This window comes from Vibrio sp. Vb339, from assembly GCF_902751245.1.
In the GTDB taxonomy this organism is placed as follows: domain Bacteria; phylum Pseudomonadota; class Gammaproteobacteria; order Enterobacterales; family Vibrionaceae; genus Vibrio; species Vibrio coralliirubri.
The window spans coordinates 1-57,671 of the sequence record NZ_CADDIS010000007.1 but is presented as its reverse complement, the minus strand read 5'-3'; the positions used below and the strand labels follow the sequence as shown (position 1 = coordinate 57,671).

49 protein-coding genes, 3 tRNA genes and 4 rRNA genes (1 of these 56 running past the window's edge) are annotated in these 57,671 nt (G+C 44.9%); 12 read left to right on the top strand and 44 right to left on the bottom strand.

Going from position 1 to position 57,671, the window contains the following annotated elements; translation table 11 throughout:
* From urtA to trmJ, 22 genes are all read right to left on the bottom strand, one after another.
* Positions 1–587 carry the start of an urea ABC transporter substrate-binding protein gene (urtA, locus tag HRQ85_RS22125; protein ID WP_004735113.1) on the bottom strand. The gene continues 700 nt to the left of window position 1, outside the view, so 587 of the gene's 1,287 nt are visible here — the first part of the coding sequence; the start codon lies at positions 585–587; its stop codon lies off the left edge, out of view.
* A gap of 294 nt (positions 588–881) precedes the next feature.
* A complete protein-coding gene (locus HRQ85_RS22120; protein WP_172380612.1) occupies positions 882–1,109 on the bottom strand; it encodes a zinc ribbon domain-containing protein in 228 nt (75 codons plus the stop codon).
* Positions 1,110–1,145: 36 nt separating this feature from the next.
* Positions 1,146–2,147 carry a sensor domain-containing diguanylate cyclase gene (locus HRQ85_RS22115; protein WP_048613475.1) on the bottom strand — a complete coding sequence of 334 codons (1,002 nt, stop codon included), beginning with the start codon at positions 2,145–2,147 and terminating at the stop codon, positions 1,146–1,148.
* A gap of 289 nt (positions 2,148–2,436) precedes the next feature.
* Positions 2,437–3,339: an alanyl-tRNA editing protein gene (locus tag HRQ85_RS22110; protein WP_172380611.1), complete on the bottom strand. Its 903-nt coding sequence runs from the start codon at positions 3,337–3,339 to the stop codon at positions 2,437–2,439.
* A gap of 131 nt (positions 3,340–3,470) precedes the next feature.
* Positions 3,471–4,952, bottom strand: a complete 1,482-nt coding sequence (gene der, locus HRQ85_RS22105; protein WP_017062511.1) for a ribosome biogenesis GTPase Der — start codon at positions 4,950–4,952, stop codon at positions 3,471–3,473.
* 158 nt (positions 4,953–5,110) lie between these two features.
* Positions 5,111–6,271, bottom strand: a complete 1,161-nt coding sequence (bamB, locus tag HRQ85_RS22100) for an outer membrane protein assembly factor BamB (RefSeq protein ID WP_172380610.1) — start codon at positions 6,269–6,271, stop codon at positions 5,111–5,113.
* A gap of 10 nt (positions 6,272–6,281) precedes the next feature.
* Positions 6,282–6,896, bottom strand: a complete 615-nt coding sequence (locus HRQ85_RS22095; RefSeq protein WP_172380609.1) for a YfgM family protein — start codon at positions 6,894–6,896, stop codon at positions 6,282–6,284.
* 79 nt (positions 6,897–6,975) lie between these two features.
* Positions 6,976–8,244, bottom strand: a complete 1,269-nt coding sequence (gene hisS / locus HRQ85_RS22090) for a histidine--tRNA ligase (RefSeq protein ID WP_017062514.1) — start codon at positions 8,242–8,244, stop codon at positions 6,976–6,978.
* A 70-nt stretch (positions 8,245–8,314) separates the two neighbouring features.
* Complete coding sequence (gene ispG / locus HRQ85_RS22085; RefSeq protein ID WP_009848294.1) at positions 8,315–9,436, bottom strand: flavodoxin-dependent (E)-4-hydroxy-3-methylbut-2-enyl-diphosphate synthase; 1,122 nt, start codon at positions 9,434–9,436, stop codon at positions 8,315–8,317.
* A gap of 7 nt (positions 9,437–9,443) precedes the next feature.
* Positions 9,444–10,400, bottom strand: coding sequence for a cytoskeleton protein RodZ (rodZ, locus tag HRQ85_RS22080; RefSeq protein ID WP_172380608.1), 957 nt, complete (start codon positions 10,398–10,400; stop codon positions 9,444–9,446).
* 440 nt (positions 10,401–10,840) lie between these two features.
* Positions 10,841–11,983, bottom strand: coding sequence for a bifunctional tRNA (adenosine(37)-C2)-methyltransferase TrmG/ribosomal RNA large subunit methyltransferase RlmN (locus tag HRQ85_RS22075; RefSeq protein WP_019822113.1), 1,143 nt, complete (start codon positions 11,981–11,983; stop codon positions 10,841–10,843).
* Between the two features lie 771 nt (positions 11,984–12,754).
* Positions 12,755–13,189: a nucleoside-diphosphate kinase gene (ndk, locus tag HRQ85_RS22070; protein ID WP_016797173.1), complete on the bottom strand. Its 435-nt coding sequence runs from the start codon at positions 13,187–13,189 to the stop codon at positions 12,755–12,757.
* 106 nt (positions 13,190–13,295) lie between these two features.
* A complete protein-coding gene (gene pepB / locus HRQ85_RS22065; RefSeq protein ID WP_017062517.1) occupies positions 13,296–14,591 on the bottom strand; it encodes an aminopeptidase PepB in 1,296 nt (431 codons plus the stop codon).
* A 206-nt stretch (positions 14,592–14,797) separates the two neighbouring features.
* Positions 14,798–14,998 (bottom strand): Fe-S cluster assembly protein IscX, encoded by a 201-nt coding sequence (iscX, locus tag HRQ85_RS22060; RefSeq protein WP_004740335.1) that lies wholly within the window; start codon positions 14,996–14,998, stop codon positions 14,798–14,800.
* A gap of 134 nt (positions 14,999–15,132) precedes the next feature.
* Entirely contained in the window at positions 15,133–15,471 is a 339-nt protein-coding gene (gene fdx, locus HRQ85_RS22055) for an ISC system 2Fe-2S type ferredoxin (RefSeq protein WP_010440525.1), read from the bottom strand.
* Between the two features lie 20 nt (positions 15,472–15,491).
* A complete protein-coding gene (gene hscA / locus HRQ85_RS22050) occupies positions 15,492–17,342 on the bottom strand; it encodes a Fe-S protein assembly chaperone HscA (protein ID WP_172380607.1) in 1,851 nt (616 codons plus the stop codon).
* Positions 17,343–17,364: 22 nt separating this feature from the next.
* A complete protein-coding gene (gene hscB, locus HRQ85_RS22045; RefSeq protein ID WP_009848288.1) occupies positions 17,365–17,880 on the bottom strand; it encodes a co-chaperone HscB in 516 nt (171 codons plus the stop codon).
* A gap of 80 nt (positions 17,881–17,960) precedes the next feature.
* A complete protein-coding gene (iscA, locus tag HRQ85_RS22040; protein WP_004735095.1) occupies positions 17,961–18,284 on the bottom strand; it encodes an iron-sulfur cluster assembly protein IscA in 324 nt (107 codons plus the stop codon).
* A 103-nt stretch (positions 18,285–18,387) separates the two neighbouring features.
* Complete coding sequence (gene iscU / locus HRQ85_RS22035; RefSeq protein WP_004735094.1) at positions 18,388–18,765, bottom strand: Fe-S cluster assembly scaffold IscU; 378 nt, start codon at positions 18,763–18,765, stop codon at positions 18,388–18,390.
* A gap of 33 nt (positions 18,766–18,798) precedes the next feature.
* Positions 18,799–20,013 carry an IscS subfamily cysteine desulfurase gene (locus HRQ85_RS22030; protein WP_009848287.1) on the bottom strand — a complete coding sequence of 405 codons (1,215 nt, stop codon included), beginning with the start codon at positions 20,011–20,013 and terminating at the stop codon, positions 18,799–18,801.
* A gap of 27 nt (positions 20,014–20,040) precedes the next feature.
* Positions 20,041–20,562, bottom strand: a complete 522-nt coding sequence (gene iscR / locus HRQ85_RS22025; protein ID WP_012603310.1) for a Fe-S cluster assembly transcriptional regulator IscR — start codon at positions 20,560–20,562, stop codon at positions 20,041–20,043.
* A 116-nt stretch (positions 20,563–20,678) separates the two neighbouring features.
* Complete coding sequence (gene trmJ / locus HRQ85_RS22020) at positions 20,679–21,407, bottom strand: tRNA (cytosine(32)/uridine(32)-2'-O)-methyltransferase TrmJ (protein WP_004735091.1); 729 nt, start codon at positions 21,405–21,407, stop codon at positions 20,679–20,681.
* Positions 21,408–21,588: 181 nt separating this feature from the next.
* Here trmJ and suhB point away from each other — a divergent pair, with 181 nt between their 5' ends.
* Entirely contained in the window at positions 21,589–22,392 is an 804-nt protein-coding gene (gene suhB, locus HRQ85_RS22015; RefSeq protein WP_009848284.1) for an inositol-1-monophosphatase, read from the top strand.
* Positions 22,393–22,739: 347 nt separating this feature from the next.
* On the opposite strand, the gene secF is transcribed toward suhB, so the two are convergent.
* The 5 genes from secF to queA form a co-directional block, all read right to left on the bottom strand.
* Positions 22,740–23,687, bottom strand: a complete 948-nt coding sequence (secF, locus tag HRQ85_RS22010; RefSeq protein ID WP_017062837.1) for a protein translocase subunit SecF — start codon at positions 23,685–23,687, stop codon at positions 22,740–22,742.
* 14 nt (positions 23,688–23,701) lie between these two features.
* Entirely contained in the window at positions 23,702–25,558 is a 1,857-nt protein-coding gene (gene secD, locus HRQ85_RS22005) for a protein translocase subunit SecD (protein WP_081322238.1), read from the bottom strand.
* Between the two features lie 20 nt (positions 25,559–25,578).
* Positions 25,579–25,908, bottom strand: a complete 330-nt coding sequence (yajC, locus tag HRQ85_RS22000; protein ID WP_010440492.1) for a preprotein translocase subunit YajC — start codon at positions 25,906–25,908, stop codon at positions 25,579–25,581.
* Between the two features lie 110 nt (positions 25,909–26,018).
* The gene (gene tgt, locus HRQ85_RS21995) at positions 26,019–27,155 is read right to left on the bottom strand and encodes a tRNA guanosine(34) transglycosylase Tgt (protein WP_017056177.1); all 1,137 of its coding nucleotides are present in this window, start codon (positions 27,153–27,155) and stop codon (positions 26,019–26,021) included.
* A 190-nt stretch (positions 27,156–27,345) separates the two neighbouring features.
* Complete coding sequence (gene queA / locus HRQ85_RS21990) at positions 27,346–28,398, bottom strand: tRNA preQ1(34) S-adenosylmethionine ribosyltransferase-isomerase QueA (protein ID WP_048613454.1); 1,053 nt, start codon at positions 28,396–28,398, stop codon at positions 27,346–27,348.
* Positions 28,399–28,732: 334 nt separating this feature from the next.
* Here queA and HRQ85_RS21985 point away from each other — a divergent pair, with 334 nt between their 5' ends.
* Entirely contained in the window at positions 28,733–29,179 is a 447-nt protein-coding gene (locus HRQ85_RS21985; RefSeq protein ID WP_048615199.1) for a CBS domain-containing protein, read from the top strand.
* A 69-nt stretch (positions 29,180–29,248) separates the two neighbouring features.
* On the opposite strand, the gene HRQ85_RS21980 is transcribed toward HRQ85_RS21985, so the two are convergent.
* A complete protein-coding gene (locus HRQ85_RS21980; RefSeq protein WP_017062525.1) occupies positions 29,249–30,154 on the bottom strand; it encodes a hydrogen peroxide-inducible genes activator in 906 nt (301 codons plus the stop codon).
* 210 nt (positions 30,155–30,364) lie between these two features.
* Here HRQ85_RS21980 and HRQ85_RS21975 point away from each other — a divergent pair, with 210 nt between their 5' ends.
* The 5 genes from HRQ85_RS21975 to HRQ85_RS21955 all read left to right on the top strand — a co-directional run bounded on the left by HRQ85_RS21975 (position 30,365) and on the right by HRQ85_RS21955 (position 34,375).
* Entirely contained in the window at positions 30,365–30,973 is a 609-nt protein-coding gene (locus HRQ85_RS21975) for a peroxiredoxin C (RefSeq protein ID WP_004740353.1), read from the top strand.
* A 311-nt stretch (positions 30,974–31,284) separates the two neighbouring features.
* Positions 31,285–32,028 (top strand): copper homeostasis protein CutC, encoded by a 744-nt coding sequence (locus HRQ85_RS21970; protein WP_172380606.1) that lies wholly within the window; start codon positions 31,285–31,287, stop codon positions 32,026–32,028.
* A gap of 99 nt (positions 32,029–32,127) precedes the next feature.
* The gene (locus tag HRQ85_RS21965; protein ID WP_172380605.1) at positions 32,128–33,057 is read left to right on the top strand and encodes a LysR family transcriptional regulator; all 930 of its coding nucleotides are present in this window, start codon (positions 32,128–32,130) and stop codon (positions 33,055–33,057) included.
* Positions 33,058–33,185: 128 nt separating this feature from the next.
* Positions 33,186–33,737 carry a porin family protein gene (locus HRQ85_RS21960; protein WP_172380604.1) on the top strand — a complete coding sequence of 184 codons (552 nt, stop codon included), beginning with the start codon at positions 33,186–33,188 and terminating at the stop codon, positions 33,735–33,737.
* Positions 33,738–33,883: 146 nt separating this feature from the next.
* Entirely contained in the window at positions 33,884–34,375 is a 492-nt protein-coding gene (locus HRQ85_RS21955) for a hypothetical protein (RefSeq protein WP_048613444.1), read from the top strand.
* 9 nt (positions 34,376–34,384) lie between these two features.
* Here HRQ85_RS21955 and phoU read toward each other — a convergent pair whose 3' ends face one another.
* From phoU to HRQ85_RS21935, 4 genes are all read right to left on the bottom strand, one after another.
* Positions 34,385–35,083 carry a phosphate signaling complex protein PhoU gene (gene phoU / locus HRQ85_RS21950; protein WP_172380603.1) on the bottom strand — a complete coding sequence of 233 codons (699 nt, stop codon included), beginning with the start codon at positions 35,081–35,083 and terminating at the stop codon, positions 34,385–34,387.
* 74 nt (positions 35,084–35,157) lie between these two features.
* A complete protein-coding gene (gene pstB / locus HRQ85_RS21945; RefSeq protein ID WP_009848269.1) occupies positions 35,158–35,976 on the bottom strand; it encodes a phosphate ABC transporter ATP-binding protein PstB in 819 nt (272 codons plus the stop codon).
* Positions 35,977–37,686, bottom strand: a complete 1,710-nt coding sequence (gene pstA, locus HRQ85_RS21940) for a phosphate ABC transporter permease PstA (protein ID WP_050052389.1) — start codon at positions 37,684–37,686, stop codon at positions 35,977–35,979.
* A gap of 111 nt (positions 37,687–37,797) precedes the next feature.
* The gene (locus HRQ85_RS21935) at positions 37,798–40,014 is read right to left on the bottom strand and encodes an ABC transporter permease subunit (protein ID WP_172380602.1); all 2,217 of its coding nucleotides are present in this window, start codon (positions 40,012–40,014) and stop codon (positions 37,798–37,800) included.
* A 200-nt stretch (positions 40,015–40,214) separates the two neighbouring features.
* On the opposite strand from HRQ85_RS21935, the gene ppk1 reads away from it, so the two are divergent.
* A complete protein-coding gene (gene ppk1, locus HRQ85_RS21930; RefSeq protein ID WP_172380601.1) occupies positions 40,215–42,311 on the top strand; it encodes a polyphosphate kinase 1 in 2,097 nt (698 codons plus the stop codon).
* The gene (gene ppx, locus HRQ85_RS21925; protein WP_172380600.1) at positions 42,302–43,813 is read left to right on the top strand and encodes an exopolyphosphatase; all 1,512 of its coding nucleotides are present in this window, start codon (positions 42,302–42,304) and stop codon (positions 43,811–43,813) included. Before ppk1 ends, ppx begins: the two co-directional genes overlap by 10 nt.
* A 78-nt stretch (positions 43,814–43,891) precedes the next feature.
* On the opposite strand, the gene HRQ85_RS21920 is transcribed toward ppx, so the two are convergent.
* Genes HRQ85_RS21920 through phoB form a run of 3 tightly spaced genes read right to left on the bottom strand, consistent with a single transcriptional unit; the run spans position 43,892 to position 46,887 of the window.
* On the bottom strand, positions 43,892–44,848 hold the full coding sequence (locus HRQ85_RS21920; protein ID WP_122081864.1) for a PstS family phosphate ABC transporter substrate-binding protein: 957 nt from the start codon (positions 44,846–44,848) through the stop codon (positions 43,892–43,894).
* Between the two features lie 17 nt (positions 44,849–44,865).
* Complete coding sequence (phoR, locus tag HRQ85_RS21915) at positions 44,866–46,164, bottom strand: phosphate regulon sensor histidine kinase PhoR (protein WP_172380599.1); 1,299 nt, start codon at positions 46,162–46,164, stop codon at positions 44,866–44,868.
* A gap of 33 nt (positions 46,165–46,197) precedes the next feature.
* Positions 46,198–46,887, bottom strand: a complete 690-nt coding sequence (phoB, locus tag HRQ85_RS21910) for a phosphate regulon transcriptional regulator PhoB (protein ID WP_004735064.1) — start codon at positions 46,885–46,887, stop codon at positions 46,198–46,200.
* Positions 46,888–47,081: 194 nt separating this feature from the next.
* Here phoB and rdgC point away from each other — a divergent pair, with 194 nt between their 5' ends.
* The 3 genes from rdgC (at position 47,082) to HRQ85_RS21895 (ending at position 49,895) form a co-directional block, all read left to right on the top strand.
* Positions 47,082–47,996: a recombination-associated protein RdgC gene (gene rdgC, locus HRQ85_RS21905; protein WP_017062534.1), complete on the top strand. Its 915-nt coding sequence runs from the start codon at positions 47,082–47,084 to the stop codon at positions 47,994–47,996.
* 206 nt (positions 47,997–48,202) lie between these two features.
* Complete coding sequence (gene trhP / locus HRQ85_RS21900; RefSeq protein ID WP_122081863.1) at positions 48,203–49,606, top strand: prephenate-dependent tRNA uridine(34) hydroxylase TrhP; 1,404 nt, start codon at positions 48,203–48,205, stop codon at positions 49,604–49,606.
* A 34-nt stretch (positions 49,607–49,640) separates the two neighbouring features.
* Positions 49,641–49,895: a YfhL family 4Fe-4S dicluster ferredoxin gene (locus HRQ85_RS21895; RefSeq protein ID WP_004735061.1), complete on the top strand. Its 255-nt coding sequence runs from the start codon at positions 49,641–49,643 to the stop codon at positions 49,893–49,895.
* 41 nt (positions 49,896–49,936) lie between these two features.
* Here HRQ85_RS21895 and HRQ85_RS21890 read toward each other — a convergent pair whose 3' ends face one another.
* The 9 genes from HRQ85_RS21890 to rrf (HRQ85_RS21850) all read right to left on the bottom strand — a co-directional run bounded on the left by HRQ85_RS21890 (position 49,937) and on the right by rrf (HRQ85_RS21850) (position 57,505).
* Positions 49,937–50,245, bottom strand: coding sequence for a hypothetical protein (locus HRQ85_RS21890; protein WP_048613433.1), 309 nt, complete (start codon positions 50,243–50,245; stop codon positions 49,937–49,939).
* 274 nt (positions 50,246–50,519) lie between these two features.
* Complete coding sequence (mepA, locus tag HRQ85_RS21885; protein WP_172380598.1) at positions 50,520–51,359, bottom strand: penicillin-insensitive murein endopeptidase; 840 nt, start codon at positions 51,357–51,359, stop codon at positions 50,520–50,522.
* 255 nt (positions 51,360–51,614) lie between these two features.
* Positions 51,615–51,691: transfer RNA gene (locus HRQ85_RS21880), tRNA-Trp, on the bottom strand.
* A 35-nt stretch (positions 51,692–51,726) separates the two neighbouring features.
* Positions 51,727–51,803: transfer RNA gene (locus HRQ85_RS21875), tRNA-Asp, on the bottom strand.
* A 79-nt stretch (positions 51,804–51,882) separates the two neighbouring features.
* A 5S ribosomal RNA gene (rrf, locus tag HRQ85_RS21870) occupies positions 51,883–51,998 on the bottom strand.
* A gap of 91 nt (positions 51,999–52,089) precedes the next feature.
* Positions 52,090–54,983, bottom strand: a 23S ribosomal RNA gene (locus HRQ85_RS21865).
* A gap of 314 nt (positions 54,984–55,297) precedes the next feature.
* Positions 55,298–55,373: transfer RNA gene (locus HRQ85_RS21860), tRNA-Glu, on the bottom strand.
* Positions 55,374–55,438: 65 nt separating this feature from the next.
* Positions 55,439–56,993: ribosomal RNA gene (locus tag HRQ85_RS21855) — 16S ribosomal RNA — on the bottom strand.
* A 396-nt stretch (positions 56,994–57,389) separates the two neighbouring features.
* Positions 57,390–57,505, bottom strand: a 5S ribosomal RNA gene (gene rrf / locus HRQ85_RS21850).
* Together the 16S, 23S and 5S rRNA genes with 3 tRNA genes alongside form the textbook arrangement of a ribosomal RNA operon.
* Positions 57,506–57,671: the final 166 nt, after the last annotated feature.

Genomic DNA, 57,671 nt, shown 5'->3' with positions numbered 1-57,671 from the left:
TCTTCTTCTGCGACACCTTTATCTTTTAAGTAGGCTTCTAAGATCTTATTGGTAGTACGTGGGTAAACGTAATCGGTACCTGCAAGTACCCAACGCTCAACTTCAAGCTCTTCCATCAAGTAATCCACTGCTGGGATCGCTTGTTGGTTTGGCGCGGCACCGGTGTAGAAAACGTTTTTAGAAGACTCTTCACCTTCATACTGTACTGGGTAGAAAAGGATGCTGTTGAGTTCTTCAAAGACAGGTAGCATGGATTTACGTGATACCGACGTCCAACCACCGAACACCACATCCACTTTCTCTTTTTCGATAAGCTCACGCGCTTTCTCAGCAAATAGCGGCCAGTTTGACGCAGGGTCAACCACGACAGGCTCTAGCTTCTTACCAAGCAAACCGCCCTTTTTGTTCTGCTCTTCGATGAGCATTAGCACGGTATCTTTTAGCGTTGTCTCACTGATCGCCATGGTGCCAGAGAGTGAGTGTAGAACACCGACCTTGATGGTCTCATCAGCAGCAAACACCGTTGCAGAAGAAAATGAAAGTGTTGTACACAGTGCAGCTAGCGATAAATTGAACACCTTGTTCATGATATTACTCCATAATTGTATTTTTGTTATTCAATTACAGAGTTACAAGAAGAGTGCCAAACTTACAAACCAACGAAATTATTTATAAGTAATTGTATTAATAGAGTTTAAAAGAAACTCACACCAATAGAGTGCATAGCAATCATGTAACTATGTTTCATACTGGTGCAGTGACGGTGGGAATGAACCAAGATGACACATTCCTGTTCTTCAGATACAAAAAAGACCCAACACTTTAGTATTGAGTCTCTGGTATAACATCACCGATGGTCGTTCAAACCATGTAGTTTAAGGCTATTCCGCAGGTTGAAATTCGAATTTTACTCTCGACTTTGATTTCAACTCGTTGCAATCACCGTTGCAAAAATAGCTCGCCGCACCACAAGCTTGAAGCTTCTCAAGTTGGCTGCTGCACTCAGGGCAAAACCCAACTTTAGTAAAGTGAGCCTGACAACTTTCACAGTGATACTTGCCATCCCAAGCTAGCTCAGACTGGCACTTAGAGCAGATATTTTCACTCATTAGCACTTCCTAATTTACGACTATTTTTACAATCTACTACTGCTGAGACTTGGCTTGCTTGATTTGATACATGTTCTTATCAGCTTGTGCGATCAATTGGTCTAATCCTTGAGGATCTTTGTCACAAGAAAGCCCGACACTCACTGAAAACTGCACATCATTGATATAAAGCGCTTGTTGCAGTGCTTTCTCTAAGCTGTGGTAGAAACTAACAACGCTTTCTTGATCATCAAAACATGAGAACACCACAAACTCATCGCCACCATAACGGCCTATCTTGGCACATGCTGTGGTTGCCTCATCAAGAACTTCGGCAACCGCCAACAACACATCGTCACCAAAACTATGACCATAGGTATCGTTGATTGATTTGAATTTATCGACATCCACAAACAGACACGCCATCACCTTTTCTGAAAAACATCGCTTAGCCAACACTTTTTCGGCTTCATTGAACAGTGCGCGACGATTCAAGCAATGAGTTAGAGAATCACGATTGGCGAAAAAGTTAAGCTGATTCTCCAGCTCGAACTTTTCTAGTGCTACCGAATACAGGGAAGCCAGTAGCTCTAAGATCTCGAGCTCAAATTCATGTGGTTCAGAGATGTACTGGCTATAAATAGCGAAGGTACCCAACACATTACCGCGCGACGAGATAATGGGGACCGACCAACAGGCATGTAAATTCGCTTGATTGGTTAAGGCCAGAAAAGGTGCCCAGTTTGGGTGTGCATTTATGTTGGAGACCATCACTGCTTTCTTAAGCGCAGCTGCCTCGCCACAAGAGCCTATCCCCGCACCAATTCCTACCCCTTCAATCTGTTGATTGTAAAAATCAGGCAGGTTTGGGGCATATTCAAGGTGTAACGTTTTAGACTCTGAGTTGAGCAGTAGAATTGAAGCCATGCGCTGCCCAAAAAGCTGCTCGGTAAGCTGAATAATCTTGTGATTTAAATCTTTGCGATCCATCCCAAGCGCAAGCTTCCGCAGCAAACTATTGACGGCTCGATGGCCTTCTAATAAAAATTGTTGTTCCATTCACTAAGGCTTTCAATTGTGTAATCGGGTACAGCCTGTTCTTATGCAAGCTTGTTGTTGATTAATAATAACACACTAAATTAGTACGACACACAATCGAAGATCATAGGTTGATCTTTCGCTTTATCTATTTTGATCAGCGATCTACCCCAAAAAGAATATTTATATCACCACACACCGAAAGCATAAGTTACATGTGCTGCATTTCAATTTTAAATAGTCATTTATATTAAAAGTGACATGTAAAAACAAAACAAACAGCACAAGCTATTTCGATCTGTAGTCTAAATCATCGAATTACATGCGTCAGCATTTCAATATGCTGGTCATCTAACTGGGTTAACTTAACCGATAAAGACTTAAGCTCTGACGTATTCTCAATGTGAGTACCACCACACGGAATAGACACTAAAGTGTCGGCATCCAACTGCCATTCCCAATAGCGAGAGTCTGTTAATGCTTCGCCTTCCAGTCGCATTGCAACTGGCGTCGGCTCTGCAAACCAGCCCGCAATCATCTGGTTGATATCGGCTTCAATGCCATTAAGGTTTGCTAGCATATCTGCAACGTTCAAACCGCGCTTCTTGAGGGTTTTGCCTAAGCGGTACTTGTCGGTACACAGCTCTGGAGTCACAAAGCTCGTCACTTGTGCGTAGCTATTGAAGTCGTAACTGCCAAGCGGATCTTTTCTGTCCGCATCTTTACGCCAGTAGCTTTCAGCCAATACTTTATTCAAGGCTAGGAAAGCGATGTGACCAGCACTGTGACCACGGCTCAAACTGGCTTGGTACTCTTTATCAACCGACAACACGACTTCATCGTTAACCTTAATCATAGAAGCAGATGTAGGTAGCTGGTGGACAACAACAAACGCCCACCCTTCCGTATCACGCTTAACAGGGATATCTGCTGCGATATGAAGCTTGCCAGTAGATTGTTCTATAGCACCAACAAGACAGTCTTCAACGGGATATTGCACGTCACCAACATTCACAAAGCCTTGGTCTGCAGGGTGATCGGGCCAAATATGACTCACTGGGTGGAAAGGTGTTAAGTCGGTGATCAGGTAAGTTTTGCTGTCGTCGCTTTCAACGTACAGCGCTTTAGCATTGAGCTGCCAAGCCTGATGACAAAATTGAGTGATGGTTGGTGTGATTGCTGACGCAGGTGTAATCAAATCGCTAGTAGTCATATCGTTCTTCTTTTTGAATCTAGTCTGATTCGTTAAGCCATGATGATAAAAACGTATTGTTATGGCTTAACGTGAATTTTGCTTAAAAAAATACCCGAGACAGGCTCGGGTATCAAATCTATTGGAAAGGTTTACTTACGACCTTTAACCATGCTCATCATACGCTTACGTTTGCGTTCTTGAGAAATTGTCAGCTTGTTTGTCTTAGCTTCAAATGGGTTCTCGCTGTTCTGGAATTGAATGCGAATAGGTGTACCCATAATTTCTAGTGAACGACGGTAGTAGTTCATCAAGAATCGTTTGTATGAATCTGGCAAGTTACGAACTTGGTTACCGTGGATAACGATAATCGGTGGGTTGTAGCCACCAGCGTGCGCGTATTTCAGTTTCACACGACGGCCACGAACCATAGGCGGTTGGTGATCATCAGTCGCCATCTTCATGATACGAGTTAGCACAGAAGTACCAACACGAGTCGTCGCTGACTTGTAAGCTTCTTGTACAGACTCAAACAAGTGACCAACACCTGTACCGTGAAGTGCAGAGATAAAGTGAATACGTGCGAAATCAACGAAACCTAAGCGACGGTCTAGCTCTTTCTTAACGCGTTCTTTAACGTCGTTATCTAGGCCATCCCACTTGTTTACCGCAATCACAATTGAACGACCAGCGTTCAACGCAAAGCCTAGCAAGCTTAGATCTTGATCAGAGATGTTTTCGCGAGCATCGATAAGCAGCAATACAACGTTAGCATCTTCAATCGCTTTCAGTGTTTTAACCACTGAGAACTTCTCTACCGTTTCGTTGATGTTTTTACGACGACGAACACCCGCAGTATCGATTAGAACGTATTCACGCTCATCACGCTGCATTGGGATGTAGATAGAGTCACGAGTCGTACCTGGCATATCGTAAACAACCACACGCTCTTCACCAAGAATACGGTTAGTTAGCGTTGATTTACCTACGTTAGGACGGCCAATGATCGCTAGCTTGATCGGTTGATCTTGAAGACGCTTGAATTCTGCTTCAGCTTCTTCTTCTGTAAATTCAACCTGCTCTTCTTCTTCGTCTTCAAACTCAGTTAAATCGCTTACTTCGCCATTCTCAGCTTTTAACGCTTCTGCGAATGGGTTAAGAGCAAGGTCAATAAGTGCAGTAACACCACGACCATGCGCCGCAGCGATTTGGTACATGTCTTCTACACCTAGTTGCCAGAAGTCAGCACTTGCAGCATCAGGGTCGATACCATCAACCTTGTTTACTACTAGCATTGAAGGCTTTTCTAGTTGACGTAGGTGCTTAGCAATCGCCACGTCTGAAGGTGTTAGACCCGCACGGCCATCTACCATAAATAGAACGACATCAGCTTCATCAATCGCCGCTAGCGACTGTTCAGCCATTTTAGTTTCAACACCTTCTTCAGTACCGTCGATACCGCCAGTGTCAATAACAATAAAGTCATGCTCGCTAAAATGAGCATGACCGTATTTACGGTCACGCGTTAAGCCAGGGAAATCCGCAACCAATGCATCACGAGTTCGAGTCAATCGGTTAAATAACGTAGATTTACCTACGTTCGGACGCCCTACTAGAGCAACAACAGGTACCATAACAACCTCTACAATTTCTTCTCTAAATGTAGTTATAGGTAAGCACTTGTTCGCAAGTTTAAACTCTTACCTATAACCACACGGTTTATTAATTTTTAACAACAAAACGGCTCCTGGCTGTTACCAACCAGGAGCCGACTGTGAATTATATCACGCTTTTATTGGCTAATCGTTAGTTTCTTTACATCGCCATTGCGAGTCGTCACTAAGTAGCCTTCAGGCAGTTCAATTGGTGCAACCGCAAAGCCGCTATCATCGACAAGCTGTTGAGCAACAAACTCACCCGATGAACGATCTAACCAGTGCAGATAACCTTCTGTATCACCCACGACTACATAACCATTAATAATAGCAGGCGCTGTCAGTAAGCGGTTTTCTAACAATGGAGTGCTCCACAGTTCAGTACCACTACGCGCATCAACCGCAACCACATGGTCTTTGTCGGTAACAACGAACAAACGGCTACCATCACTTGCTAAATCAATCGCTGATGAGTAGTTACGTTTCCAAACTGGCTTACCCGAACGAAGATCGATAGCGATAAGCTGACCATTGATACCTACGGTATATAGAGTGCCGCCAAGAACAATTGGTGATGCATCAACATCAACCAAGCGATCAATTTCCGTTGCACCTTTTGGCGTACCTACTGGCTGTTGCCAAATAAGCTGACCACGGTCCACGATAGCGGCTGCTAAACGACCATTTGCCGTACCCCAGAATACACCGCCAGAAACCGCAACAGGTGTGCTGTCGCCACGCAGTGTTAGGCTTGGAACTTCAGTGCTGATAGTCCATTTCTGTTCGCCGCTTTCTTGGTCTAGTGCGATCATCATGCCGCGACTGGTGTGAATCAGTACCATATTGCTTTCAGTCGCAGGAGATGCAAGCACCTCACCGTTCACTGATACACGCCACAGTTCTTCACCTGTCGATTCGTCCATCGCGATCACTTCGCCATTTTCAGAACCAACAAACACTTTGCCGTAAGCAGCGGTTAAGCCGCCTGACAAACGAGCCAGTACTTCTTTCTCAAGATCGACTTTCCACAGCTCTTTACCTGTATCAGGATCAAGCGCTTTAACCATACCTTCACGGCTTGCAACAAACACTTTGTCGTAAGCCAATTCTGGCGTTAGTTTTGAAAAGTAGTGACCAACACCATCACCAACCGACGTAGACCACTCCTGACTAGGAGTGAACTCGCTGTTTACCGTTGGTACTGGAGCCATGATTACGGTGTCTTCTTCACCCGCACAGCCAGCTAGTAGGCCAAGAGCAATCGCACACAACGCCGCTTTTGGAAACATCTTCTTCATTCAAAGCGCCTTATTTAGCTAGGTCGTCAAGTTTGATTTGAAGCGTTTGGCTAGCGTCAACAGCTTGCTGTGCTTCTGTGTAAGCACTGTATGCTGCGTCAATGTCGCCTTTACGAAGTGAGATATCACCACGCAGTTCAGCAACACGGCCTTTCCAAGATTCATCTGTCATAGCAGCAAGATCAGTCAGTGCTGCGTCAAATTCACCTTGCTCAGCTTTAATACGTGCAACACGGTAAGTAAGTAGTGGCGCAAGTGCCGCGTCCTTAGTTGCCGATTTTGCCCACTCTAGCTGTTCAAGTGCTGCTGCTAGCTCACCCGCTTGTACTTGTACTTTTGCTAATTGCATAGCAGCAAGTACTGAGTACTCAGCGTCTTTGTTTGCGTCGATGAAAGCTTGAATATCAGATTGAGCATCAACGCCCTTAGTATCAAGAGCTGAAATTACAGAGGTGTAGCCTTCCGAAGCTGCTTCACGCGCTTCAACTACTGAATCTTGGTAATAGCGCCAGCCAAATAGACCACCTAAACCAATAACCGCACCAAAGATTACGGCTTTACCGTTTTCTTTCCACCAATCTTTAATGGCTTCAACTTGTTGCTCTTCGCTATCGTAAAGTTCCACTTCCTGTCCTCTTTAATTCTTTAAACGCCAGCATAGTGCTGACGTTAGTATTCATTATGAGCATTTGCTCAATGGCTAATTAGATTAGCGCAGCAACTTTCTCTGCAACTTCCGTTTGAGACACGGTTTCTTGCTCGCCGCCAACCAGATCTTTTAGCACAACGGTATTGTCAGCAACTTCGTTCTCACCAAGTACCAGCGCCACAACAGCACCTACTTTGTCAGCACGTTTGAATTGCTTCTTGAAGTTACCACCACCGAAGTGGTTCATTACACGCACGCCTTCAACGGTGTCGCGTAATTGATTCGCTAACTGCATGCCCGCGATCATAGTACCTTCGCCAGCAGCAACTACGTATACATCAACGCTACGACGAACTTCTGTTAGCTCTAGCGTTTCCATCATAAGAACCAAACGCTCTAGGCCCATTGCGAAGCCAACTGCATTTGTTGCTTTGCCGCCTAGTTGCTCAACAAGACCATCGTAACGACCGCCACCACATACTGTACCTTGAGCACCAAGGCTGTCTGTGATCCACTCAAATACGGTGCGGTTGTAGTAATCTAGGCCACGTACTAGACGCTCATTAACTTGGTATTCGATACCAACAGCGTCAAGAAGTTCACACAAACCAGCAAAATGTTGCTTCGATTCTTCACCTAGATATTCAGATAGTCGAGGTGCGTCACCTAAGATAGCTTGAACATCAGGGTTCTTAGTATCAAGTACACGTAGAGGGTTAGTGTGCATGCGACGTTTGCAGTCTTCGTCAAGCACATCAATGTGTTGCTCAAGGAAAGCTACTAACGCAGTGCGGTAGCTTACGCGATCTTCTTGAGAACCGATTGAGTTCAGCTCTAGGCGAACGTGCTTATCGATGCCTAGCTCACGCCATAGACGCGCTGTCATCATGATAAGTTCTGCGTCAACGTCTGGACCGTCTAGGCCAAACACTTCAACACCACATTGGTGGAATTGACGGTAACGACCTTTTTGAGGACGCTCGTGACGAAACATTGGGCCCATGTACCATAGGCGCTGTTCATCACGGTTGATAAGGCTGTTTTGAATACATGAACGTACACAACCAGCTGTGCCTTCTGGACGCAGCGTTAGGCTATCGCCATTGCGGTCGTCAAAGGTGTACATCTCTTTAGAAACAACGTCTGTCTCTTCACCAACTGCACGGCTAAATAGGTTTGTTTCTTCAACGATAGGCATACGTACTTCGTTGTAACCGTATGCACTCACCACGTTTTTAACTGCGCTTTCTACTTTCTGCCACAGTGGTGATTGAGTTGGAAGGCAGTCGTTCATGCCTCGAATTGCTTGGATATTTTTAGCCACAGTATTTATTCCGTAATTTCTCACGACCAGGTGTTAGTACGAATAGACAATCACACCCCATCGCGTTGTATTAATCTTCTAAGTTTTCTACATCAATGCGATTTGCTTTATCAAGCACTGACGCTTTTGCACGAATCTTAGCTTCAAGTTTGTCGACAAGGTCATCGTTGTCGAAGCGCTCTTTCTGACGTTTACCGTCTTCATAGAAGGCACTCTTACGTGCACTACCAGCTAAACCTAAGTGAGACACTTCAGCTTCACCAGGGCCGTTAACCACACAACCGATGATAGATACATCCATTGGAGTAATCACGTCTTCTAGGCGCTCTTCAAGGGCATTAACGGTGTTAATAACATCGAACTCTTGACGAGAACAGCTCGGGCACGCAATGAAGTTGATGCCACGCGAACGAATGCGCAAAGATTTAAGAATATCAAAGCCAACTTTGATCTCTTCAACAGGATCAGCCGCTAGCGAGATACGCAGCGTATCGCCGATACCTTCAGAAAGAAGCATACCTAAACCTACCGCTGACTTCACAGAGCCTGCACGCGCACCACCCGCTTCGGTAATGCCAAGGTGAAGAGGTTGATCAATCTGCTTAGCCAGCAAACGGTAAGAACCGACTGCTAGGAATACATCAGACGCCTTAACGCTGACTTTGAATTGATCAAAGTTCAGACGGTCTAGGATATCTACATGACGCATTGCTGATTCAACAAGCGCTTCAGCTGTAGGTTCTGTGTATTTCTCTTGGATCTCTTTCTCAAGAGAACCGCCGTTAACACCAATACGAATCGGAATATTCATATCACGTGCACAATCAACAACTGAGCGGATACGGCTTTCGTTACCGATGTTACCTGGGTTGATACGCAGACAATCAACGCCGTATTCTGCCACTTTAAGTGCGATACGGTAGTCGAAGTGAATATCAGCAACCAAAGGAACAGAGACCTGCTGCTTGATTAGCTTAAAGGCTTCAGCGGCATCCATAGTCGGTACAGATACGCGAACGATATCAGCGCCAACTTTTTCCAGAGCTCTAATTTGAGCAACGGTCGCGGCTACATCTGTTGTTCTTGTGTTGGTCATGGATTGCACAGCAATTGGTGCACCATCACCGATCGGCACATCACCCACATAAATACGGGTTGATTTGCGACGAATAATAGGAGATTCGTGTTGCATATTAACTCTAAGGTAAGGTTATTCTAGCTACTTTGCCTGAAGTATACCCAGAAAGGTCGACAGGTTCACTTGCAAATGTCATTGATACGCCTTCTGGCGCACCTAGAATCACTTTATATGGCGCAGTTCCTGATAGATTTAACGACTGACCTGCTTTTTTGATGCCAGTCGACAGGGTTTTACCCGTTGCATCTTTTACTTGAATCCAGCAATCAGCAGTGAACTGCATAACTAGCTCGTTAGCCACAGCTGCAGGAGCAGTGTTTGCTTCAGCCGCTTCTGTATTAGCAGAAACTTCAGCAGTTGGTTCTGTCTCTGTTGCTTGTTGCGCAGGAGTTTCGTCAGCTGGAGTAACAGCATCTGAAGTATCTTCCGCATCGTTTATCGCTGCAAGGCCTTCAGTACCTTCAACAACAGAAGCACCCGCTTCGTTTTGTTCAGCTTCAATCACTTCTAAAGAGGTGAATTCAGGGGCAAGTGATTCTTCTACCGCTAGCTCTTCTGAGCTTTCAGTATTCGCTAAAGATTGAGATAGGGTGTCTTGCTGTTGGTTCTGCCACCACCAAAGTGAGGAGATACCCGCAATGACCGCAAAAATGCTCCAAGTCAGGATCATAATACGGCTGTTGTGCTTCTCGGTTTTGGTCTTACGAGAAAAACTCAGCATTTCTTGCTCTTGATGCTGAGCATCACCGGCATGATGCAGCGCACTCAATACGACTTTTTCGTCAAGATTGACGTATTTCGCGTATGAACGAATATAGCCACGCATAAACGTCGCCACTTGATCTGACTCGAATTGGTTTTCTTCAATTTGTTGGATCAGCGTAACGCGAAGTTTCAAGCGATCAGAAATCTGCTTTTGCGTTAAACCAAGAGATTCTCGTTTGTTCTTAAGCAGCGTTCCTGCTTCCAAAGCTGGAGCTACGTTTTCTTGCGCTTGTGTATCTTGTTCTGTGTTCATAGAGAGTGAACTTCTAAAGTATTATCGCAGGTTGAGGAGAGCGTTTTCTTATTGTCGTTTAAGCTCAATCTAACAACCCACGTTATGTGGAATTTTTCCTGCTATCTAAATCATCAACCCTTAAAGGCGAACATCATTCATTTGTTATGGATGACCTTCTCAGGAAGCTAGTTTATCAAGTAGCCAACCTAAATAGACATATTGATGATCAGTAGCAAGCGAGCACTTAAATTAATTTAAGATTAGTTAATCATAAGCTAATGCCATTACAAGGCAAAAACACTTTAAACAAAATTTACCGTCAGCTCATGGTTTTGTCCAAAATTTGACGAAAAATGTAAGAAAGCGTGGGCAAGAAGTCCAAAAAATCAAAAACTGTACCCCAGAAAAGCAACAAGCCAGAAGTAAGACTTCTGGCTTGTTTAGGTTCTAATCGCGTTTTATACCGCTTTTACTTCAATCACACCACCGGCAATCAAGTTCGCTTCAGAGGCTGCTTTGATCATTTTGGTACGTTTGGTTCTATCAATCACATCACCGACTAACTGACCACACGCGGCATCAATATCATCACCACGAGTCTTACGAACGGTTACTGTGTAGTTGTATTCCATCAGCGTTTTTTGGAAGCGATCAATACGAGAGTTGCTTGGCTTCTTATAAGGCGAACCCGGGTAAGGGTTGAATGGAATCAAGTTGATCTTACAAGGCGTCTCTTTCATTAGCTCTGCAAGTTCACGTGCGTGGTCCATGTCGTCATTCACATGATCCAATAGCACGTACTCAACCGTTACTTTACCGCGGTTAGCATTTGAAGATGCAATGTAACGACGAACAGATGCTAGGAAGTCTTGGATATCCCAACGGTCGTTGATCGGCATGATTTGGCTACGTAGTGCATCGTTTGGCGCATGTAGAGAAATAGCCAATGCGACATCGATGTTGTCTGTCATTTGGTCAAGGCCAGAAACAACACCAGAAGTTGATACAGTTACACGACGCTTAGACAGTGCGAAACCTAGATCATCAAGCATGATTTCTAATGATGGCATTAGGTTCTTCATGTTCAATAGAGGCTCGCCCATACCCATCATTACAACGTTAGTAATTGGACGACGACCGGTTTCTTTTTCTAGGCCGATTTCGCGAGATGCACGCCAGATTTGGCCAACAATCTCTGAAACTTTTAGGTTACGGTTGAAGCCTTGTTGAGCTGTAGAACAGAACTTACATTCAAGTGCACAACCAACCTGTGAAGAGACACACAGCGTCGCACGGTCACCATCTGGGATGTATACCGTTTCAACGTCTTGGTCGCCAACGCTCATCGCCCATTTAATTGTGCCATCTGAAGAGTGTTGGGCTTCAGAAACAACAGGTGCCACAATCTCACAGCGACGTTGAAGTTTCTCACGTAACTTTTTGTTGATGTTGTTCATTTGTTCGAAGTCATCGACACCGAAGTGATAAATCCACTTCATCACTTGCTCTGCTCGAAACGCTTTCTCATTCAGTTCTTCTGTGAAAAATTTACGAAGACCTTTACGATCAAAATCGAGTAGATTGACTTTAGCTGTGGTCATGATGCCTCTCAATGACGGAACAATAATTAAGGGCGCGAATTGTACAGGCTTTACGCAACTTCAACAAGCATTGTAAAACCCTGTGTTTATTAAGACATTCAAACTTAAGCGATTAAAATTTGAACAATTGTATTTATCGGCCTGAGATTACCCAATTTAAACAAAAGATTCCCGATTACACTCCTCCGTCGCTTTCGGGAATGACGTAAATAATCTCCAACAGATCACGAATACTTAGCTCGAAATTGTAGCCCCGCTATTCATCGCCGTCAGGTCATCAACTCCTCAAAGCCCGTCATTCCAGAACTGAGGAACGAAGTATCTGGAATCTCCAATAACAAAAACAGATTCCCGATTACGCTCCTTCGTCGCTATCGGGAATGACGTGAATACTCACCAACAGCTCGCAATATTTGCCACGAGATTGTGGCTCCCAAACTCCCCGTCATTCCATAACTGAGGAACGAAGTATCTGGAATCTCCAACAACAAAAACAGATTCCCGATTACGCTCCTTCGTCGCTTTCGGGAATGACGTGAATACTCACCAACAGCTCGCAATATTTGCCACGAGATTGTGGCTCCCAAACTCCCCGTCATTCTAGAACCGAGGGACGAGGTATCTGGAATCTCCAACAGCTAACAGAGATTCCCTACTACGCTCCTTCGTCGCTTTCGGGAATGACGACTAAATTGATTATCGAGAGCGTAAAATCCACTTACAAAAAAGGCCTCACCGAAGTGAAGCCTTTAGAATAATTTGCTGTGCCGATTATTGAGCTGGGCGCGGGCAAATTTCAGATTCTGGGAAGAAGAATTCGATTTCGCGAGCTGCAGACTCAGGGCTGTCGCTGCCGTGTACTGAGTTGTAACGCATGCTGATTGCGTAGTCAGCACGGATAGTGCCGCAAGCCGCTTCTTCTGGGTTTGTTTTACCCATAAGCTCACGGTAACGAGCGATAGCGTTTTCGCCTTCAAGCACTTGAACCATGATAGGACCAGAAGTCATAAACTCTTTAAGAGCCGGGAAGAACTCTTTACCTTCGTGTTCAGCGTAGAAGCCACTCGCTTGCTCTTCAGTTAGACGAACCATCTTAGCAGCAATAATTTCTAGGCCTGCTTTTTCGATACGGTGGTAGATTTCACCAACAAGGTTACGCTTAACTGCATCCGGCTTAACAATTGAGAACGTTCTTTCTAGAGCCATAGGGATTCCTTCACTTCATTTTTTTGTTATTAAATACTGAAATTACTGAGATCTTTCAATCTGAGCTTTATGAATGAGCGGCACAAAATACCGCTCACCCTTATTATTATTTTGCTTGGTCGATAAGAAGACGAGCCAGTGTGCGAACACCCATACCCGTTGCGCCTGCCGCCCACTTGTCACTTGCTGACTTACGGTAAGTACCCGCGCAATCCATATGAATCCAACCTTTTTTGTAGTCATCTACAAAGTAAGAAAGGAATGCCGCTGCTGTACTTGCACCCGGTGTGTAATCACCCGTGCTGATGTTTGAAAGATCAGCAAAGTTTGAAGGCAACATGCCACGGTGGAAATCAGCAAGAGGCAATGGCCATAAGCCTTCTTTTTCTTGGTTTGCCGCAGTTAGCGCTTGGTGAGATAACTCATCATCGAAGCTTAATAGTGCGTGGTAGTCGTTACCTAGTGCGTTTTTAGCCGCGCCTGTTAGCGTTGCACAGTCGATGATCAGCTCAGGGCTTTGTGCACTTGCGTACATCAGGCCATCAGCTAGCACTAAGCGACCTTCCGCATCGGTGTTCATGATCTCAACTGTTTTACCGTTTTTGTAGGTAATGATATCGCCAAGCTTCAATGCGCGACCAGAGATCATGTTCTCTGCACAACATAAGATAAGCTTGATACGCTTGTTCAGACCACGTTCAATCGCAAGACCTAAACCACCCGTAATCGTTGCTGCGCCCCCCATGTCAGCTTTCATTGCTGTCATGAATTGGCCGGGTTTGATGCTATAACCGCCCGAATCGAACGTAATACCTTTACCGACTAAACAAGCAAATACAGGTGCGTTTTCGTCGCCTGTTGGGTTGAAGTCCAGTTGCAGCATTGCTGATGTTCGCTCAGAGCCGCGGCCGACCGCGTAGATGCCTTCCCAACCTTCGGTTAGTAGATCCTTGTCTTTAACGATCTTCGCTTTAACAGTGCCCGCTGGTGCCACTGACTTGATGTATTCTGCAGCCATTGTCGCAAGTTGGCGAGGTGCCACCTCTTCAGCGGTTTTATTGATAATGTCACGCGTCCAGTCAGTTGCGCGAATACGAGCTTCAAGCTCTGTTTGATCGGCTTCTGAAAGTGCATCCCATTCCAATGCATTCTTTTTCTTTGGTCCACGGTAGCCTTGGTAGAAAGCCCAAACACTTTCTAGATCCCAACCTTCACCACGAAGTGAAACGAATGCGATACCTTGTCCGTCAAGCGTACGACCCGCACGTTGAACTGCGCCTAGATCGTGGCCTTCACCAATGTGAATTGTCGCTCCCGCTTCTGAGAACGATAAAATAGCTCTTGCTCCCCACTGAGGCTGGGCAGCTTCTTGACTTAAAAATACTGACATCTGTGTAGACATGATTTCTCCTTGTCATGAACCACTTTGAGAGTGTGATTCTGATTATTTTTTATTAGCGCACTGATGTTAGCATTATGTAGGAGGAAAATGTCATTTTGATAAAAAAACGGACCATAAGGTCCGCTTTTTTTAGTAAGAATTGTTAACTTGGCTGCGTTTTATATTGGACTGATGCCAACCCGCGACCAAATCATCAGATAAGAGGATTAATCCATCTCATCCATCCAGCACAAAATAATAGCCTCTAAGATTTTTTCATTCGAGTGGTTAGGCTCGTCATCAAACTCTTCAAGGTCTAGCACCCATTGATGCAGATCGGTAAAACGTACCGTTTTAGGATCAGTATCAGGGTACAAATCACATAGCTCAATTGCGATGTCTCGCGAATCAATCCACTTCAAGCTCATAACACTTCCTTATATTTATTAGCGACGCTTGGTCACCTTTATGATCTATATTCTAGGCCAGTTTTCTTAGTATGTTTGTCTAAGCAATAGCTCTCTCAGTCATCACTATATTAGCCATGACTGAAAACAGGTTCTTAGTGGTCTTCAGAAGCCAGGTTCAACGTGTACTTTGGAATCTCTACAACAAGATCCGTATCAGCCACTTTTGCTTGGCAGCCAAGGCGAGATTCCATCTCTAAGCCCCATGCCTTATCTAGCATGTCGTCTTCTAGGTCATCACTCTCTTCTAAAGAATCGAAGCCTTCACGAATCACGACGTGACATGTAGTACATGCACACGACTTCTCACATGCGTGTTCAATACCAATACCGGCCTTCAATGCAACATCAAGAACCGTCTCACCAGTTTTTGCTTCTAAAACAGCGCCTTCTGGACATAGATCTTCGTGAGGTAAAACAATAATCTTTGGCATGTTTATCTATTCTCTAACTATTAAATATTATCGACTGACTGACCTGACAGTGCAGCACGAATTGATTTATCCATACGACGAGAAGCAAAGTCTTGGCTCGCTTTGTCGGTATTCTTAATTTCTAGTTCAATGGCATCAGCGTTGTCGCCATTACGCACTTCAATCAGTGCTTCAATCGCTTGAACAAGTTGTTGTTTTTCTTGCTCATCAAGCAGCTCATCGCCATCAGCTTGCATTGCTGCAATAAGACCTTCGATAACACGATCTGCTTCTACACGTTGTTCAGCGAGAGCACGCGCTTGCATGTCTTCCTTAGCAAACGTCATCGAATCTTTCAGCATATTCGCCACTTCATTATCGCTTAAGCCGTAAGACGGTTTAACCTGAATTTCAGCTTGAACACCTGTGCTCTTCTCCATAGCAGTCACCGATAGCAGGCCATCAGCATCTACTTGGTAAGTCACACGAATATGCGCCGCACCAGCAGCCATTGGTGGAATGCCTTTTAGAGCAAAACGAGCCAATGAACGACAGTCATCAACCATCTCACGTTCACCTTGCACGGTGTGTACTGTCATTGCAGTTTGACCGTCTTTGAACGTGGTAAATTCTTGTGCGCGAGCAACAGGGATCGTGGTATTGCGTGGGATGATCTTTTCGACCAAGCCACCCATCGTTTCGATACCTAGGGAAAGAGGAATAACATCAAGCAGCAGCATTTCAGAGTCAGGCTTGTTGCCGACTAAGATATCCGCTTGGATAGAAGCGCCAATCGCAACCACTTCATCTGGGTTAATGCTGGTTAATGGCGTACGACCAAAAAAGTCACCGACCATTTCACGTACAAGTAACGTACGAGTTGAACCGCCGACCATCACGACTTCTAGAACATCATCCGCGTCAACTTCAGCATCTTTCAATGCACGACGACATGAAAGCAGTGTTTTCTTAACAAGCGGCTTAATGATGTCTTCAAACTCTTCACGAGTTAATGAACCAGCCCAACCCAACACTTCAACATTAACGCTTTCAGCTTCAGATAAGCCAATCTTCGCTTCTGTTGCTGCATCTAGAAGAATACGATTCTGTTCTGCGGTTAGCTCTGATAAGCCCATTTGCTCTTGGAAGTGCTCTGCGATCAAGTGGTCAAAGTCGTCTCCGCCTAATGCAGAGTCGCCACCCGTTGCTAATACTTCAAAAACACCTTTAGACAGGCGTAAGATAGAGATATCAAACGTGCCACCGCCAAGGTCATAAACCGCAATCACCCCTTCTTTACCTGAATCCAGACCGTAAGCAATCGCTGCCGCAGTAGGTTCATTAAGAAGACGTAACACGTGAAGACCAGCAAGTTGAGCCGCGTCTTTCGTACCAGCACGCTGTGCATCATCAAAATACGCAGGAACCGTAATTACGGCGCCAGATAACTCACCGCCTAGCGTAGACTCAGCACGTTGGCCAAGCGCTCGTAGAATATCAGCAGAAACCTGGATTGGGTTCTTGTTGCCTTGTTCTGTGCGGATCACAGGTAAACCATTATCACTTTCTTCAAACTGATATGGCAGAGACGGGTATCGCTGTTGAATATCTGACAGTGAACGACCGATTAATCGCTTAACTGAGATAATGGTATTTTTAGGGTCAGTCTGCGCGTTAGCACGAGCTTCATCGCCAGTGGTGTACGACTCTGACGTATAGTGAACAACTGAAGGTAAAATGCTTCGACCTTGTTGATCAACGAGTGTACTTGCCTCGCCACTGCGTACTGCAGCAACCAACGAGTTTGTTGTACCTAAATCAATACCCACAGCAAGCTTGTGCTGGTGAGGAGCGGCGCTTTGCCCTGGTTCTGCAATCTGAAGTAGTGCCATGGATGTGTCCTTGTTATACAAACTAGCCGATCAAACGATCTTCAACTAATTCGATTTCATTCTTTAATTTTGCAATAAACTTAAGCTTTCTTACTCGGTCTGCAGCTTCTAGCCAAGCTTCGCTTTCGAGTTCTTGTTGGATAGCGCTTAATTGTTGTTTATACATTTTGCTAACCTTGCCTTCAAATGCAAATAGCGCATCTTCGGGATCAGAACTGTCTGCGATATCTTCCAGCTCTTCACGCAGTTCCATTTGCTCCATCAGGAACATCGGATCTTGCATGGTTTGTTGTTCGCCACGAATGTCTTCACCGTGTTGAACTAGCAGGTATTCTGCTCGGCTGATTGGATTCTTCAATACCTGATACGCATCGTTGATTTGTGCCGCTTTTTGCACGGCTAATAAGCGGTCACGCTCAGAAGCTATCGCAAATTTATCAGGATGGAATTGGCGTTGCAGATCTCTAAACTGAGAAGAAAGAAGGCTACCATCCAGTTGAAACTGAAGTGGTAGCCCAAATAATTCGAAATGATTCATGTAAAGGTGGTCCTAAGTTTAGGCTCTTTGTTCAGAGCCTAATTTTATTCTTCGCTTACAACGCTTAACGATTCAAGCGTTTAAACATTGAAGCTCTCACCACAACCACATTCGCCTTTCGCGTTCGGGTTGTTGAATTCAAAACCTTCGTTTAGGCCTTCTTTTACATAATCAAGCTCAGTACCGTCTAGGTATACTAGGCTCTTTGGATCAATGATGACCTTAACACCTGAATGCTCAAACACTTCGTCTTCTTCGTTAAGCTCGTCAACGAATTCCAGTACATACGCCATACCCGAACAGCCAGTAGTTTTTACTGCTAAGCGTAACCCGAGACCTTTACCACGGTTATCTAGGAAAGCTTGAACTCGGCTTGCTGCCGTATCTGTCATGGTGATGGCCATACTACAACCTTGTGTTTTATATAAATTGAGAACTCAGGTGGGAGCACAAAGGGTGCTCCCAAATATTACTTATTTTGTCGACGTAATTACGGTATTGAAGCGATTAGTGCTTCTTTTTGTAATCCGCAACAGCTGCTTTGATTGCATCTTCAGCAAGAATTGAACAGTGAACTTTCACTGGTGGCAACTCAAGCTCTTCTGCGATTTCAGAGTTTTTAATAGCAGCAGCTTCATCAATACTTTTACCTTTAACCCACTCTGTAACCAGTGAGCTAGAAGCGATTGCGCTACCGCAACCGTAAGTCTTGAATTTTGCGTCTTCAATAATACCTTCTGCAGATACTTTGATTTGCAGTTTCATTACGTCACCACAAGCCGGTGCGCCAACCATGCCGCTACCTACACTTGGGTCTTCTTTATCAAACGAACCTACGTTACGTGGGTTTTCGTAGTGATCAATTACTTTTTCGCTATATGCCATGATAGTTACCTCGAATCCTCTATTTCCGTGAGATTAGTGATGAGCCCACTCAACAGTGTTCAAATCAATCCCTTCTTTATACATATCCCATAGAGGAGACATGTCGCGTAATTTGTTTACCGCTACACGGATTTGTGCAATCGCGTAGTCGATTTCTTCTTCCGTTGTGAAACGGCCGAATGAGAAACGTACTGAGCTGTGTGCCAGTTCATCGTTCAGACCAAGAGCACGTAGAACGTATGAAGGCTCTAGGCTTGCTGATGTACATGCAGAACCTGATGATACCGCTAGGTCTTTTAAAGACATAAGCAGAGATTCACCTTCAACGAAAGCAAAGCTCACGTTTAGGTTGTGTGGTACACGTTGGTCTAAGTCGCCGTTTACGGTTACTGCTTCTAGATCTTGAACACCTTTCAATAGGCGCTCACGAAGTGCTAGTGCGTGATCGTAATCTTTCTGCATGTCTTGCTTAGCGATAGCAAACGCTTCGCCCATACCCACGATTTGGTGAGTAGCAAGCGTACCAGAACGGAAACCACGTTCATGACCGCCACCGTGCATTTGCGCTTCAAGGCGAATACGTGGCTTACGACGAACGTACAAAGCACCGATGCCTTTAGGGCCGTATGCTTTGTGTGCAGACATAGAGATAAGATCAACTTTCATCTCTTTTACGTCTAGTGGGATTTTACCCGCAGACTGCGCCGCATCAACGTGGAAGATAATCTTGCGTGCACGACATAATTCGCCGATTGCACCGATATCTTGGATTACACCAATCTCGTTGTTTACGTGCATGATAGAAACTAGAACAGTATCTTCACGCATTGCAGCTTGTAGCTTGTCTAGATCAATGATGCCGTTTGCTTCTGGCTCAAGGTATGTCACCTCAAAACCTTCACGCTCTAATTGGCGGCATGGATCAAGAACCGCTTTGTGTTCTGTTTTGCACGTGATTACGTGCTTACCTTTCTTCTCGTAAAAGTGCGCAGCACCTTTGATAGCAAGGTTATCTGACTCTGTAGCACCTGACGTGAAAACAATCTCACGTGGGTCTGCATTTAGTAGATCGGCAATTTGCTCACGAGCATTATCTACTGATTCTTCTGCCTGCCAGCCGTAACGGTGTGAACGAGATGCAGGGTTACCGAAGTTACCGTCCATCGTCATGCACTGAACCATTTTTTCAGCAACACGTGGATCGACTGGGCATGTAGCTGAATAGTCAAAGTAAATAGGCAGTTTCATTTTCTACTCCAATGTAAAAACTGACCGCTAAGAGCGGGCATTAACACCGTGAGGTGCTGCACTAATCGTTGTAGTGCTCGTATTTTTATGTGCAAAACCATTATTAACCGCAAGATCGATATCTTGACGATCAGAAATCTCTAAAACTTCGTTATCTTTCATTAGCTCACCGAGCGTAATGTCGTTTAAGAAGCTGCTGATTCGGGAGCTTAAATCACGCCATAAAGTGTGAGTTAAACAACGAGTACCACCTTGGCAATCTGCTCGACCGTGACACTTAGTTGCATCGACTGATTCGTCAACTGCAGCAATTACAGTTCCGACAGCGATGTCGCTCGCTTCAGCACCTAAACGGTAACCACCGCCAGGACCACGAACACTAGCAACCAAGCCAGCTTTACGTAACTTAGAAAAAAGTTGTTCTAAGTAAGATAACGAGATGCCTTGTCGCTCTGAAATATCAGCCAGAGGAACTGGGCTTTTTTGCGAATGCAGTGCTACATCTAGCATAGCTGTTACCGCATATCTTCCTTTAGATGTAAGTTTCATATCACACCGTATCCACATTGTTTATGTGGTTGGAATTTTCCCATACCCGACTAAATTGGTCAAGTATTTAGTTGACTATTTTAGTCAGGTATTCACCCTTAGGGTTTGTATGGGCTTTATTTGTCGTTTTTGCTCTTCTCAATTGAAGTCAAAATGCCGCGTAGAGTGTTGATCTCTTGCAGCTCTGGACGAGCTCGACTGAACAAACGACGTAGCTTATTCATCACCTGACCCGGCTTATCCTTAGAGATAAATTGGGTATCAATGATCACTTTTTCAAGGTGCTCATAGAACATTTCTAGTTCTTCGTGACGAGGGTACTCATCTTGTTGCTGCGGCTGGTACTGGCTCGCCACCATATCAAGGTGTGCTACACGCACTTCATAGCTAAGAGTCTGTACTGCCATTGCTAGGTTTAGTGAGCTGTATTCTGGGTTTGCAGGAATACATACATGGAAATGACACTTCTGAAGCTCATCATTGGTTAAGCCAGTACGCTCACGGCCGAACACTAACGCTACAGGGTGCTTTTGACCTTCAACTGCAAATTTTTGTCCACATTCACGCGGCTCAAGCATTGGCCATTCAAGCGTACGAGAGCGTGCACTCGAACCAACCACCAAACCACAGTCTTTTACTGCTTCATCCAGTGTAGAAACGATGGTCGCGTTTTCCGCGATGTCACCTGCACCCGCAGCCAGTGCTAAGGTCTGCTCGTCAACTTCACATTGAGGGTCTACAAGAACTAACTGACTCAAACCCATCACTTTCATTGCGCGAGCTGCTGATCCGATATTTCCCGAATGAGACGTACCAACCAGAACGACTTTTACATTGTCTAACATGCTATATGACACCACTTTAAAAATAATCGCGAGATATTAACACATAGCTAAGTAAAATGGTCAGACCCTTCTCGGAATGTGAAATCAAGAGTTCAAAAAATAACCACTTCCCTTTTGGGGAAACTTTGGTATACTCGCCGCCGCTTTAAATTGTTCTTTAACATCTTGTGGGAAAAACCATATGCATCCAATGCTAAACATTGCGATACGCGCTGCGCGTAAAGCTGGCAACCATATTGCTAAATCTCTAGAAACAACTGATAAGATCGAATCGTCTCTAAAAGGTAACAACGATTACGTTACTAACATTGCTCAAGAAGCTGAGTACATGATCATTGAGACAATCAAATCATCTTACCCAGAGCACAGCATTATTTCTGAAGAGTCAGGCCTAACTGAAGGTAAAGATTCTGACGTACAATGGATCGTTGACCCACTAGATGGCACCAACAACTTTGTAAAAGGTTTCCCTCACTTCTCTGTATCTATCGCTGTTCGCATGAACGGTCGTACAGAAGTTGCTTGTGTTTATGACCCAATGCTAAACGAGCTATTCACAGCTCAACGTGGCGCTGGCGCTCAACTTAACAACGCTCGTATGCGTGTTACTCAACTAAAAGACCTTCAAGGTACTGTTCTAGCGACTGGTTTCCCATTCAAGCAAAAACAACACTCTGAATCTTTCATGAAGATCATCTCTGGTCTATTCGTTGATTGTGCTGATTTCCGTCGTACTGGTTCTCCAGCTCTTGACCTATGTTACCTAGCAGCTGGCCGTGTTGACGGTTACCTAGAACTAGGTCTTAAGCCATGGGATCTAGCAGCTGGCGATCTAATCGCTCGTGAAGCTGGTGCTATCATGACTGACTTTGCTGGCGGCACTGACTACATGACGTCTGGTAATGTTGTTGCTTCAAGCGCGCGTGGTGTTAAGTCTATTCTTAAGCACGTTCGTGAGAACTCTAACGAAGGTATGCTGAAGTAATTCAGACCTTGCGTTAATGCTCTTTAGTTAAGAGCAGAAGATTTTCAAAGCCTCGCTATTGCGAGGCTTTTTTGTATCCGAGATACGAGATACGACCAAAATGTCGGTTAGTTACAGTGAGCACAAATCACTGCTCTGTAAGCTGTATTTAGATCGCCACTAGATAGTGACTTAGCTACTTTGGCACTTGGTATTGGTATTGGTATTGGCATTGGCATTGGCATTGGCATTGGCAAATACGACAATGTACATTCGGTTCCAAAAGCTAACCCACAATATACAGACATAAAAAAACCGCTAGTTGCCCAGCGGTTTTTTTGGTTTAGCGAAAGTTGTTAAGCCGCGGCCTAAGGCATTTCGTCAAACTCTTCACCTTCTTTGTCCACTTGTGGTGGCATTAGGTGTTCACGCGTAATACCCAACTTCATAGCTAGTGCAGATGCAACGTAGATAGAAGAGTAAGTACCAACGGTAATACCCAGTAGAAGTGCAGTCGCAAAGCCGTGAATCATAGCGCCGCCCTGAACGAACAGTGCGATAACTACGAATAACGTTGTACCAGAAGTGATCAATGTACGGCTCAATGTTTGTGTGATTGAGCTGTTCAGCACTTCAGGTGCCTCGCCTTTACGCATCTTACGGAAGTTCTCACGAATACGGTCGAATACAACGATGGTATCGTTGAGGGAGTAACCGACTACCGTTAGCAAGGCTGCCACGATAGTAAGGTCGACCTCAATTTGCATTAGAGAGAACACGCCTAGTGTGATGATAACGTCGTGCGCTAGGGCTAATACCGCACCTGCAGCTAATCGCCATTCAAATCGCACTGATACGTAGATCAAGATACAGATAAGAGAAACAAGGATAGCAAGGCCACCAGCTTCTGTTAATTCGTCACCTACGTTAGGACCAACGAACTCGATACGACGCATTTCAACTTGCTCACCAGTACCATTCTCAATAGCAGAAAGGATTTGGTTACCAAGCGTTTCGCCCGCTACGCCATCACGTGGACGTAAACGAACCATCACATCACGAGCTGAACCGAAGTTCTGTACCGTTGCATCACCAAAGCCTTCGGCTTCTAGTGCACTACGAATATCAGGAAGGTGTGCCGGTTGTTCAAAACCAACTTCAATCAGAGTACCGCCAGTAAAATCTAGACCCCAGTTCAACGATTTCGTTGTTAGGGTGAAGATAGCAGTACCAATCATCAAGATAGAAAAAACAAAGGCAACCTTTGACCAACGCATAAAGTCGATCATTTTGTCTGCTTTTAGAATCTGAAACATATTAATTCCTAGCCTTAGATCGACAGTTTTTTAACGCGTTTGCCGCCATACATCAGGTTCACGATACAACGTGTTCCGATAATAGCTGTAAACATTGAAGTCAAGATACCGATAGACAGCGTTACCGCGAAGCCTTTGATAGCACCCGTACCCACAGCAAATAGAATGATTGCTGTTAGTAGTGTGGTGATGTTGGCATCGGCGATTGTGCTGAATGCGTTCGCGTAACCTTGGTGAATCGCTTGTTGTGGACTGCGTCCATCTCGAAGCTCTTCACGTATACGCTCAAAGATCAGAACGTTCGCATCAACCGCCATACCAACCGTTAATACGATACCGGCAATACCTGGTAGGGTCATGGTAGCCCCCGGAATCATCGACATAACACCGATAATCAACACCAAGTTAGCCATTAGCGCAACGTTCGCAATCAGACCAAAGCTACGGTAGTAAAGCAGCGTAAACAGCATTACAGCAGCCATACCCCAAACCATCGCCATGATACCCATATCGATGTTTTGCTGCCCCATAGATGGACCAATGGTACGTTCTTCTACAATCGAGATAGGCGCAATCAATGCACCAGCACGCAGTAGAAGTGCCAAGTTATGAGCTTCAGCCGTTGAGTCAATACCAGTAATACGGAAGTTACGGCCTAGCGCAGATTGAATCGTCGCTTGGTTAATCACTTCTTCGTGCTTACTTAAGATAACTCGACCTTCAGGTGTTTTACGACCGCTGTCTTTGTACTCTGCAAATACCGTTGCCATTAGCTTACCGATATTCTGACGAGAGAACGCTGACATCTTGCTACCACCTTCGCTGTCTAGCGAGATGTTAACTTGAGGACGACCATATTCATCAACACTTGAGCTTGCATCAGTAATACTTGAACCGCCTAGAATAACGCGCTTCTTAAGTACCACAGGACGACCATCACGATCTTGCTTGATTTCGCTACCCGCAGGGGCACGACCAGAAGCGGCAGCGGCTAAGTCAGCACTGCTATCGACTTCACGGAACTCAAGCGTCGCGGTAGCACCAAGGATTTCTTTAGCGCGAGCCGTGTCTTGAACACCAGGCAATTCCACTACGATACGGCTAGAGCCTTGACGTTGAACCAAAGGTTCAGCAACACCAAGTTCGTTAACACGGTTACGTAGAATGGTAATGTTTTGCTCAACCGCATAGTTACGGATTTCTTGAAGGCGAGCCTCTGTAAAGCTTGCAACCAAAGAGAAACGGCCGTTAGATTCAGAATCTACAAACGTCATATCTTGGTGCTTAGATTGCAGTAGCGATTTCGCTTCAGCAAGCTGCTCTTCGTTACGTAGAATAACTTCAACCGCATCTTTACCAGATGGGCGAATCGCACGGTAACGGATTTTCTCTTCACGAAGTTCACTACGGAATGCTTCTTCTTGTTGGCCAACCAGCTTTTCCATCGCAGCGTCCATATCCACTTCCATTAAGAAGTGAACACCACCACGTAGGTCAAGACCAAGTTTCATTGGTGCAGCACCAATAGATTCAAGCCAATTAGGAGTTGAAGCCGCTAGGTTTAAAGCAACGATAACGTCATCGCCTAGTGCTTCTGTGATGATATCACGGGCACTAATTTGCGTATCTGTGTCGTTAAAGCGAACAAGAATGGAACCGTCTTCGAGAGCAACGGATTTAGTAGAAAGGTTTTCTGCTTCAAGAGCATTGGTGACAGCATCCAGCGTAGACATATCTACAGAGGCGCCGCGCGCCCCTGTAACTTGAACTGCCGGATCTTCACCGTATATATTTGGAAGTGCGTACAACGCAGCGATAGCGATGGCAAACACCACCATCAAATACTTCCATAACGGGTAACGGTTTAGCACAGCGAGGATCCTCTAGCTGTTTATAGAGATTTCAGAGTACCTTTTGGTAGCACTGCTGTAACGAAGTCTTTCTTGATAACTACTTCGTTGTTTGCGTTCAGTTCGATAGCAACGTAGTCGCTGTCTTCAGCAATCTTAGTGATCTTGCCGATTAGGCCGCCGCTTGTAAGAACTTCATCGCCTTTGCCCATAGAAGACATAAGGTTCTTGTGCTCTTTAACACGCTTAGCTTGTGGACGGTAGATCATGAAGTAGAAGATCACAGCGAACATACCTAGCATGATAAGCATTTCGAAACCGCCGCCTGCTGGTGCACCTTCTGCTGCTGCGTGAGCTTGAGAAATAAACATTTAAAACATCCTCTATTATATTTTCGTAATTGTTTGTCTAATTGGGTCGCATCCCTTTATTTTCAAGCCCCATCACTCGGAAGAGAGATAGGGCTCGCAAAAAAGAAATACTAAGATTCTTTACCTAGTGGTGGCACTTCACGCCCCATTCTTGCGTAGAACTCTGCAACGAACTCTTCAAAGCGGTCTTCATCGATAGACTGACGAATGTCTGACATTACTCGTTGGTAGAAACGCAGGTTATGAATCGTGTTCAGTCGAGCACCTAGGATTTCGTTACAACGATCCAAATGGTGTAAGTACGACTTGCTGTAGTTCTTACAAGTGTAACAGTCACACTCTGAATCTAGTGGTGTTGTATCGGTTTTATGCTTCGCATTACGGATCTTGATCACACCTTCAGTCACAAACAGGTGGCCGTTACGTGCATTTCGCGTTGGCATTACACAGTCAAACATGTCGATACCGCGACGAACACCTTCAACCAAGTCTTCAGGTTTGCCTACGCCCATTAGGTAACGTGGCTTATCTTCTGGCAGTTGAGGACATGTGTGCTCAAGAATGCGGTGCATATCTTCTTTTGGTTCGCCTACTGCTAGGCCGCCTACTGCGTAACCGTCAAAACCAATTTCAGTTAGGCCTTTAACGGATACATCACGAAGGTCTTCGTACACGCCACCTTGCACAATGCCGAACAGTGAGTTCGGGTTTTCAAGTTTGTCGAAGTGGTTACGTGAACGCTCAGCCCAACGAAGAGACATCTCCATTGAGTCTTTTGCTTCTTTGTGTGTCGCAGGGTAAGGCGTACACTCATCGAAGATCATTACAATGTCTGAACCTAAATCTTTTTGGATTTCCATAGACTTCTCAGCGTCCATGAAGATCTTGTCACCGTTTACAGGGTTACGGAAATGAACACCCTCTTCAGTGATTTTACGCATTGCACCTAGGCTGAATACTTGGAAGCCGCCTGAATCAGTCAGGATAGGACCGTGCCAGTTCATGAAATCGTGCAGGTCACCGTGCATTTTCATAATTTCTTGACCAGGACGTAGCCATAGGTGGAATGTGTTACCTAATAGGATTTCAGCACCTGTGTCTTTTACTTCTTCAGGTGTCATACCTTTAACAGTACCGTAAGTACCTACAGGCATGAATGCTGGGGTTTCAACGGTACCGCGTTCAAACTGAAGTTGACCACGACGTGCGCCGCTATTAGTTTTTTTAAGTTCGTATTTTAATTTCACGAAGCCTCCAATATGCCAGAGAAACAATCTGACTGTTAATTCAGAACCTTAGGCCAAACAAAAGTTCAGTCTAGTGAGTTCTATGAGGAGCGGTCGCGTATTCCTTGCGAGAGATTAGACAGACACCCTGCCCGACTCCTAGCTTACTGCTAGCACTCGTAAAGTTTTGTATCGCTTAAACCAGCTTAAATTAGCTCGTTTTCTTATTGATGAACATAGCATCGCCGTAGCTGAAGAAACGGTATTCGCTCTTCACGGCGTGATCGTATGCGCCCATCACATTATCGTAGCCAGCAAATGCACTCACCAACATAATCAGCGTTGATTCTGGCAAGTGGAAGTTGGTAATCAAGCAATCCACCAACTGGTATTCATAGCCAGGGAAGATGAAGATTTCTGTATCACCAAAGAAAGGAACGAGTTCGGTGCCTTTCTTCACTGCATCTTGCGCTGCACTTTCTAGTGAGCGAACTGATGTTGTACCAACAGCAATAATACGGCCGCCACGAGCTTTTGCTGCAGCTACGGCGTCAACCACTTCTTGCGGTACTTCAACGTACTCAGCATGCATGTGGTGATCGTTAATATTATCAACTTTTACTGGCTGGAACGTACCAGCACCAACGTGAAGCGTCACGTAAGCAAACTCAACACCTTTTTCTTTCATGTCAGCCATTAGCTTGTCATCAAAGTGAAGGCCTGCTGTTGGCGCTGCAACCGCACCCGGCTTTTCATTATAGACAGTCTGGTAGCGCTCTTTATCTGCATCTTCATCAGGACGATCGATGTAAGGAGGCAGTGGCATGTGACCCACACTGTTAAGAATCTCTAAAACGCTTTGATCGGATGTGAAATGGATTTCGAATAACGCATCATGACGCGCCACCATTTCAGCTTCATATTCATCGTTCTCACCAAGGAACAACTTGGTACCCGGCTTCGGTGATTTAGAACAACGAACATGCGCAAGAATGCTTTTCTCATCAAGCATACGTTCAACCAGAACTTCAAGCTTACCGCCTGAAGCCTTGCGACCAAATACACGAGCTGGAATCACTCGAGTATTATTGAAAACAACAAGATCGCCTGGCTCAACCAAGTCTAAAACGTCTTTAAACGAACCATCAGCTAGGTTACCGCTGTTGCCATCTAATTTAAGTAGGCGGCTTGCTGTACGCTCCTCTTGAGGGTAGCGAGCAATGAGTTCATCTGGTAGGTCAAAGTGAAAATCTGAAACTTGCATGTGTCTAGTCTTGTCTTAGTTGATGAGATTTGTGCCGTTGACGAATCATAAATCGTAGTTGCTGGATAATCGTTACGGTAAGTCAATCGTTACCAGAAACACATCGCAAACACGACTAAAAATTTCGCAGTGGGCTAGTATAGGCACACGAGCCGCAATAGCAAGGTTTACAGCACTGGATTATTGTAAAGAGGCGTAAAATAATGCTACTGATTCACCTCCTCAAACGAAAGAATTAGTTGCATAAAACTCACCCAAGAATGCGTCAGATCTCAGTTATTTTTTGGATAAAAAACTATAGTAATAGCAACAAATAAAAAAGAAGGAGGTTCGTATGATCAAGGTTGAAGATATGATGACTCGCAACCCTCATACCCTATTGCGCTCACACTCACTGGCCGATGCTAAGCACATGATGGAAGCGCTTGATATCCGCCATATACCGGTCGTTGATTCCGATAGGCATCTACTAGGTGTCGTCACACAACGAGACGTTCTAGCCGCTCAAGAATCCAGCCTACAAAACATCCCACAAGCTCAATCTTTTACTCTTGCTACTCCCCTCAACGACATCATGCACAAAAGTGTTATGTCGGTAGAGCCGCGAGCAGGGTTAAAAGAGTCGGCTATCTATATGCAAAAACATAAAGTGGGCTGTTTACCTGTCGTAGAAAACCACGAACTAGTAGGCATTATTACAGACAGCGATTTTGTCACGATAGCGATCAATTTGCTGGAGCTGCAAGAAGAAGTAGAGCCAGAAGAAGCGGAAGTAGAGTAACGCTCGGAAGTGATATAAAGAAGAGCGGCCAATTCAGCCGCTCAGAGGGATTGTTGTCGAAGCGAGTTATTATAAAAGCTCAGACACCACATCCGCTAATTGATGGAATGTCTCACGACGCGAAGAGCTTGGTCGCCAGACAAGGCCAATATCTCGGTAGGCCTGTTGACCAGGAGGATCGATCACAACAAGATTCTGGTTTTCCAATAAACCGTGGTCGATCGCCATCTGAGGAATAAAGGTAGTACCTAAGCCATTCGCGACCATTTGCACCAATGTGTGAAGGCTCGTCGCTGTGAACGGATTTATCTTCTCTTTATCCGTTAACTTACAAGCCGACACTGCATGCTCTGTTAAGCAGTGCTCGTTCTCCAACAAGAATACAGATTCGTCTGGCAGGTCATCGTATTTAATCGGAACACGAATACCATCAGCTTGATTACGACTGATCACCATTCTAAACGGATCTTGCCCAACAACTTGGCTTTCCATATTGTCGATATCGACAGGCAAAGCCAGAATCAGTACATCTAAGTCTCCATGACGGAGCGCAGCCAATAGGTTGGTTGTTGTATCTTCACGTAACAATAAATTAAGCTGAGGAAAGCGTTGGTTGGCCTCTTGTACCAAATCACACAAAAGGAACGGCGCTATAGTAGGAATACACCCTACTCGTAACTGCCCTTGCATCGCATCCCCGTTACATAAGTTTCCAAGTTCAACTAAGTCTTGCCCTTTCGCTAGTAGCTCTCGTCCATGTTTCACCACCAGCTCACCTGCTTGCGTGAAAACCAGCGGGCTCTTTTTATCTTTCTTCTCATAAAGCGGGCAACCAATGAGTTCCTCTAGGTTTTGAATGCCTTTACTTAGCGTAGATTGACTGACGAAACAGCGATCAGCGGCATCACTGAAATGACGAGTTTCGTGAAGAGTAACAAGATAGTGAAGTTGCTTAAGACTTGGCCATTTATTCATGAAATTACTTTGTAATATGAGTAGGATAAGTTACGTAAAGGTCATAAGACCTAAGGACAGGACAAAGAATAAGCTTATCGCTTTTTTCGATTAACTTAATCTATTTAATTCGCTTTTTTCTATAGTACCGATTGTACTATAGTTTGTCCCGTAGAAACGGAGCCCAAACAAAGATGTGTTGGGCCAACTAATTTTTTAGGAGATTCCAAAATGGTACTAGTAGGTCGTCAAGCCCCTGACTTTACTGCAGCAGCTGTTCTAGGTAACGGTGAGATCGTTGATAACTTCAACTTCGCAGAATTCACTAAAGGTAAGAAAGCTGTAGTTTTCTTCTACCCACTAGACTTCACTTTCGTTTGTCCTTCAGAGCTAATCGCTTTCGACAACCGTCTTGAAGATTTCCAAGCTAAAGGCGTTGAAGTAATCGGTGTTTCTATCGATTCTCAATTCTCTCACAACGCATGGCGTAACACTGCTATCGCTGATGGCGGTATCGGTCAAGTTAAATACCCTCTAGTTGCTGACGTTAAGCACGAGATCTGCAAAGCATACGATGTTGAGCACCCAGAAGCAGGCGTTGCTTTCCGTGGTTCTTTCCTAATCGACGCTGACGGTCTTGTACGTCACCAAGTAGTTAACGATCTTCCACTAGGTCGTAACATCGACGAAATGCTACGCATGGTAGACGCACTAAACTTCCACGAGAAGAACGGTGAAGTTTGTCCTGCACAATGGGAAGAAGGTAAATCAGGTATGGACGCATCTCCAAAAGGTGTTGCAGCATTCCTATCTGAGCACGCTGACGACCTAAGCAAGTAATTACCTCTTAAGCCCGAACTCAACGCGGGTTAATGGTTGGAAGACTCTCTATAAAGAGACATAAAGCATAAGCTAATAGCGCAAAGCGCACCGCCAATCAGTTAAGAAGTAAAGTCCTATTAAAAGCCCGAAGTTAACGCTTCGGGCTTTTTGTTTTCTCACTAGCCTTCATCCTAAACTGTCTCTTGTGATAGATAATTGAGGTAGCTCTAAACTCAAACTTTACCCCTATTTTCCTCTAGCACTGCCTATTCATGTCCGTATCTAGATTGCTATTATTTCATCAGTATCTTTTTGAACGGATAAACAAGATGAACACCGAAATTGAAGTCTGTATCGATAACTTAGAATCTCTTCATACCGCACTATCTGGTGGCGCGAATCGAATTGAGCTTTGCTCTTCCTTAGCACTTGGCGGATTAACTCCAAGCTTCGGAATGATGAAGCAAGCGGCAATAATTTCGTCGGTTCCGGTCTACGCTATGATACGCCCAAGACAAGGCGACTTCATTTTCGATAACGACGATATGCTCTGTATGCTTGAAGATATTGAAGCTTGCGCAAATGCAGGATTGGATGGGGTCGTACTTGGTGTGTTAGCGCCGAACGGAAGCATTGATATACCAAAAATGCAGCAACTGGCTGAAAAAGCGCATTCGTTAAAGCTTGGGATTACCTTCCACAGAGCCATCGATCAAAGCTCTGATTACCAAGCAGCATTAGAGCAGGTGATTACACTTGGATGCGAAAGAGTCCTGACATCAGGGCTTGCTGTTAATGCCGAACAAGGCATCGATGTATTGGCAGCAATGGTCAAACAAGCCGATGGACGAATTGATATCATGGCGGGGGCTGGCGTTAACCCTGCGAATGCCAAAATGATTCAAAGCGCTACCCAAGTACCTGCTCTTCACCTTTCAGGTAAATCAACAAGACCGAGCCTAATGGAAAACAACTCGAGTGCTCAAATGGGCAATGATGATATTGATGATTATCAGATCCCAGTGACAGATGCGAGTAAGATATCTGATGTGAGAGCCGCCCTCACCGCTTAGGGCAATAATCGCCAGCATAAATCCAGAGAACCTCGCTGACTAATCTAACTGACTAACGTATATTAGATTTAATAGCGCAGAAAATTTTCATGGATAGATATGGCTAAAGACTTATTCAGCTCTCTTGATTTAAACCTGTTACGAACATTTCTGATTGTTTATCAAGAAAAAAACACCAGAAAGGCTGCGGAGCGTTTATTCGTTTCTCAGCCGGCGGTTAGCCAAGCTCTACAAAAGCTAAGACACCACTTCAACGATGACCTTTTCGTCAAAGTTCATGGTGGCTTGCAACCAACCGCTTTCTCAGAACAGCTCACCAACAAGATCAAACCATTCATGGACGGTCTATCTGTTGCTATTAATACCTCAAACACTTTCGACCCGAAAGATATCGACTACACACTTAAAATAGCTCTATCACCTATCGTGCTATCTTGTTTATCTGGTTCTCTATTTAAAATGATAAGAGAGCAAGCACCGAATGCGAGTCTAGAATTAGTCTCTTGGACCAATGCTTCTGTTTCTGACATTCAGAAAGGTGAGGTGTTGATGGGGGTCAGTTACCTTGGTAGCAAAACGAATAAAGAAGTTTATACGAAGAAGTTAATTGAACTAACAGCGCGTATTTTTGTAAGAAAAGAGCACCCTTTAAAGCAAGAAATCGTTACACCTTATGATGTGGCGGGGTACGATATCGCTTCATTAGTCACACCAGGTTGGAACGACAACTTTAGTTTGGCATCGAATATCCTAACTGAGCTTTCTATTGAGCATAATATTGGTTTCCGTAGTGAGCTAATTATGGCGGTCATTGATGTCATTCAACATACAGATATGTACATGCCACATTCGAATCTTTTCCTCGTTGATAATTACCCAACCCTACGCGGAATCGATGTTGTGATAGATGGCGAGCCTCCCAAAACTCCTGTTTACTGCCACTTACATACTAAAAACAGAAACTCCCCTACGACCAATTGGTTATTTGAGTTAATACAAAAAGCACTGTCAACTCAGACTAATAAGTAATACTTATTATAGAGATACCAACATCTACTTAGCCTAAAAATAAAACACCGTTTAATATTAACCCTATCAAAACGGATACTGAACTACGAAGGATCGTGCAGTTAAGTTAACCCTAGATAGAGACTAATATGAAAATTGCACTTACTACCCTAATTTCAGCTTCACTACTTTCTGTTCCAGTTCTTGCAAACAACTTTGACAGCCAACACCGTGTGGGTATCGGTTATAACCAAACTCAAGTAAACGATTGGCTAACCGATGACACAGTTGATTGGGGTAACGGTATCAAACTTGAATATGGTTATGAGTTTAACCGTATCGTAGGTATCAACGTTTCTTACGCAACGAATAGTGACGACGAAAACGTTGAAGGCATAAAAGCTGAGATCGATGGTTACAAGTTCCAAGTTGATGCTGACATCGGTTATAAATTTGAATTGGATGGCTTCTCTTTGAAACCTTACGGTGTCCTTGGTTTAGCACGTCAAAGCGAAGATAATTCTATTGGTTATTCAGATACAACGTGGACTGAATCATACAACGATACCAGCTTCGTTGTTGGCCTAGGTGGTCGAGCAGAATTCGGACCACACCTATACACTGACATGCGCTTTGAATTCGCGAGCTACGATGACGTAGATTACGACACATTCTCATGGACTGTCGGTTACCGCTTCTAATAAATTGAAAAAGCCAGCGTTCAAGCTGGCTTTTTACGATCAGTCAATTGCTGGGTTCTAACACCTCATCAAAGTTGAGCCCCTTTCGAACAATTCGAATCAAAATTCATTGCAGCCACGGACGGCTAATTGCTTTAGGTATTTTTATGAAGATAAAAACTTCCCTGCTTTTACTTTCAGCCCTTTCTACTTCCGTTTCAGCAAGTGCTCTTCATTTATCCCCAGAACTAAAAATTGGCTCTTATCATGGCTTCGGAGTTCAAGCTGGCATTACTGATGTGGCAAATTTAGGTGCCGTTTATCTTAGCTATTCTCACCTTTGGTATGACAGCGATCGATATGACGAAACAGTTGATGCGTATCGTGTTGGTATCCAAAACATGTTTGGAAGAAACCAAATCCATGGCTTTCAGGCTGAGATTGGTGTGGCAAGTTATGACGGTACAAAAACGCGCTCAGGCGAAGTAGAAGAGAAAACAACACATGGTATAAGCCTAGGTGGTGCCTACGTTTACCAAGCGACACCAATGCTTGGATTACGTGCTGGTGTTGATATGAATATTTTTGATCACAACAAAACCTTTGTGCCTTACGACACAACGGTCAATTTCAATCTTGGTGCAATAATTAGCTTCTAGAGATAAGCTCTATTTTAGTACGTCATCAAGGCTTTGATCGCCTAAGTGACGTACATCTTTACCCTTCACAAAATAAATAATGTATTCGCAGATATTTTGGCAGCGGTCTCCCACTCGTTCAATCGCACGCGCTGACCACATCACCTGCAAAATATTAGGGATGTTCTTAGGGTCTTCCATCATATAGGTCATTAACTGACGAATAACGGCCTCGTACTCCGCATCCAACTTATCATCAAGTTTGTGAACTTCAGCTGCCGCATCAACATCCATACGAGCAAAAGCATCTAATACTTGGTGAAGCATGGTGATAGCCTGACGGCAAAGAGGCTCTAAAGATACGTGGAATTTTTGCTCTTTGGTCGAAGGGATCTCTATCGCGCCTTGAGCAATTTTAGAGGCAACATCACCAATACGTTCCAGATCGGTAATCGTTTTGATGATCGCCATAATCAAACGCAGATCCTTCGCTGTCGGTTGACGCTTTGCAATGATTCGAGTACACGCCTCATCAATCGACACTTCCATCGCATTCACTTTGTGGTCATCACGAATCACTTTTTTAGCCAATTCAACATCGTCTTTATGAAGCGCCTGCATTGCAAACGAGAGTTGCTGCTCCACTAACCCACCCATGGTCAATACATGAGTACGGATCGATTCTAACTCGACATTGAATTGCCCTGAAATGTGGCGACCGAAATGCATACTTGCTCCTTGAAAGAAATGAAGAAAGCCATTTTTGTAGAGTGACTTAGCTCTAGATGACACCTTTGTGGAGGTTAGCCATATCTACCAGTAATGTAGTCTTCCGTCTGGTTTTTCAATGGAGACGTAAAAATTGAGTCCGTATCTGAGTACTCGATCAATTTTCCCATATGAATAAAGGCAGTATGGTCACTTACACGCGCGGCTTGTTGCATGTTGTGGGTAACAATCACCACTGTGTATTGCGTTTTGAGATCGTTGATCAACTCTTCAATCGTCAAAGTAGAAATAGGATCCAGTGCCGATGTAGGCTCATCTAACAAAAGCACTTCAGGCTCAATAGCAACCGCACGAGCGATAACCAAACGCTGCTGTTGGCCGCCAGATAAACCAAAAGCATTCTCATGCAATCGGTCCTTCACTTCATCCCATAGAGCAGCAGCGCGCAGAGAGCGTTCAACCGCATCATCAAGGTCTCGGCTGTTGCTAACACCTTGCAGCCTCAAGCCATAAACCACATTCTCATAGATAGATTTAGGAAAAGGGTTCGGACGCTGGAATACCATACCAACACGACGTCGTAAGGTCGCGACATCTACCTTGGGGTGATAGACATTCTTGCCATGAAGCTTCACTTTCCCGGAAACCTTACAGCCTTCAACAAGATCGTTCATGCGATTAATACAGCGCAGCAGAGTCGACTTTCCACAGCCAGAAGGGCCGATAAACGCGGTCACCTGCCCCTTCGGGATCTGCATCGAGATATCATCAAGTGCTTGGCTCTCTTTATAGTAAAGATTTAGCCCTTCAATCGAGATAGCAATTTGCTCATCCTTCAGGTTGTGAACATCAAGTGGTGCTTGGTAACCCAAGGTTTCATTAATCGAGAACATCTAATCTTGTCCTAAGGTTCGGTATTTTTCACGCAAGTTATTACGGATATTGATGGCTGTTAAATTCAACCCAACAATCACCGTAACCAATAAAAATGAAGTCGCATACACTAAAGGTCGTGCCGCTTCGATATTAGAGGTTTGAAAACCAACATCATAGATATGAAAGCCTAAATGCATGAACTTTCTGTCTAAGTGTAGATACGGGAACTGACCATCGACTGGCAAGCTGGATGCTAATTTCACAACACCCACCAGCATGAGTGGAGCAACTTCCCCCGCGGCTCTCGCGATTGCCAAGATCAAACCAGTGATAATCGCTGGGCTTGCCATCGGTAAAACAATGCGCCAAAGCGTCTCAAATTGAGTAGCACCAAGCGCTAATGAACCGTGCCTCACTGCACTAGGAATGCGCGTTAAGCCCTCTTCAGTAGTTACGATAACCACTGGAAGCGTCAAGACCGCTAAGGTTAGTGCTGACCAAAGTAGACCCGGTGTGCCAAATGTCGGAGCGGGTAATCGCTCTGCATAAAACAACGTATCAATCGAGCCACCAATGGTATAGACGAAGAAACCTAAACCAAAAACGCCATACACAATCGACGGTACACCCGCCAAGTTAATCACGGCGATACGAATTAAACGTGTCAGTGCGTTGTTTTTTGCGTATTCATGAAGATATATCGCAGCGACCACGCCAAGAGGCATCACGACGATCGACATGAGAATAACCAACAGTACTGTACCGAAAATGGCAGGGAATACACCGCCTTCAGAGTTTGAGTCTCGTGGGTTCTCTGATAAGAACTTCCAAACTTGTTTGCCCCAATGCCCAACCTTTTCTAGGTAAGACATATTATTCGGGTACCAATAATCCAGAATGTGACTTAGCGAAATCTCGACTAACTCGCCTGTCATATCCTCAACGAGTAAGCTTTCGACATTGAGCTGCGTTCTAAGGTGCTCAAGCTTAACTTCGGCTTCATCCAACTGGCGGTTTAATTCCAGTTTAGTTTGAGTATAGGTTTTAAGGTATTCATCGCTCACTGACTCATTGAGTTCAAGCTTACGCTTTTCTAAGCGCAGGTTTTCCAATTGCCAGCTGATATTACGAATTTCTTGGTTCACGACACGCGACGTTTCTTTACGTAACGTATCAGCGAACGCCAAGCCTTGTTCGAGCTTTTGGTCTATGTTCGAGTCAAAAGTGCCAGAAGCGGTTTTAAAACCCACCGGCTTACCAAAGAAGTAGCCACCTCGACTTCGTTCAATCACAACCCAATCAAGCGGGGTGGTTGGCTCACGTAAATTGACATCCAGAATGGAAACAAAGTCCGCAGGGTACAGCTCTCTGTTGGCAACTTTAATGCTTAAGCGCTGTATTAGCCCAGTCGACAAATTTTGAGGTGACAAGAGATCATGGACTTGTGGAACTTGCTCTATCGGGATGTATTTTCGTTCATATAACTGACCAACTAATACATCTTGTTTTGATACGGTTTCGTCAAGATCGACCACTAGCGATAAGTCTTTGGAATCAACTTGCCATTGGTACAAAGGTGCGGGCCAAAAATAGGTTAAGCCCTTCCAACCAATCAGCAGCATTAGACCAAGAACAGAAAGCATACTTATGCTCACCGCCCCACCCGTTAGCCAGATCCACGGAGAGCCCGATTTAACCCAAGATAGTAATGACTTCAGTTTATTCATCATGATCGACCTTGCTCTTGGCGTGCTGAAATCAAAGAGCTGCAAAGATCACGAGACACGCTAGTCAAGCCACTAAAAGCCATTGATACACATTGAGGCAAACCTTTAAAACTACAGCGCACGATATTTATCTCTCAGTCTTTGTCTAACCCACTCAGCAACTGAGTTCACCGCGAATGTAAAGATAAACAGCAAGAGTGCAGCCAAGAACAACAAGCGGAAATGAGAACCGCCCACTTCTGATTCTGGTAGCTCAACAGCAATCGTTGCCGATAAGGTTCTCATCCCTTCCAAAATATTCCAGTCAAGAATTGGAGTGTTACCTGTCGCCATCAAGACGATCATGGTTTCACCAACTGCTCGCCCTAGGCCCATCATAACCGCAGAAAAGATACCTGGACTCGCCGTCAATAGCACCACATAAATAAGCGTCTGCCACGCCGTCGCACCCAACGCTAATGAGCCATCAGACAAGTGTTTAGGTACAGAGAAAATAGCATCTTCCGCAATAGTGAAAATCGTAGGGATAACCGCAAAGCCCATAGCAAAACCAACCACCAGGGCATTGCGTTGGTCAAAGTCGATGCCATAGCTGGCCAAGAAAGTACGAATATCACCACCAAACAATAAGGCTTCAATGTTGCTTCCACCAGCAAACACAGCAACTACTGTAACCACCAATACTGGAATCAATATCAGCGCGTGCCAACCATTAGAGAAGCGACCCGTTACCATCTTCGGTAAACAGAACCAAACAAGTCCAGTCAACAGTGTGCTCAGTGGTAATAACACCATTAATGAGAAGACAGCCGTTAAATGTGTCTCAACGATTGGAGCAAACCAAAGCCCAGCCAAGAACCCGATGATCACGGTCGGAAGAGCTTCCATCAGCTCTATCGAAGGCTTTACGACTCTTCGCATGCGTGGAGACATGAAGTAAGCGGTGTAAATAGCTCCGAGCACAGCAACAGGCACGGCAAACATCATCGCAAACAGAGCGGCTTTGATAGTACCGAACGTGATAGGTACTAAACTGAATTTCTCTTCAAAGTCATCGTTCGCCGACGTTGATTGCCAAACGTATTGCGGTTCAGGGTAACTTTCATACCAGACCTTTTGCCAAAGCGATGAGAATGAGATCTGTGGATATTCATTGTCGACTTTAGCCACACTGATGGTGCCATCAATCAAGGTCGCCAGATGCAGTTCATTAGCAGACATAGCGGCTAGTTGTGGTGATTTATCAAAGGCTCGTTCAAACAACGACAGCTTTTCACTGGTCGTATAGTGGCTTTGTAATGTGCCGTTCTTATAGAAACTATAAAAACCCTTTCTATAAGTATCAGGAAGAATAAATTGCACTTGTTCTGCAAGTTGGAAGTCTCGAATATGGGTCAGGCTACGCTTTTCATCTTTGAGTACATCGAACCATTGAGAAACCTGTCCGTCCTCATGCGTAACCAACAACGAGTATGCGCCAGACAATAAATCGATGCTTTTCACGGAATGCTTCGCATCATTTAAGCTAAGATCAATCACTTCACGAACATCAAAACCGTTATCTAATAGTTTCAAAACAACCAAATCCGATTGTGCTCGTAGGTATAAAGTTTGCCCATCAGGTGTGACAAGCAGCTGCTGTTGCAAGCCCAGCTTATCCGAAAGCCATTGGCTCTTCTGAAAAACATACTGACCAGTAAGGTCACTCTGATACCACTTAACCAAGACTCGTTGGTCACTTAACTGAGCGGCAACCGTAATTCCACGTCCATTTTTAGAGAACGCGAATTTGTCGATCGTCGCCACATTTGATGATTCATCATTTAAAAACGGTTCAGGGAGAGTGATTTGCTCAATTTTAGGTTCGGCTTCGCTGCCCTTTTTAAGCACAGGCGCACTATACTCAGGATAGAAAAAAGTAAGATTGCTTGCGCTGTCAGCAAAGGCAAACCAGTTTTCAGATGGGGTATTTCGAGAAAAGGCGATGGGGTTGGCTACAACATCACGCTCAAAGTAAGAGTGTGTATTTTGAGACTCTAAGTCCCAAAACTGTACCAAACCTGATTTTTCGATAGTAAATGCATGTTGACCATATTCATCAACCGATAAGACGATAGGCTCCTCTACGGCAACGGTCTTTACGGCTTGGTCGGTCTCTAAACCAGTATCTGAAAATACCGGTAAAATGACCATTGCCAAGTAAACAAAGATCAATACTAGGGCAGCTAGAACACTGACCGCGCCACATGTCACCGAAAAACGGACGAGACGATCTTTCAACCATCTTTTTTTGTCTCGCTCTTTCAATGAAAATTGGGCTGAAGCCATCTGTTTATCTACCTTTTTTTAGCTACTGACATAATATGTACGTTAGATGACAATTATATTACAAGTTACGTTAAACAACTGAAACTAATAACAAGTTTGTTAGCCATATTTCTTAAAGTAAGATCATAGATTTTGTGCATTTTGCCATTCTAATTTAAAGTAATCAGCTCTATAGCCAGTACTCAAGGATTCTCATCTCGATGGAAAAAGACTATGTCACAAAAGAACTTAGCTGGTTATCCTTCAACGAAAGAGTGCTCCAAGAAGCGGCAGATAAGTCAGTTCCCTTAATCGAAAGAGTTCGTTTTTTAGGTATTTACTCGAAAAACCTCGATGAGTTTTACAAAGTCCGATTTGCTGATGTGAAGCGAAAGATCTTACTCCAAGATCCACAACTAACCTCCAACTCGCCAAAAACCTTACTGACTCAAATGCAGAGTAAAGCAAGCCAGCTCGATGCTCAATTCCATGAACTGTATAACGACTTGCTACTGGAATTGGCACGCAATCGTATTTTTCTGGTCAACGAACAGCAAATCAGCGAAGAACAAAGTGGCTGGATAAAAAAGTACTTTAAGAAAAAAGTGCTGCCATACTTAACGCCGCTTCTCTTGAACGAAGATAGCCAGTTACTCAATATTCTCAAAGACGAACAAAGTTACTTAGCGATCGACATCGAGCGTGAGGCATCTTCTCAATATGTGTTACTCGAAATCCCATCAGAGGCACTCCCTCGATTTGTTAAGTTACCGGAAGCTTCGGGTTCGCAGCGTACAACTTTGATCTTGTTAGATAATATAGTTCGATTTTGTTTGGATGACTTGCTTAAAGGATTCTTTGAGTATGACTCATTGCGTTGTTTTGCGATAAAAATGACACGTGATGCCGATTATGATCTGCAAGAGGACAATGAAAATAACCTATTAGAATCGATGTCATTAGGTTTAGAACAGCGCTTAACAGCACTGCCGATACGTCTGATCTATGAATCTGAAATGCCAACTGAAATGCTCAACTTCTTACAAGTCAGACTTAAACTGTCTGACTATGACAGTGTCATCGCAGGTGGGCGTTATCATAACTTCAAACATTTCTCTGAGTTCCCAAGCCTTAATCGACGTGATTTAATTAATCGCCCGCTACCCGCGATTAAGTGCGCGCATTTCAATAATTACCCAAACTATTTCGAAGCGATCAAAGCTCGTGACATTTTACTCCATTACCCTTATCACACCTTTAGTCACATCACTGAACTGGTTAGGCAGGCTTCCTTTGACCCGAAGGTAACCTCCATCAAAATAAACGTTTACCGTGTTGCGGAAAGCTCAAAACTCCTCAGCTCGATCATCGATGCAGCACACAATGGCAAAAAGGTCACTGTGGTTGTCGAGCTGCTAGCACGCTTTGATGAGCAAGCCAACATTCAATGGACCAAGAAACTTCAAGAAGCGGGTGTAAAAGTCATCCATGGCATCCCAAGTTTGAAGATCCATTCCAAGTTGCTGCTCATCAAACGAAAAGAAGGCAAGCATACCGAGCATTATGCCCATATTGGCACTGGCAACTTTCATGAAGTGACAGCGCGCGTATATACCGATTTTTCTCTGCTCACTGCGAATGAAGATTTGACTCAAGAGGTGAGGCAAGTCTTTAAGTACATTGAAAATCCTTATCAAAAGTCCCAGTTCAAACAACTGATTGTGTCACCGAAGAATACAAGAAAACGTCTGTATCAGTTGATAGATAACGAAATACAAAATGCGATAGAAGGTAAGCCTGCGAACATCACTCTAAAACTCAACAATTTGGTCGATCGAGAGATCATTGAAAAGCTTTATCAGGCTAGCCAAGCCAATGTAAAAGTGAGAATGGTCATTCGCGGCATGTGCTCTCTTGTCCCTGGCATACCCAACATCAGTGACCATATTGAGATTGTCAGTGTGGTCGACCGTTTTCTCGAACATCCGAGAGTGATGATATTTGGTAACGCTGGAAAGCCGAAGGTCTATATATCTTCCGCTGACTGGATGACACGAAACTTTGATCACCGCATCGAAGTTGCAGCTCCAATTTTAGATCCAAAGATCAAGCAAACCATTATCGATATCACCGAGTTTCATTTCGATGACGGCAACAAAGCTCGAGTGCTAGACCAAGCGATGAGCAACCCTTACATACAACCACCAGCAAACCCACTTGATTACCCGACGTCACAACTCTCCACTTACCACTATATTAAACGTATGGAGAAACTTGCTCGCAAGAAGTACAAACAAGAGAAGAAATCATGCCGCTAATTGATAACAAACATTCTCGATGTATTGCCGCTATCGACTTGGGTTCGAACAGCTTTCACATGGTGGTTGCCCGAGTATTCGATCAACACCTGCAATTAGTCAGCAGACACAAACAGAAAGTCAGATTAGGTGATGGATTGGATGAACGTAACGTCCTATCCGAAAGCGCTATCGAGCGAGGCCTAGAATGCCTCAAGGTGTTCGCAGAGCGACTGGCGGATTTTGAGCTTGATGATGTCAGAGTTGTTGCGACTCATACCCTAAGAAAAGCCAAAAACGCTAAAGACTTCTTAGAGCAAGCCAAACCACTGTTTCCTTTTCCAATAGAGATCATTTCCGGTCAAGAAGAAGCTCGAATAATCTATAACGGTGTAGAGCACACTCAAACCGCTTCTGAATCTAAGTTGGTTATTGATATCGGTGGTGGCAGTACCGAACTCGTTGCTGGACAAGGCTTTACTCCTCTAATTATGCGCAGTTTACCGATGGGATGCGTCAACTTCACTCAACGTTTCTTTGCTGACGAAGGACTAACTTCACGACACTTCTCAGATGCTTATACCTCAGCTACTCGTCTATTGATGCCATTGATTGAAGAATACACAAAAGCCCCTTGGGGAATCGCTTTTGGCTCATCAGGGACTGCTAAATCAATAAAAGAGGTACTCATTGGCTTAGGGTTCACCGACGGTCTCATTACGCCCCAACGCCTGTCTTATTTGAAGAATCACTTATGTGAGTTTTCATCATCCAACACCTTAAATCTTTCAGGCTTGAGTGATGAGAGAAAGCCTGTATTTGCTGCAGGCGTCACCATTCTTTCAGCAGCCATGGATACGCTAGACATCAAGGAGTTACATTTTTCTGATGGTGCCCTGAGAGAAGGCGTTCTATATGACATGGAGGATCGGTTTAAAGATATTGATGTTCGAACAAGAACTGCCGAAACGCTCGTTTCTCGATACCATGTAGACGTAACTCATGGCGAGAAAGTGAAAGTGCTCGCCCTTGCATTGCTGAAACAAGTGCAACCTCAAGTGACAACTGCGGTCACTAATGAGCTGTATGATCTGCTTGGTTGGGCTGCGTTGCTTCATGAGGTAGGACAAAGCATTGCATTCCAAGGTTATCACCGCCATTCGGCCTATCTGCTTAAGCACACGACAATGCCAGGCTTCAATACTGAGCAGCAGCGTTTTATATCAACATTGGTTCGCTATCAAAGAAAATCGCTCAAGCTACAAGATTTGCCGGAACTTTCTCTGTTTACCCAACAACAAATCACCCTGCTGGTTCGTATATTGAGACTCGCTATCTTACTCAACCGTCAGCGAAATCAAGCACTAACTCCAGACGTAACTCTAACGATTGAACAACAAGATAACTGGGAATTGAAAGGATCTAACAGCGATTGGTTGTCCCAAAACCAACTGCTTGATTGTGAACTCAGAGAAGAGCAACAACGTTGGCAAAATGCAGGATGGTCGTTGAAGCTAAAATAACGAACAGTCAAAATTAAAACAGCCTGCGACATCGCAAGCTGTTCATACGTTTCTTATCTAAGTTTATCGTAGCCTCAATCAGAGCCCGACTTTTGCCAACTCTTGCTCTGCGAACTCAGACGGTATTGCTAAATAGCCATCTTTCTCTACAAGTTCTTGTCCTTGCTTTGAGAACACAAAAGTGAGGAACTCTCTCTCAACGGGAGAAAGCGGTTTATCTGGGTGTTTATTCACGTATACATAAAGAAAGCGTGATAGAGGGTAATCACCACTCAAGATATTCGCTCGAGTCGGCTCTACATAATCAGAACCATGCTCAGCAATAGGAATTAGCTTAACGCCAGCGACACGATAACCAATACCTGAGTAACCTATGCCGCTGATTGATGATGCGACCGACTGTACAACCGATGCAGAACCTGGCTGCTCATTGACTCGGTTCTTAAAGTCACCACCACATAATGCGTTTTGTTTGAAATAGCCATAGGTTCCCGAAACGGAATTGCGCCCAAACAGCTGGAATCGATGTTTCGCCCAAGGTTGGTCGACGCCTAGATCTTGCCAATCGTTCAGCGGTTTCGTCGCACCACAGCGTAATGTCTCGGAAAAGATGCCATCAATCTGACGGAAATTGAGCCCCTCAATAGGATTATCTCTGTGCACAAAAAGTCCAATCGCATCGATCGCCACTCGCAGTGCTGTCGGTTTATAACCATGTTCTCTTTCAAACGCCTCTACTTCTCGCAAGCGCATCGGACGACTCATTGGTCCTAGATGGGCAGTACCTTCGGTTAAGGCTGGAGGCGCAGTAGAAGAACCAGATGCTTGGACTTGAGCGTTAACGTTCGGGTAGTAAGATTTAAACTCTTCCACCCATAACGTCGTCATGCCCGCTAAGGTATCCGAACCTACCGATAATAAGCTCCCAGAAATGCCCGGAACCTTAGAATAATCAGGAAGAGAGTCGACACCCAGTTCGGCATGAACAGGGTTGGCCAAAGCAAACGCTAATAATGAGCTGATTGGCAAACGCATCCTGCGTGTCAAACAACTCATGACACTGTCAGTCGATTTGGTAATGTGAAATGGAATCGACTACCGACTCCTACTTCACTTTGAATTTCTAAATGTGAGTCATGGTGACTAAGCGCATGTTTCACAATCGCCAATCCAAGACCACTACCACCGGTATCACGTGAGCGTGCTTTATCTACACGATAGAAACGCTCTGTGAGTCGATGTAAGTGTTGTGGCTCGATACCGTCTCCGGTGTCTGACACATCTAAACATGCACCTTGACTGGTCTGGTACCAACGCACTTTAACCGTCGCGCCCGGTGGTGTGTATTTCACTGCGTTGTAAACCAGATTCGATATCGCACTTCTCAACTGATCTTCATCAGCGAGAACGCGTAGGCTCTTATCGATATCAAACTCAAACTTATGCTCTCTATCACCACTTAGGCTTGCCGCTTCTTTCTCAAGAACCTCAAGCATCGCCGGAACGTTCACCACTTCATCGAGCTCATGCATCGGCGCCGCTTCGATTTTTGAAAGTGTTAATAGCTGATTGACCAGACTGTTCATGCGATTCAATTGCTCGGTCATCACACCATGAGCCTTAGGCCACATAGGGCCAACGACCATGTCTGGATCTTCCGTCATTTCAAGGTAGCCCTGAAGTACGGTCATTGGAGTTCGTAGCTCGTGAGAAACGTTAGCAAAGAAGTTACGACGCATGCCTTCTAGCTGCTTTAGCTGAGTAACATCACGTACCACCATCAGGTGTTCACCCTCGGTATACGGCACGATACGAAGCTCAAGCATACGTTCCACGTTCAGTGGCGAAGGCATCTCTAACGGTTCTGAAAAATCTTGTTTATTAAGATACTTGATGAAGTCCGGCGTGCGGATCAAGTTAGAAATCGGTTGCCCTGAATCGTCTGGCCAGCGAAACCCAAGTAAGTACTGAGCAAGCTTGTTACACCAAACGATATTGCCTTCACCGCGAAATACCACAACGGCATCGGGAAGGGATTCTGCACCATTTCTGAAACGGCGGATTAGGTTGGTCAGCTCTTTACGTTTGCGACGCTGTCTCTGCTGCATACGATAAATACCGTTGAACAAAGATTCCCAGTTCCCAGAACCTGATGGTGGCGTTAGACGCTTCTCATCCCACAACCATGCGGACAAACGCATTTGGTTGTGCAGATGCCAGCCGAGCTGCAATACCGTAGCAGCCAGCAGTAACCAAGGTAGGTAGCCGAATATCCATCCAACTAAAACCCAAGGTGCGTAAAAAAAAGCCAGCTCCCAAGCCAGCTTTTTCCAGGTTAACTTTTCAACCATTCAGGACTCCGTAAACTGGGTAGCGAAGCCACACTAAGCCTTTGTAGAAAAACGGTAGCCCGCGCCGCGAACCGTTTGGATTAGCTTGTCGTGACCTGCAGATTCAAGTGCTTTACGCAGGCGTCGAATATGTACATCAACGGTACGGTCTTCAACGTAAACGTTGGTGCCCCAAACGTTATTCAGCAGTTGCTCTCGGCTGTACACACGCTCTTGGTGTGTCATAAAGAAGTGCAACATTTTGAACTCTGTTGGTCCCATATCAACCGGACCTTCGCTTGCGGTAACGCGGTGAGATACAGGGTCTAACTTAAGACCTTGCACATCAATCACGTCTTCCAGTGCGGTAGGCGTTACACGGCGAATAACCGCTTTCAGGCGAGCAACAAGCTCTTTGGGTGAAAATGGCTTGGTGATATAGTCATCAGCGCCCACTTCTAAACCACGAACCTTATCTTCTTCTTCGCCACGAGCCGTTAGCATCACCACTGGGATGTTGCGAGTTAACTCTTCACGCTTCATGTGCTTGATAAAGTTTATCCCGCTACCACCAGGTAGCATCCAATCTAGTAATACTAGATCTGGGAAAGGTTCACATAGCTTGTTTACCGCTGTATCGTAATCTTCAGCCTCTACTGCTTGGTAGCCTTTTTGTTCAAGCACGAAACACAGCATCTCACGAATAGGTGCTTCATCTTCAACGACCAGAATCCTTCTCGACATAATTGAATAGCCTTTGTATTTAATCAACGCATTGCATTATCTGAGTTAATTATGACACTTTTGTGACCTTTGAAAACAAATTTTCATATAACTGTCTCAAACATTTCACTTTATAACTTTTGATACAGAGCTAGGGACAAATCGAATTAGATCTCATATCATGAAGCACTTCTAAAAAGGTATGAGAAAAATTTATGTGGTTTAAAAATTGCCTAGTCTATCGCTTCAACCGTGATATTGATTTCAACGCAGATCAGCTAGAGAAACAACTTGAAGAATTCCGCTTTACTCCTTGTGGTAGCCAAGACAAACAGAAGTTTGGTTGGGTACACGCAATGGGTAGACATGGCGATATGATGACGCACGTATCAGAAAACCGCATTCTTATCTGTGCAAAGAAAGAAGAGAAAATGCTACCCGCTTCTGTGATCAAAGAATCACTGAACGCAAAAGTAGAAACGCTTGAGGCAGAGTCTGGTACCCCTCTGAAAAAGAAAGAGAAAGACAGCCTAAAAGAAGACATCATCATTGATCTACTTCCTCGCGCATTCAGTCGCAGTAATTTTACATACGCGCTGATCATGCCAAAAGAAGGTTTCATTGTGGTTGATGCAAGCAGCTACAAAAAAGCAGAAGATGTATTGGCATTGCTACGTAAGACAATGGGTAGCCTGCCAGTAGTACCAGCTATTCCAGAGCAAGCGATTGAAACAACATTAACTGAATGGGTTAAGTCTGGCGATACGCCTCAAGGTATCACTATGCTTGATGAAGCAGAGCTAAAATCTATTCAAGAAGACGGTGGTATTGTTCGAGTTAAGAAACAAGAACTAGAAGCTGATGAGATTAAAAACCACATCGAAGCCAATAAGATGGTGACGAAACTTCTTATCAACTGGCAAGACCGTATTGAATTCATTCTTGCAGAAGATGGCAGCATCAAACGTCTAAAATTCAGTGATGAGCTCAAAGACGAAAACGACGATATTCCTCGTGAAGATCAAGCTGCGCGTTTTGATGCAGACTTCTCTCTACTTTGTGGTGAGTTCAGTGTTTTCCTTCCAAACCTATTTGAATCATTAGGCGGGTTAACTCAACCTAACGCTTAATCAGTCAAACTATAAGCTCAGGTGCTAACGGTATCTGAGCTTATTTCTCACTAAGTTCTCACTTATATCTGCCTCTCGACCCTCTGGTTAATGTCATTGCTATCTTTAGGGCTATCAACCAAACTCATTTTAGCGTAAAATTTGCGCCCCTTTGATATCACTTGGTGGTATCAACCTGACTTGAGATCAGATTAGAGAACGAAGCAATGACTACACAAAAACCATTTGTACCTGAACTATTATCACCGGCAGGAAGCCTCAAAAACATGCGTTATGCATTCGCCTACGGCGCAGATGCAGTATACGCAGGCCAGCCACGTTACAGCCTCCGTGTTCGTAACAACGAGTTCAATCACGAAAACCTACAAATCGGTATCGATGAAGCTCATGCTCAAGGCAAAAAGTTATATGTTGTATGTAACATTCAGCCGCACAACTCTAAATTAAAAACATTCATTCGCGACCTTAAACCAGTTGTTGAGATGGGCCCTGACGCGCTTATCATGTCAGATCCTGGTCTTATCATGATGGTTCGCGAAGCATTCCCTGAAATGCCAATCCATCTTTCTGTTCAAGCAAACGCAGTAAACTGGGCGACCGTTAAGTTCTGGTCAACTCAAGGCGTTGAGCGTGTAATCCTATCTCGTGAGCTATCACTTGAAGAGATCGAAGAGATTCGCGAACACTGCCCAGAAACAGAACTAGAGATCTTTGTTCACGGTGCTCTTTGCATGGCTTACTCAGGCCGCTGTCTGCTTTCTGGTTACATGAACAAACGCGATCCAAACCAAGGTACTTGCACTAACGCTTGTCGTTGGGAATACAAAACAGAAGCAGCGAAAGAAGACGAAAACGGTCAGATCGTTGAAGCTAATCCAACTGGTGTCGCAATTCAAGAAGTTGAAGTTCAAGATGAACGTCCAGACAACACACTAGGTCTTGGTAAACCAACAGACGAAGTGGTTCTGCTTTCTGAATCACACAAGCCAGAAGAGAAAATGGCAGCGTTTGAAGATGAGCATGGTACTTACATCATGAACTCAAAAGACCTTCGTGCAATCCAACACGTTGAGCGCCTAACTAAGATGGGTGTTCACTCTCTGAAGATTGAAGGTCGTACTAAGTCTTTCTACTACTGTGCACGTACTGCTCAGGTTTACCGTAAAGCTATCGACGATGCAGTGGCAGGCAAGCCATTCGATGAAAGCCTAATGGGTACCTTAGAGAGCCTAGCTCACCGTGGTTACACTGAGGGCTTCTTACGCCGTCATACACACGATACATACCAAAACTACGAGTACGGTTACTCTATCTCTGACACTCAACAATTTGTTGGTGAGTTCACAGGTAAGCGCCGTGGCGACTTAGCGGAAGTAGAAGTGAAGAACAAGTTTCTAGTAGGCGACAGCTTAGAAATGATGACACCGAAAGGTAACGTTGTTTTCAAACTGGAAGTTATGGAAAACCGTAAATCTGAAGCGGTCGACGATGCGAAAGGTAACGGTCACTTTGTATTTATTCCTGTACCAGCAGATCTAGATCTAGAGTACGGCTTGCTGATGCGTAACTTGAGCGAAGGCCAAGATACACGTAACGCATCAGGCAAATAATTTTCACTTAAGCGACTTACTTGAGAAGAAAACGATGGCTCTGTTAATTACTGACAAGTGCATAAACTGCGATATGTGTGATCCTGAATGCCCAAATGGTGCAATCACGATGGGTGACAGTATCTTCGAGATCGATCCAGATTTATGTACAGAGTGTAAAGGTCACTATGAAAAGCCAACATGTCAGTCAGTGTGCCCGATTACAAAATGCATAATCACTGACCCAAATCATATTGAAACTGATGACGAGCTACTTGAGAAGTTTGTAATCATTCAAGGCTTGACCTAAAAGAAGAAAGGTTCAACTTAACCATAAGTTGAACCTTTTTTTTATCCTGATTTCTCGATTGGATAAATATTGCAGAAGAGCTCTTTTTCAAATTGATATTCGAGTCGTTCTCGCCAGTTTATTGATTGAGCTATCGGAACAAGATAAAAGTTTTCCCTGCTGGTATCGGTCACAAATGCCATTCCATACTGCATCAATTCGTAATGAACATCATTTACGAAGCTAGGGTCTAAACGCTGTCTGCCTGTCAGTTGGGTAATGTCATCTCTCGAAATAGAAATACCCGAGCTTTCAGCGTTGAATCTATGTCTTAACCATTCTGAAAATTCCTTTGCACAAATCATAGTCATAGTCTTATCCTTGAATTATCTATCGACGGGTATCAGACTCTGATTTCGTATACTGCATATAAGCCGCATCTTTCACCCCAAAAACACTCTATCCCTGACCAAACCTTGTCAAATTCATCATCGCCTTTGCTGATATCATTATTGGTTTTATCAATATCAAACGATGTTCTTAATCTCGTGTTTATAAACTCTAGACAAAAGTGTGATGTTTCTCCAGTTTTAGAGTCGAGAAAACCAGTGGCAGTAACACTGTAAAAAGCCTCGATGAACAGGATTACTTATTCGATATCAAGGCCAAACACTGACTTGGCATCACTTTAACTTTTTTCTTTTTCTTAGTTTTCGCTACTTTTTTAGGAGGTGGAACTGGAACAGTCTTTGGAGCCCAACTTGCAAGTTCATCTCCACAACCGTCACCTTTAGGAGGGCTCGCTTGAGCTATGCAGTTTGAACTGCCTTCAGGACACTTTAAACGAACGTGGAAGTGGGAGTGGTGTCCCCACCAAGGCCTTATTTTCCCCAACCAAGCTCTATCATTAGTGTCAGAGTCTTCTTGTTCACAAAGGGTTTGCTTGATCACTGGATGAACAAAAATACGCACCACTTTTTCATCTTTCGCCGCATAACGAATAACTTGAAAGTGAGCATCGGTCCAATTCGATTGACGCAATTTGTAGTTGGTAAGATCCACAACGCTCACAGGTTTAGGCACAGCTAACTCGTTCTCTGACAACCTCTTACTGGTTAACCTTAGCCATATATCAATATCTAACCCTGTTTGATGACTTGAATGACCTGAAGAAAAGCGCCCTCCTCTGGGAAGAGAAATATCACCGACCAATAAATTAGTATTGAGTTTCTCGCTGGTCGTGACTCCTAACCTCTCAATAAACTTTATAGCTTCTGTATGGCCATAGTAGCGCTCTCTTTGAGGGCGAATGATCTGATACCCCAAACCATTAATAGGCAAAGCCTGCGCGCCGTCTAGACAGCCATTGGCATAGCTTCCAATTGATGAGGGTGAATTTTTAGTAGGGTGACTCTCTTTCTCCCACGAAGTTGCTGATAGAGAAAATGAACAAAAGAATACAACCAGTGCAAAAAAGAACCTCATAATAATCCCAAATTACTGACGCTTACTCATTATATTAGTCGCCATTTAGGATTAGGTGCATATCGTACTTAAGTTTTTGGTGGTAGCTAATGAATTAGACGGGTTAAAGCAACAAAACAGGAAACGGGAAAACCGAGAAATTTCGCTATAGATGAATGATGAAGCGTAATGGGCTGTTTATACCAAGCTATCTTCACAATTTATCAAACTCCAGAAAGCAAAAAGGCCCTAGCATTTCTGCTAGAGCCTTAAATATGGCAGGGGTGGAGAGATTCGAACTCCCAACACGCGGATTTGGAATCCGCTGCTCTGCCAATTGGAGCTACACCCCTATTTTCAGTTTTAAAGAGCTGAAACTCTGAATAAGTGGCGGAGTGGACGGGACTCGAACCCGCGACCCCCGGCGTGACAGGCCGGTATTCTAACCAACTGAACTACCACTCCGCAGTGGACTACTTGTCGTCGCTGACAAGTGTTCAAACTTTTTGTCTTCACTTTTCAAAAAAGTGAAAATAAATTTGGAGCCTGGCGATGTCCTACTCTCACATGGGGAAACCCCACACTACCATCGGCGCTATTGTGTTTCACTTCTGAGTTCGGCATGGAATCAGGTGGGTCCACAATGCTATGGTCGCCAAGCAAATTTTAAAATTCGGAAAACTGATTTAAAAGTCTCTTTCAAACTCATTCAAGGTCTGTCTTTGAGTCCACAAAACCCCTTGGGTGTTGTATGGTTAAGCCTCACGGGCAATTAGTACAGGTTAGCTCAATGCCTCGCAGCACTTACACACCCTGCCTATCAACGTCGTAGTCTACGACAACCCTTTAGGACRCTTATAGYGCCAGGGAAAACTCATCTCAAGGCTCGCTTCCCGCTTAGATGCTTTCAGCGGTTATCGATTCCGAACTTAGCTACCGGGCAATGCCATTGGCATGACAACCCGAACACCAGAGGTTCGTCCACTCCGGTCCTCTCGTACTAGGAGCAGCCCCTTTCAATTTTCCAACGCCCACGGCAGATAGGGACCGAACTGTCTCACGACGTTCTAAACCCAGCTCGCGTACCACTTTAAATGGCGAACAGCCATACCCTTGGGACCGACTTCAGCCCCAGGATGTGATGAGCCGACATCGAGGTGCCAAACACCGCCGTCGATATGAACTCTTGGGCGGTATCAGCCTGTTATCCCCGGAGTACCTTTTATCCGTTGAGCGATGGCCCTTCCATTCAGAACCACCGGATCACTATGACCTGCTTTCGCACCTGCTCGAATTGTCATTCTCGCAGTCAAGCGGGCTTATGCCATTGCACTAACCACACGATGTCCAACCGTGTTTAGCCCACCTTCGTGCTCCTCCGTTACTCTTTGGGAGGAGACCGCCCCAGTCAAACTACCCACCAGGCACTGTCCGTAATCCCGATTCAGGGACCAACGTTAGAACATCAAAACTACAAGGGTGGTATTTCAAGGACGACTCCACCACATCTAGCGACGCGGTTTCAAAGTCTCCCACCTATCCTACACATGTAGGTTCAATGTTCAGTGCCAAGCTGTAGTAAAGGTTCACGGGGTCTTTCCGTCTAGCCGCGGGTACACTGCATCTTCACAGCGATTTCAATTTCACTGAGTCTCGGGTGGAGACAGCGTGGCCATCATTACGCCATTCGTGCAGGTCGGAACTTACCCGACAAGGAATTTCGCTACCTTAGGACCGTTATAGTTACGGCCGCCGTTTACCGGGGCTTCGATCAAGAGCTTCGACCGAAGTCTAACCCCATCAATTAACCTTCCGGCACCGGGCAGGCGTCACACCGTATACGTCATCTTACGATTTTGCACAGTGCTGTGTTTTTAATAAACAGTTGCAGCCACCTGGTATCTGCGACTCTCGTCTGCTCCATCCGCAAGGGACTTCACTGATAAGAGCGTACCTTCTCCCGAAGTTACGGTACCATTTTGCCTAGTTCCTTCACCCGAGTTCTCTCAAGCGCCTTGGTATTCTCTACCCGACCACCTGTGTCGGTTTGGGGTACGATTCCTTACAATCTGAAGCTTAGAGGCTTTTCCTGGAAGCATGGCATCAATGACTTCACTACCGTAGTAGCTCGACATCGTATCTCAGCGTTARTAGCGGTCCGGATTTACCTAAACCACCCGCCTACGTACTTGAACCTGGACAACCGTCGCCAGGCCCACCTAGCCTTCTCCGTCCCCCCATCGCAATTGTAAGAAGTACRGGAATATTAACCYGTTTCCCATCGACTACGCCTTTCGGCCTCGCCTTAGGAGTCGACTTACCCTGCCCCGATTAACGTTGGACAGGAACCCTTGGTCTTCCGGCGAGGGAGTTTTTCACTCCCTTTATCGTTACTCATGTCAGCATTCGCACTTCTGATACCTCCAGCAGCCCTTACAGACCACCTTCAACGGCTTACAGAACGCTCCCCTACCCCACATACCCTAAGGTACGTAGCCGCAGCTTCGGTGTATAGCTTAGCCCCGTTACATCTTCCGCGCAGGCCGACTCGACCAGTGAGCTATTACGCTTTCTTTAAATGATGGCTGCTTCTAAGCCAACATCCTGGCTGTCTGAGCCTTCCCACATCGTTTCCCACTTAGCTATACTTTGGGACCTTAGCTGGCGGTCTGGGTTGTTTCCCTCTCCACGACGGACGTTAGCACCCGCCGTGTGTCTCCCGGATAGTACTTACTGGTATTCGGAGTTTGCAAAGGGTTGGTAAGTCGGGATGACCCCCTAGCCTTAACAGTGCTCTACCCCCAGTAGTATTCGTCCGAGGCGCTACCTAAATAGCTTTCGGGGAGAACCAGCTATCTCCAGGTTTGATTGGCCTTTCACCCCTAGCCACAAGTCATCCGCTAATTTTTCAACATTAGTCGGTTCGGTCCTCCAGTTGATGTTACTCAACCTTCAACCTGCCCATGGCTAGATCACCTGGTTTCGGGTCTAATCCTAGCAACTGTACGCCCAGTTAAGACTCGGTTTCCCTACGGCTCCCCTAAACGGTTAACCTTGCTACTAAAATTAAGTCGCTGACCCATTATACAAAAGGTACGCAGTCACACCACGAAGGTGCTCCTACTGCTTGTACGTACACGGTTTCAGGTTCTATTTCACTCCCCTCACAGGGGTTCTTTTCGCCTTTCCCTCACGGTACTGGTTCACTATCGGTCAGTCAGTAGTATTTAGCCTTGGAGGATGGTCCCCCCATATTCAGACAGGATATCACGTGTCCCGCCCTACTCGTTTTCACTGATGATGAGATGTCGATTACGGGGCTATCACCCTTTATTGCGGCACTTTCCAGAGCCTTCATCTGTCTCATTAAAAGCTTAAGGGCTAATCCAATTTCGCTCGCCGCTACTTTCGGAATCTCGGTTGATTTCTCTTCCTCGGGGTACTTAGATGTTTCAGTTCCCCCGGTTTGCCTCCTGYTGCTATGTATTCACAACAGGATACTTACTTATGTAAGTGGGTTTCCCCATTCAGGAATCCCAGACTCAAAAGGTTATTACTACCTAATCTGGGCTTATCGCAAGTTATTACGCCTTTCATCGCCTCTGACTGCCAAGGCATCCACCGTGTACGCTTAGTCACTTAACCATACAACCCGAAAGGGTCTTAGTGTATGGCAACTAACCAAGGTTTTTGGTTGTCATTAAGAAGGGTTAATTCTCAATGACTGTTTGCCGGACTCAATTGTGATTCAAACAAGTTTGAATCGAATACAAGACACTTGAATGTGTTTGTTGTGTTTATACCGTTCTTATTAACTAAGAGCAGATAAACATTGAGAACTTTTAAATTTGATTGAATTACTCGTAAGTAATCAATCAGTCAGCTTTCCAAATTGTTAAAGAGCTTGATTCAATAAATTGAACCATTTTTAAAAACACTTAAATAAATGTGCTTAAAGATGGTATCCCGTAGGGGAGTCGAACCCCTGTTACCGCCGTGAAAGGGCGGTGTCCTAGGCCTCTAGACGAACGGGACAAAGGTTACTCTTAACTGTTTAAACATATCAATCTGTGTGGGTACTCATCGTAAACATCTTCGTATAAGGAGGTGATCCAGCCCCAGGTTCCCCTAGGGCTACCTTGTTACGACTTCACCCCAGTCATGAACCACAAAGTGGTGAGCGTCCTCCCCGAAAGGTTAAACTACCCACTTCTTTTGCAGCCCACTCCCATGGTGTGACGGGCGGTGTGTACAAGGCCCGGGAACGTATTCACCGTGACATTCTGATTCACGATTACTAGCGATTCCGACTTCATGGAGTCGAGTTGCAGACTCCAATCCGGACTACGACGCACTTTTTGGGATTCGCTCACTATCGCTAGCTTGCTGCCCTCTGTATGCGCCATTGTAGCACGTGTGTAGCCCTACTCGTAAGGGCCATGATGACTTGACGTCGTCCCCACCTTCCTCCGGTTTATCACCGGCAGTCTCCCTGGAGTTCCCGACATTACTCGCTGGCAAACAAGGATAAGGGTTGCGCTCGTTGCGGGACTTAACCCAACATTTCACAACACGAGCTGACGACAGCCATGCAGCACCTGTCTCAGAGYTCCCGAAGGCACACCTGCGTCTCCGCTGGMTTCTCTGGATGTCAAGAGTAGGTAAGGTTCTTCGCGTTGCATCGAATTAAACCACATGCTCCACCGCTTGTGCGGGCCCCCGTCAATTCATTTGAGTTTTAATCTTGCGACCGTACTCCCCAGGCGGTCTACTTAACGCGTTAGCTCCGAAAGCCACGGCTCAAGGCCACAACCTCCAAGTAGACATCGTTTACGGCGTGGACTACCAGGGTATCTAATCCTGTTTGCTCCCCACGCTTTCGCATCTGAGTGTCAGTATCTGTCCAGGGGGCCGCCTTCGCCACTGGTATTCCTTCAGATCTCTACGCATTTCACCGCTACACCTGAAATTCTACCCCCCTCTACAGTACTCTAGTTCACCAGTTTCAAATGCAGTTCCGAGGTTGAGCCCCGGGCTTTCACATCTGACTTAATGAACCACCTGCATGCGCTTTACGCCCAGTAATTCCGATTAACGCTCGCACCCTCCGTATTACCGCGGCTGCTGGCACGGAGTTAGCCGGTGCTTCTTCTGTTGCTAACGTCAAGAGATGTTGCTATTAACAACACCCCCTTCCTCACAACTGAAAGTACTTTACAACCCGAAGGCCTTCTTCATACACGCGGCATGGCTGCATCAGGCTTTCGCCCATTGTGCAATATTCCCCACTGCTGCCTCCCGTAGGAGTCTGGACCGTGTCTCAGTTCCAGTGTGGCTGATCATCCTCTCAGACCAGCTAGGGATCGTCGCCTTGGTGAGCCATTACCTCACCAACTAGCTAATCCCACCTAGGCATATCTTGACGCGAGAGGCCCGAAGGTCCCCCTCTTTGGCCCGTAGGCATTATGCGGTATTAGCCATCGTTTCCAATGGTTATCCCCCACATCAAGGCAATTTCCTAGGCATTACTCACCCGTCCGCCGCTCGACGYCCATTAACGCACCCGAAGGATTGTTAGTGTCGTTTCCGCTCGACTTGCATGTGTTAGGCCTGCCGCCAGCGTTCAATCTGAGCCATGATCAAACTCTTCAATTTAAGATTTTGTGACTCAACGAATACTGACTTCAAAACTAATATTCATGTAAACATGAACATGTAATTCTAAAGCTATTACCATTCCAACAGAATGGTAATGAATTGACTGTGCCGAATAACTACAAGTAGTTAAACGTATTGGTCACTCAGTTCATTGAAATCAATTTTGATTCCGAAGAATCTGTTTTATCTAACGATAAAACGTTTTGATATTCATCAACGAGTGCCCACACAGATTGATAGGTTTAAATTGTTAAAGAGCTTTGCTTTCAGTGCCTTAGCACTTAAGCAGGACGCGTATAATACGCTTTCTACTTTGAAAGTCAACATAAAATACTAAGAAAACTTAGAACTCTATGGTGACTTGTCTACTTTGTAGACAAAGTCGAAATTAAAGCCTGGCGATGTCCTACTCTCACATGGGGAAGCCCCACACTACCATCGGCGCTATTGTGTTTCACTTCTGAGTTCGGCATGGAATCAGGTGGGTCCACAATGCTATGGTCGCCAAGCAAATTTTAAAATTCGGAAAGCTGTTAAATTCTCTTCAAACTCATTCAAGCGTTTGGTATTTCTTTGAGTCCACAAAACCCCTTGGGTGTTGTATGGTTAAGCCTCACGGGCAATTAGTACAGGTTAGCTCAATGCCTCGCAGCACTTACACACCCTGCCTATCAA

What these genes read in the sequence shown, in the direction of transcription:
- yajC (WP_010440492.1), bottom strand. Translation starts at nt 25,908, where the DNA reads ATGTTTATTTCTCAAGCTCACGCAGCAGCAGAAGGTGCACCAGCAGGC.
- HRQ85_RS21895 (WP_004735061.1), top strand. Translation starts at nt 49,641, where the DNA reads ATGGCTCTGTTAATTACTGACAAGTGCATAAACTGCGATATGTGTGAT.
- suhB (WP_009848284.1), top strand. Translation starts at nt 21,589, where the DNA reads ATGCATCCAATGCTAAACATTGCGATACGCGCTGCGCGTAAAGCTGGC.
- phoB (WP_004735064.1), bottom strand. Translation starts at nt 46,887, where the DNA reads ATGTCGAGAAGGATTCTGGTCGTTGAAGATGAAGCACCTATTCGTGAG.
- mepA (WP_172380598.1), bottom strand. Translation starts at nt 51,359, where the DNA reads ATGAGGTTCTTTTTTGCACTGGTTGTATTCTTTTGTTCATTTTCTCTA.
- iscX (WP_004740335.1), bottom strand. Translation starts at nt 14,998, where the DNA reads ATGAGCTTGAAGTGGATTGATTCGCGAGACATCGCAATTGAGCTATGT.
- trhP (WP_122081863.1), top strand. Translation starts at nt 48,203, where the DNA reads ATGACTACACAAAAACCATTTGTACCTGAACTATTATCACCGGCAGGA.
- iscA (WP_004735095.1), bottom strand. Translation starts at nt 18,284, where the DNA reads ATGGCCATCACCATGACAGATACGGCAGCAAGCCGAGTTCAAGCTTTC.
- HRQ85_RS21920 (WP_122081864.1), bottom strand. Translation starts at nt 44,848, where the DNA reads ATGCGTTTGCCAATCAGCTCATTATTAGCGTTTGCTTTGGCCAACCCT.
- trmJ (WP_004735091.1), bottom strand. Translation starts at nt 21,407, where the DNA reads ATGTTAGACAATGTAAAAGTCGTTCTGGTTGGTACGTCTCATTCGGGA.
- hscA (WP_172380607.1), bottom strand. Translation starts at nt 17,342, where the DNA reads ATGGCACTACTTCAGATTGCAGAACCAGGGCAAAGCGCCGCTCCTCAC.
- HRQ85_RS22120 (WP_172380612.1), bottom strand. Translation starts at nt 1,109, where the DNA reads ATGAGTGAAAATATCTGCTCTAAGTGCCAGTCTGAGCTAGCTTGGGAT.
- secF (WP_017062837.1), bottom strand. Translation starts at nt 23,687, where the DNA reads ATGTTTCAGATTCTAAAAGCAGACAAAATGATCGACTTTATGCGTTGG.
- HRQ85_RS21970 (WP_172380606.1), top strand. Translation starts at nt 31,285, where the DNA reads ATGAACACCGAAATTGAAGTCTGTATCGATAACTTAGAATCTCTTCAT.
- der (WP_017062511.1), bottom strand. Translation starts at nt 4,952, where the DNA reads ATGGTACCTGTTGTTGCTCTAGTAGGGCGTCCGAACGTAGGTAAATCT.
- HRQ85_RS22075 (WP_019822113.1), bottom strand. Translation starts at nt 11,983, where the DNA reads ATGACCACAGCTAAAGTCAATCTACTCGATTTTGATCGTAAAGGTCTT.
- HRQ85_RS21980 (WP_017062525.1), bottom strand. Translation starts at nt 30,154, where the DNA reads ATGAATAAATGGCCAAGTCTTAAGCAACTTCACTATCTTGTTACTCTT.
- hscB (WP_009848288.1), bottom strand. Translation starts at nt 17,880, where the DNA reads ATGAATCATTTCGAATTATTTGGGCTACCACTTCAGTTTCAACTGGAT.
- ispG (WP_009848294.1), bottom strand. Translation starts at nt 9,436, where the DNA reads ATGCAACACGAATCTCCTATTATTCGTCGCAAATCAACCCGTATTTAT.
- pstB (WP_009848269.1), bottom strand. Translation starts at nt 35,976, where the DNA reads ATGTTCTCGATTAATGAAACCTTGGGTTACCAAGCACCACTTGATGTT.
- HRQ85_RS22030 (WP_009848287.1), bottom strand. Translation starts at nt 20,013, where the DNA reads ATGAAACTGCCTATTTACTTTGACTATTCAGCTACATGCCCAGTCGAT.
- ppx (WP_172380600.1), top strand. Translation starts at nt 42,302, where the DNA reads ATGCCGCTAATTGATAACAAACATTCTCGATGTATTGCCGCTATCGAC.
- phoR (WP_172380599.1), bottom strand. Translation starts at nt 46,164, where the DNA reads ATGGTTGAAAAGTTAACCTGGAAAAAGCTGGCTTGGGAGCTGGCTTTT.
- rdgC (WP_017062534.1), top strand. Translation starts at nt 47,082, where the DNA reads ATGTGGTTTAAAAATTGCCTAGTCTATCGCTTCAACCGTGATATTGAT.
- HRQ85_RS21985 (WP_048615199.1), top strand. Translation starts at nt 28,733, where the DNA reads ATGATCAAGGTTGAAGATATGATGACTCGCAACCCTCATACCCTATTG.
- rodZ (WP_172380608.1), bottom strand. Translation starts at nt 10,400, where the DNA reads ATGAACACAGAACAAGATACACAAGCGCAAGAAAACGTAGCTCCAGCT.
- HRQ85_RS21960 (WP_172380604.1), top strand. Translation starts at nt 33,186, where the DNA reads ATGAAAATTGCACTTACTACCCTAATTTCAGCTTCACTACTTTCTGTT.
- fdx (WP_010440525.1), bottom strand. Translation starts at nt 15,471, where the DNA reads ATGCCAAAGATTATTGTTTTACCTCACGAAGATCTATGTCCAGAAGGC.
- phoU (WP_172380603.1), bottom strand. Translation starts at nt 35,083, where the DNA reads ATGCATTTCGGTCGCCACATTTCAGGGCAATTCAATGTCGAGTTAGAA.
- HRQ85_RS21965 (WP_172380605.1), top strand. Translation starts at nt 32,128, where the DNA reads ATGGCTAAAGACTTATTCAGCTCTCTTGATTTAAACCTGTTACGAACA.
- iscU (WP_004735094.1), bottom strand. Translation starts at nt 18,765, where the DNA reads ATGGCATATAGCGAAAAAGTAATTGATCACTACGAAAACCCACGTAAC.
- pstA (WP_050052389.1), bottom strand. Translation starts at nt 37,686, where the DNA reads ATGAATAAACTGAAGTCATTACTATCTTGGGTTAAATCGGGCTCTCCG.
- bamB (WP_172380610.1), bottom strand. Translation starts at nt 6,271, where the DNA reads ATGAAGAAGATGTTTCCAAAAGCGGCGTTGTGTGCGATTGCTCTTGGC.
- queA (WP_048613454.1), bottom strand. Translation starts at nt 28,398, where the DNA reads ATGCAAGTTTCAGATTTTCACTTTGACCTACCAGATGAACTCATTGCT.
- pepB (WP_017062517.1), bottom strand. Translation starts at nt 14,591, where the DNA reads ATGTCTACACAGATGTCAGTATTTTTAAGTCAAGAAGCTGCCCAGCCT.
- ppk1 (WP_172380601.1), top strand. Translation starts at nt 40,215, where the DNA reads ATGGAAAAAGACTATGTCACAAAAGAACTTAGCTGGTTATCCTTCAAC.
- iscR (WP_012603310.1), bottom strand. Translation starts at nt 20,562, where the DNA reads ATGAAACTTACATCTAAAGGAAGATATGCGGTAACAGCTATGCTAGAT.
- ndk (WP_016797173.1), bottom strand. Translation starts at nt 13,189, where the DNA reads ATGGCTCTAGAAAGAACGTTCTCAATTGTTAAGCCGGATGCAGTTAAG.
- HRQ85_RS22115 (WP_048613475.1), bottom strand. Translation starts at nt 2,147, where the DNA reads ATGGAACAACAATTTTTATTAGAAGGCCATCGAGCCGTCAATAGTTTG.
- HRQ85_RS21935 (WP_172380602.1), bottom strand. Translation starts at nt 40,014, where the DNA reads ATGGCTTCAGCCCAATTTTCATTGAAAGAGCGAGACAAAAAAAGATGG.
- HRQ85_RS22110 (WP_172380611.1), bottom strand. Translation starts at nt 3,339, where the DNA reads ATGACTACTAGCGATTTGATTACACCTGCGTCAGCAATCACACCAACC.
- HRQ85_RS21890 (WP_048613433.1), bottom strand. Translation starts at nt 50,245, where the DNA reads ATGACTATGATTTGTGCAAAGGAATTTTCAGAATGGTTAAGACATAGA.
- HRQ85_RS21955 (WP_048613444.1), top strand. Translation starts at nt 33,884, where the DNA reads ATGAAGATAAAAACTTCCCTGCTTTTACTTTCAGCCCTTTCTACTTCC.
- HRQ85_RS21975 (WP_004740353.1), top strand. Translation starts at nt 30,365, where the DNA reads ATGGTACTAGTAGGTCGTCAAGCCCCTGACTTTACTGCAGCAGCTGTT.